The organism is Micromonospora sp. NPDC049645, assembly GCF_040675155.1.
Classification (GTDB): Bacteria; Actinomycetota; Actinomycetes; order Mycobacteriales; family Micromonosporaceae; genus Micromonospora.
This window is the reverse complement of record NZ_JBFAOI010000024.1, coordinates 1-42,309: the sequence shown is the minus strand read 5'-3', so window position 1 is coordinate 42,309 and position 42,309 is coordinate 1. Positions and strand designations below refer to the sequence as shown.

Genomic DNA, 42,309 nt, shown 5'->3' with positions numbered 1-42,309 from the left:
CCAGGACAGAAGATCGGTGACGCGGTACTGAAGAGCGGTGTCGTCCCTACTGAACGCCCGCGTCACCGCCGCTGAAGTGCGGCTGGCGCTCAACACGCCCCGTCCCAGTTCTCTCACACCATCCTGATGCCTTACGCACAAGAACTGTCATTATGGTGTCCGGGCGTTATGCCCCTTTCGTGGCCTAGTTTATTAGATTGCTGTTACCGGAAATCCAATAAACGGCAGCGACTCCCGTGCCCGTGCCTCCCCGCAGAATCTCGGGCATGAGGGATCACCGCGCGAACGCGGAGCGCGAGCAGGAGCAGGGCCGCCGGCGTCTAGGCGTCGGTCAGCGGCGCGTTGGTACGCGCGGCACCATCCGCCGACTTGACCCTCGACCGGGTCGAGGGTCGAGCATCTGCGGCATGGACAACGAACCGACGCCCGACCCGACCATGACCCAAATCGGTACGGCGGTGCAGCTCGGCCGATCGGGGCAGAAGCATCTCGCCCGGGACACCCTCGCCGCGCTGTGGGACGAGATCGGCGCCGACGGCGACGCGTTCCACCGCTGCACCCTCGCCCACTACCTCGCCGATCTCCAGGACAGCACCGAAGCGGAGTTGAGCTGGGACGAGCGTGCCCTGGCGGCCGTGTCCGACCTGACCGACGAACGGGCGCAGCGTTACCTGTCCTCGCTCCAGGTCCAGGCGTTCCTGCCGTCGCTGCACCTCAACCTGGCCGACTGCCACCGCCGGTTGGGCAACGCCGCCCTGGCCGCCGAGCACCTGTCCCGGGCCCGCGAGCACCTCGGGCAACTGCCGGACGACCCGTACGGCGAGGCCATCCGCACCGCCGTACGCGACTTCAGGGCGGACGACCCGACCGACCTGCGGCGGTAGGGGGCGGGTCAGCGCAGCATCGCCCGGGTCATTCGACGGGTGGCGACGTACATCGCGACCGAGCCGAACGCGACCAGGTAGGCCACCGGGATCAGCAGGTCCCAGCCGAGGTGGCCCAACGCGGGCTCCCGGACCAGCTCGATGCTGTGGTAGAGCGGCAGCGCCCGGATCAGGGGCTGCACCGCCTCCGGATAGACCGACAGGGGGTAGAACGTCGTCGCGAAGAGGTACATCGGCAGCATGACGAGTTGGATGTACTGGAAGTCGGGAAAGTCGCGCAAATACGTCGTGACGGCCAGCCCACCCGCCGCGAAGGCGTACGCGATCAGCACCGACGCCGGCAGCGCCAGCAGCACCCAGGCCGAGGTGACCAGCCCACCGGCCGCCATCAGGGCGAGGAACCCGATCGACGTCAGCAACGCGTTGATCATCGCGCTGGTGACCTCGCCGACGGCGATGTCGGTGACGGAGAGCGGTGTCGGCAGGATCGCCTGGTAGGTCTTGTCGACCCGCATCCGGATGAAGACCCCGAAGCTCGTCTGGTTGAACGCCGTGTTCATCGCCGTGGTCGCCAGGATCGCCGGTGCCACGTAGACGGCGTACGGCACGTCGACCCCGGGGACGGTGCCGACGAGCAGCCCGACGCCGACACCGATCGACAGCAGGTACAGGATCGGTTCGACGAGCGCGTTGAGCAGCGGCGTGATCGACCGGCGGTAGATCATGAAGTTGCGTTCGATGAGCGCCAGGGCGCGGCCTACCGTCCAGGCGGGTACGGCGACCGTGCTCATGCTGCCTCCACGAGGGCGCTGGACGTGGGCCGTCACGGGTGCAACCGTCGGCGGTAGGTGACCCGGGCGACCAGGAAGCCGCCGATGGCGAGCGTCAGCAGGTAGCCGATGTGGACGGAGCTGCCGGCGATCGTGGCCGTGCCGAGGCTCAGCGTGCGGCACAGCTCCACCCCGTGCCACAGCGGCAGCAGGTAGGACACCGGCCGGATCCACTCCGGCAGCTGCGAGATCGCGAAGAACGTACCGGAGAACATGTACAGCGGCATGATGACGAACCGGAACACCGTGTCGATGTGGCGCAGCTTGCGCACGCCGACCGCCCACGCCGCGGCGGGTGCCGCGAACGCGACCCCGGTCAGCGTCGCGCCGAGCAGGGCACCGAGCGCCCACCATCCCCCGATCAACCCGAACGCGGCCATCACCGCGATGAAGGCGCCGCTGGCGACGAGGACCCGGAAGGTGATGAAGAGCAGGTGCCCGGCGGCGAGTTGCTCCGGGTCCAGTGGCGTCGGTGTGGCGCTGCGGTAGGCCCCGAACCCCGCGGCCCGTGCGACTCCCCCGGACGCCTCCAGGAACGCGTTCTGCATCGCGGCCGCGGCCAGCATCCCCGGGGCGAAGAACGCCGCGTAGGACACGCCGGCGATCTGGGCCGGCGCGTTGTCGTCGACGAGGGCGCCCAGGCCGGCGCCGATGCCGATGAGGAACAGCAACGGGTTCAACACGTTGATCACGATCGAGCCGCGCCAGGTGCGTCGGTAGAGCGTGAGCCAGTATCGGAATGCGTGCAGCACCGGCGGTCCCTCCTGCTACTCGATGAGTGATCGGCCGGTGAGCTTGAGGAACACGTCCTCCAGCGTCGCGCGGCGGACCAGTGCGGTGAGCGGCGTGAGTGACATGGCGTGCACCGCGGCGAGCGCGGCCTCGCCGTCGGCGGTGTAGACCAGCACCCGGTCGGGAAGCGGTTCGACCCGGCCGTCGGTGTCGCTGCCGCCGGTGGCCAGGGCCGAGGTGCGCAGTTTCTCCGCCGCGGTGTCCCGTTCGTCGAGGCGGAAGCGGAGCTCGAGAACCTCCCGGGTGGCGTACCTGGTGATCAAGTCCTGCGGGGAGCCCTGCGCGACGATCCGGCCGTGGTCGACGACGATCAGCCGGTCGCAGAGCTGCTCGGCCTCGTCCATGTAGTGCGTGGTGAGGATGAGCGTGACGCCCTCCTGCTTGAGCTGGAAGAGTCGGTCCCACAGGATGTGTCGGGCCTGTGGGTCGAGGCCGGTGGTCGGCTCGTCGAGCAGCAGGATGTCGGGTTCGTTGATCAGGGAACGGGCGATGGTCAGCCGCCGGCGCATGCCACCGGAGAGCGTCTCCACCTGGTCGCCGGCCTTCTCCTTCAGCTGGGCGAAGTCCAGCAGACGGGTGGCGCGGTCCCGGATGACGGCCCGGGGCAGACTGAAGTACCGCCCGTAGATGTGCAGGTTCTCCCGAACGGTGAGCTCGTTGTCCAGGTGGTCGTCCTGCGTCACGACGCCCAGCCGGGAGCGGATCTCCGGCCCCTGTTTCATCGGATCCATGCCGAGCACCCGCAGGCTGCCGCCGCTGATCGGCGAGGTCGCGGCGATCATCCGCATGGTGGTGGACTTGCCGGCGCCGTTGGGGCCGAGCAGTCCGAAGGACTCCCCCCGTCGTAGCGCGAAGTCGATGCCGTCGACCGCGCGGAACTCCGCTGTGGACCCTCGTGGTGGATAGACCTTGGTCAGATTTTTCGCCTCGACCAGCGGCTCCTCGTTCACCACGGCAGCGTACGGAAAATCAACAGAGGATTGCAAGATTTTAGCAAGCAGCTGTAACTTCTCAACGTTGATGTTTGGGTGGCAACCCTCGTCACCGATCCTGACCCGTGACGGCCGTCCGGTACGCCTGCGGCGAACGTCCGTAACGCGCACGGAAGACGCGACTGAAGTGGGCCTTGTCCGAGAATCCCCACCGGGCGGCGATGACGTGGACCGGTTGCCGCAGCAGCGGGTTGCCGAGGTCACGCCGGCACCGCTCCAGCCGCTTGGCGCGGATGAGTTCGGCAGGCGTCGTCGACTCCCCCTCGAACAGGCGGTGCAGCGATCGCAGCGAGATGTGGTGGGCGGCGGCGATGCTCCGAGGGCTGAGCTCGGCGCTGTCAAGATGGCGGTCGATGAAATCGAGGATCCGGGCTCGCAGCGCGGTCTGCCGGGTTTCCGGAGACAGGGTGCCCCCGACGTCGAGCTGCTGAGCGACCACGGCAGCGAGCAGGTCCAACGCCACCCGGCCCAGGACCTCGGCGTCGGCCGGCTGATAGTGCTCCGGATGTGCCGCGATGCTGCGCAGGTGGTGGGTCAACAGCCCGCCGAAGCCGAGGCGCCCCGAGATCGGCATGGCCAGCAGCCGACGCATCCGGTCCGGTGCCACGGGGAGCGCCGCGCGCGGTATCTGCACGGTGATGGTGGCGGCGAGACCGGGTCCGTCAGCGCTGTGTCGGGCGACGTGCGGCCGGGCGACGTCCAGGAGGGTGAAGTGATTGACGGCCTCGAGAGCGGACTCGTTGCGGTCCTGGGTCAGCACGCTGCGCCCGGTCAGCGGCAACGCGAGCTGGAACGCCTCCGCCTCGGCTCGGCGAACCACCTGCGGGGGCCGCGTCGAATCCAGCGACGGGTACCGCAGCGAGATCATCCGGATCGGACCGAGATCGATGGCTCGGGCGTACCCGACGAAGTTGTCCAGGTGGGCGCTGCTGATGTGTGTCGGTGCCGTCTCCTGAGCGATGAGCGCGTACCAGAAGTCGAACCTCTCCGCCGGCGGCAACACCGTCGTGTCCACCAGCAGGTTGGGCAACACTCTGCTGACCTCCCCCCGCGTGCGAGGCTGGATTCTCGCATGCTTCGATTTGTCGTGCCCACCACGGCGTTTTCCCCGCGTACCGGTGCCGGCCGCCGAGGTGGCGGATGTCGGCGCTGATCGGCGCCGACGTGTGCGCGGCGGCCGACGAGATGACCCGGACGCTGACGCCGCACCGGGAGCGCGACTGGTCCGTACCCGCGGGCACCCTGACGTGGAGCTGTTGGACGACCGCCGCGCATGTCGCGCACGACCTTCTCGGGTACGCCGGGCAGGTCACCGGCCGCCCGGATGACGGTTACCTGCCGTACGACCTGCGGGTCTCCCCCACCGCGACACCGGCGCAGACCCTCGCCGTGGTGCGGGCCTGCGCCGGGCTGCTCGCCGTCGACGCCGCCGACCCGGACACGCGGGCCTGGCACTTCGGCCCCTGCGACCCGGCCGGGTTCGCCGCGATGGGGGTGGCCGAGACCCTGCTGCACACCCACGACATCACCCTCGGCCTCGACGTGCCGTGGCAGCCACCACAGCGACTGAGCGCACTGGTGCTGCGGCGACTCTTCCCGGACGCCCCGGCCGGCGCCGCACCCGACGTGCTGCTCTGGATGACCGGCCGCGGTGAGCTGCCCGGCCGGGTGCGGCGCACATCCTGGAGCTGGCGGGCCGCAGCCGACTGACTCGCACCGGCGTCGCGGGCCGGGTGGTCGCCTGCCCGGGCGACCACCCGGATGGAGCGCTACGGTCAGGTCCAGCTGATGCCACGGTTGCGAACGCTGCGCATGCCCTTCTCCTCTCCCCTCGGTGACGGCCCCCGTGCCCGCCGGGTGACCTCAGAGTCGGCCACGGCCCGCCTCGGCGGTAGGGATCTCGGCGTTCGGATTCGTTCGGGACTGTTCGACCGGAGACTCGGACGTCACCGGTGTGCGGGTGGGTCGCCGCGGCCACAGCGGCACGAAGGCGAGGACCGCCAGCGCGCCCGACAGTCCGCTGAACCCGATCACCGAGGTGGCCGACCACCGGTCGGCGGCCAGACCCGCCAGGACCATCGCCGTGCCCTGCAGCCCACTGAGACCGGTGATCGCCACCCCGAACGCGCGTCCCCGGTACTGCGTCGGCACCGCCCGGCCGAACAACGCGTTCAGGGGGATGGCGAAGGCGCTCGCGGCGCCGGCCAGCACCAACAGCAGGAGCATCATCCACAGCGGAGGGACGAGCCAGGTCACCGTCAACACCCCGGCCGACATCGCGGCCAGCGGCAGGATGAGCCGTGGCCGGGCCGCCGGTGGGCAGAACCGGGTGAGCGCGACCCCGCCGAGAGACATCCCCAACGGCGCCGCCGCCAGTAACAGCCCGACCGTGGCGGCGCCGCCTCCGTACTGCCGAGCCAGCGGCGCCATCAACCCCTCGGCGGCGTAGGTGAAGGCGCTGGCCGTCCACAGGACGAGAACGTAGGACCGCAGCCGGGAATCGGCGAAGATCACCCGCAGGCCGACCGCCCGGCCCTGGCCGGTCGGGCTCACCGGTGTTCGAGGCGCGGGGCGGGAACGCACCCCGAACCTGATCACCAGGGCGGAGACCAGAAACGTGCCGGCATCCACCAGCAGGGCACCGCGCAGCGACAGCAACGCCACCAGGCTCCCCCCGACGGCGAAGCCGACCACCTGCACGACCTGGGCGCAGATGTTGTCCACGCCGTTGGCCACGGCGTACCGGTCACCGTCGAGCACTTCCGGCATCATCGCCGCCCGCGCCGCCACGAACGGTGGCCGCATCAGGTTGACCACGAAGAGGAGCACCACCAGGGCCGGCGCGGGAAGGTCCGGTAGCGCCGCCAGCGGGATGAGCGCGGCGCGACCAAGGTCGCACGCGATCATCACGCTTCGCCGGGGGAAACGGTCGGCGAGACCGGACAGCAGCGGCCCGCCCGTGAGCCAGGCCAGGTAGGAACTGGCGTAGGCGGCCGCCGCCAGTGCGGCCGAGCCGGTTTCGGTGAAGACGAGGTACGCCACGGTCACGGCCGTGAGCTGGTCGCCGGCCAGGGACAGCAGGTACGCGCCGAACAGGTGGCGGTACTCGCGCACCGCGAACACCTCGGCGTACGTCGCGGCGCGCTCGGTCACGTCACCCCGTCCCCTCCCGCGCCGGTTGTGGTCTGGGCGCTCGGCCCAGACCGTATCCGCGTTGGGACCGTCGGGATCGACAGCAGCCGTTCGAACCTGTTCGGATCCGTTCGCGGCAGGTTCGGACGGCCGGCGGTGTCGGCCCTGCCGCCCGGCTAACCGACGTCGAGCGTGTGTCGGTGACCGTCGAGCGGGAAGGGCGGCCGGGCCGGCAACACCTCCTGGAACGCGTAACCGCACTTCTGCGCCACCCGGCAGGACGCCACGTTGTCCACCTGGTGCAGCAGGTCCAGACGTGTCACCTGGGGCAACCGGTCGAACGCCCAGCGACTGAGCGCGGTGACCGCGCGCGGGGCGACACCGCGACCACGCGCCCACGACGCCGTCCAGTAGCCGACCTCCGGGACCGGGCGCTGCGGTGTGATCCCCTTGAGCACCACGTTCGCCACCAGTCGTGGGCCCTCGGCCTGCTCCTCGAGGACGGCGAAGCTGAACCGTCGCCCCTCGTCCCAGTCCTGCCGCGCGCGCCGCAGCCACCGTCGTCCCTCGGCGGGGCTGGTCACCGGCACCCGGGTCCACCGGCGCAGCACCGGATCCCGGTACGCGTCCAGCAGCGCCCCCAGGTCGTCGTCGTGCCAGGGTCGCAGGGCGAGATCCGGCGTCGCGGAGACACCCGGCGCCCGCAGCTCGATCACCATCCGGACAGTCTGCCGGTGGCGTGCGCGCCCGGCCAGACCGGTCGGCCGGGTCGGTCAGCGCGACCGGCGCCGCCACGGCAGCCACCACGTGCGGCGCGACCGGCGCGGCGCAGCGGCGACGGCGGCGACCCGCTCGGTGGTGGGCGTCGCGATGCGCGGCGTCGTGTGCTCGGCGCGCCAGCGGCGCACCACGTCCTCGGTGTTCACCGGGCGCACCGCGACGCGGGGGCCGTCGTCGGGGAAGCGCAGCCACGCGATGATCTGCGCGTTCAACTGCCCGACGAAGTCGCGGACAGCCTGTTCGGTGGGCAGGTCACGGACCTCGTCGGGGACCTGCTCGACGCGTCGGCGCAGTTGCAGCGACGTGGGCAGCAGCAGGTCACTGGGCAGCGCCTCGCGCTCCAGGAAACTCTTGATCCACCATGCTTCGTCGTACGCCGTTCCGCGCCCGGGGATCGGCTTGCCCATGCCAGGCAGGTCGTCGAACTCGCCGCGCTGCACGGCATCCTGGATCTTCGCCTCCACGGACGCTTCCCACGCCTCGGTCACCGTGCGGCACCTCCCTGGCCACCGTAACGCGCCACCTCCGGACGGCGGCGCGTACCCGCAAGGGGTCAGCGCGCCCGCGACGGTGACCATTCCCGCCGGATGGCCTCGGATGGTCAAGCGCCCGGGAAGGATCATGCCGAAGCAGGCCACGGCCTGCCAGGTGGCCCTGTGCCGGGGTGTTCATGCCGATTACGGTCGGTGCGGGGACTATCGAACGGGGGAAGCGTCATGGTCGGTACGGGTGCGCTGCTGGGCATCGCGTTGGTGGCGTTGGGGCTGGTGCTCACGCCCGGCCCGAACATGGTCTACCTGGTGTCGCGTTCGGTGGCGCAGGGCCGCAGGGCCGGGCTCGTCTCGCTGCTCGGGGTGGCCGCCGGCTTCGGCGTCTACCTGGCGGCGGCGGTCGCCGGCCTGGCCACCGTCTTCGTCCTGGTGCCGACGTTGTACGCGGTGGTGAAGCTCGCCGGGGCCGGCTACCTGCTCTGGCTGGCCTGGCGGACGCTGCGCCCGGGCGGCGGGTCACCATTCGCCCCCACACCGCTGCCACCGGACCCGCCCCGACGGTTGTTCACCATGGGGCTGGTCACCAACCTGCTCAACCCGAAGATCGCGATCCTCTACGTGTCGCTGTTGCCGCAGTTCATCGACCCGACCCGTGGGCACCTGGCGACGCAGAGCCTGCTGCTCGGCCTGACCCAGATCGCCGTCGCGTTGAGCGTGAACGCGCTGATCGTGCTCACCGCCGGCACCCTCGCGGGGTTCTTCGCCCGCCGGCCGGTGTGGCTGCGGGTGCAGCGGTGGGTGACCGGTACGGCCCTGGCCGCGCTGGCCGTGCGCATCGCCGCCGACCGTTCCCGCGCGGCGGTCGCCACGCCCTGACCCGACGGTCACCGCCCCCGGTGGCGGGCGACCATCCCGGCGGCCAGCGGCGCGGCGTCCAGGTCACCGGCGGCGAGCCGGGCGGTGAGGGTACGGCGGACCAGCCGGTCGGCCAGCGCGGGCGCGTGCCGGCCGACGGCCATCTCCAGCCGGCCACGGGTGGTGGTCGCCACGTCGCGTGGCGCCCGCCGGGCGGTGGCGGTCCGCAGGATCGCCGCGACCACCCCTTCGACGGGTTCGGGGCGTGACACCCCCCGCAGGGACAGCCCGGCCTCGGTGGTGCTGTCGTGAATCGGTGAGGCGACCATGCTCGGGTAGACGACGCTCACTCCGACGTGTGTGCCGACCTCGTGGCGCAGCGCGTCGGCGTACGCGACCAGGGCCCGTTTGCTCACCCCGTACGCGGCGGCGAGCGGCAGCGGCAGCACCGCCATCCGACTGGCCACGAAGATCACCCGTCCGTGGGCGGTGAGCAGCGGGGGCAGCGCCGCGGCCGTGGTCCGCCAGGCGGCGAGCAGGTTGACCTCCAGTTGCCGGTGGACCACCTCGCCGGGCGGCAACTCGGCCGGGGCGGGACCGCCGACGCCGGCGTTGTTGATCAGCAGGTCGAGCCCGCCGAGCCGGTCGACGGCGGCCCGCACCGCCGCCGGCACGGCGTCCGGGTCGGTCAGGTCGCAGCCGAGCACCGGCGGGTCGCCGTCGGGACGGGCGTGCAGGTCGAGCCCCACCACCCGGGCGCCGGCGGCGCCCAGCGCGACGCCGAGGTGACGGCCGAAGGTGCCGCTCGCCCCGGTCACCAACACCCGACGACCGGCCAGCGATCGAGCGCTCACGCTCACGCCCGCACCGCCGGGCGGGCGCGGCGGGTCCCGGAGGCCAACTCCCGGCCCAACTCGGCCAGGTAGACGTCGAAGTCCACCCGCATCGCCGGGCGGCGGTGACCCCACCGGGCGGTCGCGGCCCGCAGCTCGGCCCGGCACACGGCGCGCTGCCGATCCGGGTCCGGCAGCGCGTACCGGCCGGCGAGGTGCGCCGCGATCAGCTTGGCCTGCGCCTCGACCAGGGGGAACGCGGACCCGGTGGACTGCATCAGCCCGACGAAGCTCAGGCCCGGCGCGTCGGGGTGGAACACGTGCCGGTACAGCGGCAGGGTGTCCGCGCCCCCGGCGAGCAGCGCCGGGTCGAGGAACGGGACGTCGACCCGGTAGCCGGTGCACCAGATGATCAGATCGACGCTGTCGCTGCGGCCGTCGGTGAACTCGACCCGGTCGCCGTTCAGGGCGGCGACGCCGGGTCGGGCCTCGACGTCGCCGTGGGTCAGCCGGGACAGCAGCCCGTCGGAGAGCGTCGGATGGTCCTGGAGGAAACCGTGCGTCGGCGTGGGCAGCCCGTAGCGGGCGGGGTTGCCCACGGTGGCGTTCAGCATCGTCTGGCTGATCCGCTGGCGCAGCCGCCACGGCAGGCGGCGGGCCAGCGCCCCGTTGAGGGTGTCCGAGGGGCGACCCAGCAGGTATTTCGGCACCACCCAGACGCCCCGGCGCAGCGACAGCAGGGTGCGGGTGGCGGCGTACGACGCGTCCACGGCGATGTCCATCGCGGAGTTGCCGCCGCCGACGACCAGGACCCGCCGGCCGGCCAACTGTTCCGGGCCCCGGTAGTCGTGGCTGTGCATCTGCTCGGCGGTGCAGGTGCCGGGGTACCCGGGCTCGGGCAGTCGGGGCACCCGGTTGTGGCCGTTGGCGACGACCACCGCGTCGACGGTGACCTCGACCGGGCCGGTCGGGTCGCTGGCGGTCACCGTCCAGGTGCCACCGGCGTTCCGGCTGACCCGTTCGACGGTGTTGCGCAGCCGGATGCTGTCACCCAGCCCGAAACGCTCGGCGTAGTCGGCGAGGTACCCGGCGATGCGACGGTGGTCGGGGTAGTCCGGCCAGTCGGTGGGCATCGGGTGGTCGGCGAACTGGGTGCGACCACGGCTGGTGTTGAGGTGCAACGTGCGGTACGCGGGCGAGTCGGGCGCCCCGTACACCCAGAGGCCGCCGACCTGGTCGGCGGCCTCGAAGCCGACCGTTGGCACGTCGGCGTCGCGTAGCGCCTTGACCGCGGCGAGCCCGGCGGCGCCGGCGCCGATCACCGCCACCCGAGGTGGTCCGCCCATTGCCGCCCCCATCAATCCAACGTCCGATGGATAATTGTCGGGTTGCGGCGGCCCGTCAAGGGGTCGGCGACGACCCGTACAGCCCGTCCAGCAGACGATGCACGAACGCCCGGAACTCGCGCCGCTCCCGGGCGCCGGGCGCGCCCGCGGCCAGCGCCACCACGTGCCCGTGCGTCGCCCACACCAGACTCCGCACGGTGATGTGCGGGGTCGGCTCGGCCAGCGCGCCGGCCGCCGCCGCGGCGGTGAGCAACTCCGCGACCAGCCCGTACAGCGGGTCGGCGTAGCGCTGGTCGAGCTCGGCGTGCCGCTGTGGCTCCAGCCAGCGACGCAACCACAGCGCGGTGGTCTCCGGGCGGTCCTCGAGGAAGTCGACGAAGACGTCGACCAGCTCGTGCAGGGCGTGGTGCGCCGCGTGCGGGCCCGCGTCGAGCGCGCGGTGGGCCTGCTCGGCGGCCCTGGTCAGCACCTCCCGTTCGGCGGCGAACACCCGGGCGAAGCAGGCGTCGTAGAGGGCTGCCTTCGTGCCGGTGTGGTGCACGACCGTGGCGACGTCGACCCCGGCCGCGGCGGCGACGTCGCGCAGCCCGACGGCGTCGAAGCCCCGCTCGGCGAAGAGCGCGCTCGCCGCGGCGAGCACCACCTCGCGGGTCGGCCGGATCTCGTCGCGGCGGGGCCGACCGGGGCGGCGGCGGGGCATGGTCATGACCGTCATTCTGCCCCTAGAATCCAGCAACCGTTGGATTGCGGAGAGGATGCGGCGATGACCGGGCTGGACCGGCGGCCCGCGGCCGCCACCGACGCGACGCTGCCCCGCGGCCCCCTGGCGGGCTTCGCCGCCGGCTCGCTCGGCATGGGCGTCTGGGTGACCGTGCCCGGCCTGCTGCTGCTCTACTTCCTCACCGACGTGCTGGCCGTCGGGCCGTGGCTGGCCGGCCTCACGCTGCTGCTGCCGAAGATCGCCGACGTGCTGCTGCACCCGTGGGTGGGGCACCGCGCCGACGTCGAACAGACCCGACGCGGCGACCGGCGTCGTCTGCTGCTGCTCGGCTGCGTCCTGCCGGTCGCGTTCGCCGCTCTCTTCGCCGTGCCCGGCGGCCTGACCAGCGCGCCGGCGGCCACGTGGGTGGCGGTGTTCTTCATCGCCGGCAACCTGCTCTTCGCCGCCTACCAGGTTCCCTACCTGGCCACCCCGGCCGACCTGCGGATCGGCTACCACGAACGCACCCGGCTGATGGCGTTCCGGATGGTGGTGCTGACCCTGGGCATCCTGGTCTCCGGGCTGCTGGCCCCGCTGCTCACCGGCGGTGACGCCGCGACGCGCAGCGGCTACCAGCGCATGGGTGTGGTCCTCGCCGTCGGGATGCTGGTGGCCATGCTGGTCGGTGTGGCCGGCATCGCCCGGCTGCGCGGGTCCGCGCCGGTCACCACCGCGCCCGGGCACGGCGGGTGGCGGGCGCTGCGCACGGCGCTGCGCGACCGGCAGTTCCGGTGGCTGGTCGCCGCGTACCTGGCCATGTCCACCACCACCCACCTGGTGCTCGCCGGGGTGCCCTACTACGCCGAGTACGAGCTACGCGCGCCCGGCCTCACCACGGCGCTGGTGGCCGCCTTCGTCGCGCCCGCGCTGCTGGTCACGCCGGCCTGGCTGGTGGTGGCCCGCCGGGTCGGCAAGCAGCGGGCCCTGCTCGGCGCGCAGGGGGCGTTCGCGATCGGTTCGCTGGTGCTGGCGGTGGGCCGTCCGGCCGGCCTGCCGGTGCTGATCGGTGCGGTGGCGGTGCTCGGGGTGGCGTTCGCCGGCATGCAGTTGCTGCCGTTCTCGATGCTGCCGGACGTGATCCGCGCCGCGACCACCAGCGCCACCGGTGCCGGCACCTACACCGGGGTGTGGACGGCCACCGAGGCCACCGGCGCGGCGCTGGGCCCGTACGCGTACGCGCTGTGCCTGACCGTCGGTGGTTTCGTGGCCTCGACGGCGGGTGAGTCGCCGGTGCAGCCGGACGCGGCGCTCGCGGCGGTCCGCTACGGCTTCGGGTTGCTGCCGGCGGCGGCGATGCTCGCGGCGCTGCTGCTGCAACGCCGCTACACCCTGGACGCGACGGCCCGGGCGACGAGCTGACCGGCCGGCACTAGACTTCGCCCTCGATGGACGCCCAGCCCAGCACCACCGAGACCCGCCCGTGCGCCCACTGTGGACGGCCGGTGCCGCAGCGTGTCGGCGCGGGTCGACCGTTTCGCTACTGCCGCGACAACGACGGCGCCTGCCAGCGCGCCTCCCGCAACAGCCGGATGCGGCACCGCAACGCGCCCGGCCTGCCCGGTCAGGTGGCCCGCACCTGGGAGGCGGTGGACCGCCTCGACCAGATCGTCGAGACGCTGACCGAGTCGCTGCACGCCGAGTTGTCCCCGGTGGGGGTGCAACGCCAGCTGGCCCAGGCCCGCGCGGAGGCCGCCACCGAGATCGCCGCGGCGCAGACCGAACGCGACGAGGCCCGCGACGACGCCGAGGCCGCGGCGGCCGACGCGGCGCGCGCCCGCGAGCAGGCCCGCGCCGCGGCGGCCGAGGCCGACGACGCCCGCCAGCGCGCCGAGCTGGCGCACCGGCAGGCCACCGCCGCCGACGAGCGCGCGCAGCACGCCGAGGCCGCCCGGGACCAGGCACGCCACGACGCCAGCGCCGCGCAGGCGCTACGCGCCCAGGCCGAACGCGACCGCGACCAGGCCCGCGCCGAGGCGCGGGACCTACGCGCCGACCGCGACGCCGAGCGGCAACGGGTGGCCGACCTGAGCGTGGAACGTGACGCCGTGCGCGCCGACGCCGAGCGGGCCGGGCGGGCCGCGGCCGAGGCGACCGAGCGGGCCGGGCGGTGGCAGGCCGAGGTGCAGGACGTGCGGCGTCAGATCGAGCAGGCCCGCGCCGACGCCGCGCGGACCCGCGCCGAGGCCGCCGACGCCGCCCGCGCGCGGGAGCAGGCCGACCGGGCCCGCGACCGCGCCGAGCTCGCCGCCCGGCAGGCCGACGAGGCCCGGCAGGAGGCCGCGGAGGTGGCCGCGCGGCTACGCGCGGAGCTGGCCGCCACCGCCGCCCACCGCGACACCCTCAGCGCCGAGCTGACCGCGGCCCGGCAGGCCGCGGCGACCGCCGAGGGTCAACTCGGCGCCCTGACGGTACGACTCGACGCCGCCGAGACCGACCGGGACCTGGCCCAGCGGCGGGTGGCGCAGCTCGGCGACCAGGTCAGCGACCTGGCCTTGGCGCTGGCCCGCCTCGGCGCCGCCGCTCCCGGCGACGCCGGCTGAGGGTCGCGGCGCAACCTTCGCTACGCTCGGGCGGTTAACCTCCCCGGTGGCAGCGGACACACACCGTCGCCGCGACCCGCCCGGGGATCACCTCACCGGGTGACCGTCCCGGCCGGCTACCCTTGGTCCCGGCCCACCCGTGGACGCCTCACGCCCTCGGGCGGGAATGGCTCGACGGGGACGCACCGTTACACCCAGAAGACCAGCACCACGAACGAGGGGAAGTCGATCATGGGCGAGCGTATGCTGCGCGGAAGCCGCCTTGGCGCGGTGAGCTACGAATCCGACCGCAACACGGAGCTCGCGCCGCGTCAGACCCGCGAGTACCTCTGCGCCAAGGGCCACCAGTTCGAGGTGCCGTTCGCCGTCGACGCCGAGGTCCCGACGACCTGGGAATGCAAGTTCGACGGCAGCGTCGCCCGACTCGTCGACGGCAGCGAGCCGGAGCAGAAGAAGGCCAAGCCGCCGCGTACCCACTGGGACATGCTCCTGGAGCGGCGCTCGATCGCCGAGCTGGAGGACATCCTGGAGGAGCGCCTGCAGGAGGTTCGGACCCGCCGCGGCCGCGCCTGAGCCGCACCACGCACCACGACGACGCCCCCGGGGTTTCCCCCGGGGGCGTCGTCGTGTCCGTCTCAGGGCGAGCCTGGTCTCAGGGCCGCGGCTCGACGATCTCACCCTCGATGGCCCGACCGCCGTCGACCACCACCGGCTGTTCCGGCTGCGGGGTCGGTTGCGGCGCACCCTGGCGCACCCGCACCGTCCGGGGCCCGAACAGGTCACCGGCGACCATCGACGACACCCGCCGCTCGGTGGCGCGGCGCACCCCGGCGCGGGCCAGTCGACGCACCGGCGGCACCAGCACCAGCAGACCCACCAACCCGCTGACCAGACCGGGGACCGCCAGCAACAGCGCGCCGGCCAACCCGACCAACCCGTCGGTCACCTGCCCACCCGGTGGCTGCCCGGCCGCCGCGGCGGCGCGGAAACCACGCCAGGCGCGCATCCCCTCACGGCGCAGCAGCACCAACCCCAGCAGGGACGCGGCGAACACCAGCAACACCGCCGCCCCGAAACCCAGCGCCCGTCCCACACCGACGAACACCGCCAGCTCCAGCACCACCGCCAGCAACAGGGCCAACGGTACGAACCTCAGTCCTCGGCGCATCTCACCTCATCGCCATCCCCGCGGACACCACGGACGTGTCCCGCTCATCCAGCATGACACGGCCGCGCTCACGGCCACCGGGCCTGACCGGTAGCGGTGCCGTGCAGCCCTCGGCGTACCGCCTGACGCCGGTCGCGCACACCCCAGGCGGTGATCCGCCACAGCGCCTCGGCCACGATCTTCGGGCTCATCTTGCTGTCGCCGCGTTCCCGTTCGGCGAAGGTGATCGGCACCTCCACGATCCGCACCCCGGCCCGGTGCGCCAGCCGGGACAGCTCCACCTGGAACGAGTACCCCTGCGAGGTGACCGACTCCAGGTCGATGGCGTCCAACGCGCTGATCCGGTACACCCGGTAACCGCCGGTGGCGTCCGAGACGGGCATGCCCAACGCGAGCCGCGCGTACAGGTTCCCGCCGCGCGACAGCAACAACCGCCGCAGCGGCCAGTTGAGCACCCGGGCGCCGCTGGTCCACCGCGAGCCGATCACCACGTCGGCGTCGCGGGCGGCGTCCAGCAACGCCGGCAGGTCCTCCGGGGCGTGCGAGCCGTCCGCGTCCATCTCCACCACCGCCTGGTAGCCGCGCTCGCGGGCCCACCCGAACCCGGCCAGGTACGCCGCGCCGAGGCCCTGCTTGCCCTGGCGGTGCAGCACCTGCACGTGCGCGTCGCCGTCGGCGAGGGCGTCGGCGATCGCCCCGGTGCCGTCGGGGCTGTTGTCGTCGGCGATGAGGACCTGCACCGCCGGGGCGGCGCGCCGGACCCGGCCCACGATCGCGGCGATGTTGTCGGCCTCGTTGTAGGTGGGGATCACCACCAGCACCCGGCCCACCCCGGGCACCTCGTCCCGGCGTCGAATCGTATCGGTCGCCTGGATCACGGTTCCTCCGCTCCCGCCGGCGTACCGGCTGTTGCTATCCGGGCATGACCCGCTGCCGCCGGCGCAGCACCGCCGCGCCGAGCAGGGCCGCCGCGGCCAGCGCGGCGAGCGCCACCTCCGGCCACCAACCGAGGCGGGTGGCGAGGGTGCGTCCGTCGTCGAGGCGCAACTGCCGCACCACGACCTCCCGGGTGTTGAACCCGGTGGCATCGCTTACCCGCCCGTCGGGTGCGACGAACCCGGACACTCCGACCGTGGAGGCCATCAACGCCGCCCGTCCGTGCTCCACCGCCCGCAGCCGCACCATGGCCAGCTGCTGGCGGGCCTCCGCCACGTTGAAGGTGGCGTTGTTGGTCTGCACCACCAGCAGCTGCGCGCCGCCGGTGACGGTGTCGCGGACCACCTCGTCGTAGGCGACCTCGAAGCAGATCACGTCACCGAGCACGGCCGGGCCGGCGCGTACCACGCCCGGGGTGCTGCCGGGCACGAAGTCGCTGCGGATCAGGTCGACCTGCTTGCTGACCATGCGGGCCACGTCGCGCAGCGGCACGTACTCGGCGAACGGCACGGGATGGCGTTTCGTGTACAGCTGGTCCATGTCGGCGCCGGTGCCGGGCCGCCACAGGATGCCCGCGTTGCGGACCTGCCCGGCGCCGGGGCCCAACAGCACCGCGCCGACCAGGATCGGCGCCCCGATGGTGTCGGCGGCCTGGGAGATCCGCGCCCCGGCGGTGGGGTTGCGCAGCGGGTCGATGTCGCTGGAGTTCTCCGGCCACACCACCAGGTCGGGTCGGCGCTGCTGCCCGGCCGCGACCCGCCCGGCCAACTCGATGGTGGCGTCGACGTGGTTGTTGAGCACCGCCTGCCGTTGGGCGTTGAAGTCCAGGCCCAACCGCGGCACGTTGCCCTGCACGATCGCCACGGTGACGGTGGCGCCGGACCCGGCGGTGGCCACCGGCACCAGCAGCCCCCCGCCGGTCAACGCGACCGCCACGACGGCCGGTACGGCCACCGGAGCCCACCGCCGCGCCGCCGTGGCGCCCTGCGGGCTGCCGGGGCCCGACGGGGCGCCCAGCGGGTCGGCTGGGGCGGTGTGCCGGGCGGTGACCCAGCCCCGCCAGACGGCGGTGACCAGCGACCCGCCGACGAGGGCCACCGCGAAGGTCACCAGCGGCGCGCCGCCCAGCGCGGCCAGGCGCAGCAGCGGCGAGGTGTCCTGGCTGAACGCCAACCGCCCCCACGGGAACCCACCGAACGGGGTGCGGTCACGCAACGCCTCCTGCCCGACCCACAGCAGGCCGGTCAGCGCCGGCCACGCCCACCGGCTCCGGTCGGCCAGCGGCGACACCCAGGCGGTGGCCGCGCCCAGCAGCGCCAGGTAACCGGCCTGCAGCAGCGACAGCAGCACCCACGGCAGGTAACCGGTGTGCAGGTTCGTCCAGGCCAGCAGCGGGGCGAAGAACGCCACCCCGGTGAGGAAGCCCAGGCCGGCGCCGGCGCGTAACCGCCGCCGGTGCGCGGCGGCGGCCAGCAACGCCACCCCGACGGGCGCGAGCGGCCACACCCCGTACGGGGGGAACGCCACCAGCAGGGCCAGCCCGGCGGCCACAGCCAGCGGCACGGCAACCCTCAGCGGCAACGGCCGACCGGGAACGACCGGTCGGGGCAGCACCGCCGGGGTGTGCGTCTCGTCCCGGTCCAGGGTCGTCACCGCTTCACCTCGATCACGGGGCGAAGGTTACCTGGCTGGCGGGCACACCGGCCGCGTCGGGCTGTCGGACACGAACCGCCCGGGGGCAATGAAATCGGGGCGCGGCTGACGCCGCGCCCCGATGCTCCCAGGCCCTTCCCGGCCGGTGTGGCGAGGATGGGGCACGACGACCTTCGGACCGACCGGACGCGGACTGGCTGCCCCCGCCGGGCCGTTGTCTACTGGCCGTGCACCTCACCCTGCCCGTACACCGGTAACCGCGGCCGGTTCGCGCCGCCCCGCCGACCCCCGCCCGCTGGACCTGGCCGCCGCGACGATGACGCTGAAACATGTCGCTCGGCCAGCGGACGAAGGGACGAAGCGAACAACAGCCGCTTCCCGTGGTAGGACTCAAAGACGGTACGTGCCGACCCCCGTCGGTTGTCAACCCGCAGCCGGCCTGTCGTGTGTTGCGCCACGGCGTGTCGGGTCGGCGAGTCTCAATGCGTACGCAGATGGTGACGCAGCAGCGCCTGCGCGGCCGCCCGGTGCTCCTCGGCGAGCAACCCTCCGGCGGCCAGCACGTAGTCGGCGTCGACCACCGCGGCGGCGGCACGCGGCAGCGCCCACCCGCCGGCGTGGTCGGCCAGCACCGCCGCCAAAACCTGCCCGGAGGTGCCCGCCGACGCGTGCCGCAGCACCCCACCGGAACCCACCAACAGCCGCACGTCGCGCAGGTCCCGCCCGGCCCGCTCCCCGGTGGCGGCACCCCGGGCGTGCCGGCGCAACGCGACGGTCGCGGCGAGAGTGGCGATACGCCGGTCCGCGGCCCGCTCGGCGTCGTCCACGGCCAGGAACGCCGGGTCCTCGGCCCGACGCGCCGCCGCGGCCGCCAGGTGCGCGGACTCGTCGGCGGTGAGCAGCCGCTCCTCGGCGGCGGCGCGGACGACCCCGGGGGCGCTCCACCGCATGCCCAGGTCACCCTCCACGGTGCGGGCCCGCCACAGGCTGCCGGCCACCTCCCGGCCCGGCCCGGTGGCCCGCTCGTCCGGGGTGAGGACCGAGTACACGTCCGTGGTGGCCCCACCCACGTCGACCACGGCCAGGTCACCGCCGATGGTGTCGGCGAGCACCTCCACACCGGTGAGCACCGCGTCGGGAGTGGCCGCCCGCACCAGCCGCGCGAACCGGGCACCCCGGGACAGCCGTTTACCGCCGATGACGTGACGCAGGAACACCGCGCGGATCGCCGCCCGCGCCGACGCCGGCGCGAGCACCCCGATGCGCGGCAGAACGTTGTCCGCGTCGGTGACCGGCACCCCGGCGTCGCGCAGCAGCCCGGTCAGCGCCTCGCGCACGTCGGCGTTGCCCGCGTACACCACCGGGGTGCGCCACCGCGCGCGGGCCAGCCGGGTGGCGTTGTGGGTGATGGTGTCGGCGTCGCCGCCGTCGGTGCCACCGACGAGCAGCACCACGTCGCATCGGGCCGCCCGCAACGCGGTCAGGTCCGCCGCGCCGAGCCGACCGGCCGCGACGTGCACCACGTGCGCGCCGGCGGACAACCCGACCCGCCGGCCGGCCTGGGCGGTGACCAGCGGCTCGTAGCCGATCACCGCCAGCCGTAACCCACCGCCGGCCGACGAGCACACGTACCACGGCACGTCACGCACCTTCAGCCCGGCGGTGGCCGCCGCGACCGCGGCGTCCAGGCCGTGCAGCACGTCGGTGCCGACCGTGGTGGGCGCCGCCGCCGCGTTGGCGAGGACACCGGCGGCGAGGTCCACCACCGCCACCTTCGTGTACGTGGAACCGACGTCCGCGCAGACCGCCAGGGTCACCGGTCCTCCCTGTTCGCGACCGCGGGCTCGCAACCCCGGCTCACTCCTCGCGGCTCAGTGGGGCGGCGGGGACGACCACGGTGCCGGTCGCGGTGACCGCCACGATCGGCGGGTCGAGGACCTCCGCGGCGGACGCGGAGCGGTCCGGGCGGCCCCGGCACACCACCGCGCAACTCAACTCCAGGGTGCGGCTGCGGGTGCCCACCCGCGACACCCGCGCGGTCACCTCGACCACGTCCCCGGCATGGATGGGCGCGTGGAACCGCACGTCGGAGTACCCGGCGAACAGGCCCTCGTCGCCGTCGGTGCGGATGCACACCTCGGTGGCGACGTCGCCGAACAACCCGAGGGCGTACGCCCCGTCGACCAGGTTGCCGGCGTAGTGGGCGTGCGAGTACGGCACATACCGCCGGTGCGTCACCGTCAACCCGAGCCGCGCGTCGGTCATGCCATCGCCTTCCGCTGTGTGATCAGGGCGTGCACCAGATAGCTGGCCACCTCGCCGGGCGTGGTGCCCCGACCGAAGATCCGGTCGACGCCCAACTCGTCGGTCATCGTCTCGTCGAACCGGGGGCCACCGACGATCAGCAGCGGCCGTTTGCCTGCCGGCATCGCCTCCCGGAACGCCGCCGACATCTCCCGGGTGTTGTGCAGGTGCGCGTCGCGTTGGGTGACCACCTGCGACACCAGCACCGCGTCGGCCTTCTCCACCCGGGCGGTCTCCACCAACTCCGGCACACTGACCTGCGCGCCCATGTTGGTGACCTTCAACTCCCGGTAGTACTCCAGGCCCTTCTCCCCCGCGATGCCCTTGACGTTGAGGATCGCGTCGATGCCCACGGTGTGCGCGTCGGTGCCGATGCACGCCCCCACCACGGACAGCTTGCGCCGCAACCGCTGCCTGATCACCGTGTTGACGTCCTTCGCCGACAGCAGCGCGAAGTCGCGTTCCACGACCTGCACCGCGTCGACGTCGACCAGATGGTTCACCCGCCCGTAGACCACGAAGAACGTGAACCCGTCACCCATCGGCTTGGCGTGCACCACCATCGCCGGGTCGATGCCCATCTTGTTGGCCAACTGCACCGCCGCGCCCTCGGCGCGCTTGTCATGGGCCACCGGCAGGGTGAACGACACCTGCACCATCCCGTCACCGGTGGTGTCCCCGTACGGCCGCACGATCTGCCTGCCGGTCTGCGCGCTCACGCCGCGGCCTCCAGGATGTCGGTGGCCGGATTGCAGTAGTCGGCCTCGTGCGCGGCGACCCCGTCGAGGCCCTTACCCCGGTCCGCGGGCCGCTTCATGATCCCGAAGGTGCCCTCGGCGATCGCCGACAGCAGCGTCTGCTCCCCGATGCGCTCCAACAGATCGAGGGCCTCACCGAGGACCTGGTTCGCGCGGCGGCGGATGAACCCGCCCGGCGCGGGCACGAAGTCCTCGTGCAGCCCACCGGCCGCGCCCAGCACGTACCGCACGTTCTGCAGGGCGATGTCCCGATCCGACAACCACGGCGTCACCACCGCCTCGGTCATCATCCCCACCAGCAGGATGCCCTGACCGGTCAGCGCACCGGCCAGGTTGAAGAACCCGTCGAGCAGGTTGCCCCGGAACACGTCACCGGTCATGTGCTTCGTCGGCGGCATCCACTTCAACGGCGCGTCCGGGAACAACTCCCGGGCCAACAGGGCGTGCGCCAACTCCAACCGGAACGACTCCGGCACCTCCGGGTTGATCTCGAACGCGTGCCCCAGGCCCAACTGCCAGTCCGCCAACCCCGCCTCGTGCGCGAAGAACTCGTTGAGCAACTGCGACACCGTCACCGTGTGCGCCTCGTCGACCGCGTCGGCGGTGGTCAGGTAATTGTCCTCACCGGTGTTGATGATGATCCCCGCGCGGGCGTGCACCTGCCGGGAAAACCGCTGGTCGACGAACGTGCGCACCGGGTTGATGTCGCGGAACAAAATCCCGTACATCGAGTCGTTCAACATCATGTCGAGACGTTCCAGACCGGCCAGGGTCGCCATCTCCGGCATACACAACCCGGACGCGTAGTTGGTCAACCGCACGTAGCGGCCCACCTCCTTCGACGACTCGTCCAACGCCGCCCGCATCAGCCGGAAGTTCTCCTGCGTCGCGTACGTGCCCGCGAACCCCTCCCGGGTCGCGCCCTCGGGCACGTAGTCCAACAGCGACTGCCCGGTGGAACGGATCACCGCGATCACGTCCGCACCCGCCCGAGCCGCCGCCTGCGCCTGCGGAATGTCCTCGTAGATGTCACCCGTCGCGACGATCAGGTAGATCCACGGCCGCTGCGCCGGATCCCCGTGCCGCTTGACGAGCCGCTCCCGCTCGGCCCGCCGCCGGTCGATGCGCCGGACACCCGCCCCGACCGCCTTACGCGCCGCCGACCGCGCCGCGCTCGCCGCCCGCCCGGAAGGCAGAGCGAACCGCACCGACCCGGCGGCGGCCTTCTGCGCCAGCAACGTCACATCGGTGCTGCCCTCGCGCACCAGGGCGTCGAACACCGGCACCGCCACCCCGTGACCCAACCCCACATCCGCGGCGACCGCGTCGACGAGCCGGTTCACCCACGGAATGCCGTCCGGGTCGGCGCCGGTCACCCCGGCCAACCGCAGGACCGCCCGCTCCACCGACACCGTGGTGTGGCTGCGCGCCAGGTCCACCACCGGCTGCCCGGCCCGACGCGCCAACTCCCGCGCCCGCGCCACCAGCACCGGATCAAGATCAAGCTTCCCGGTCATGACGACCCTTCCTCATAGATGACCTCACCGCGCAGCACCAGGCGCCGGCACACCGGCAGCGGCGTCGGGTCGTCCGGACCCCGCTGCTCCGGATCCTCGGCCAACAACACCGGCAGGCCCCGCTCCACCCCCGCCGGCGTCGACCACACCGCGAACGTCGCCGGCGCACCCAACGCGAGAACCCCCTCGACGTCCAGGTGCACCGCCCTCCACCCACCACGGGTGTGCGCCGCGAACGCCGAACGCACACCCATCCGCTGCGCCGGGTTGTGGTGCGCCGCCGCCGCCCGCACCGACCCCCACGGGTCCAGCGGCGTCACCGGCGAATCCGACCCGAACGCCAACGCCACCCCCACCGAATGCATCGCACCCATCGGGTTCGACTCCAACGACCGGTCCAACCCCAACCGCGCCTCGTACATCCGGCCCGCGCCACCCCACAACCGGTCGAACGCCGGCTGCATACTCGCCACCACCCCGTACTCCACGAACCGCGCGATCAACCGCTTGTTCATGACCTCCGCGTGCTCGATGCGGTGCCGGGCCGCCCGCAACCGCTCCACACCCACCGTCCGCGCCGCCGCCGCGAAACCGTCCAGGACCGTCCCGATCGCCGCGTCACCGATCGCGTGGAACCCGCCCTGCATACCGTGCGCCGCGCAGTCCAACAGGTGATCACGCACCTGCTCGACCGTCAGGTATCCGTGCCCGCAGCCGTCACCGTCGCCGTACGGCTGCGACACGTGCGCCGTCCGCGAACCCAACGCCCCATCGGCGAACAGGTCCCCACCGGCACCCACCGCACCCAACTCCCGGGCCCGCGCCGCACCACCCAACTCACCCCAGTACCCGTACACCTCCGGCACCCCCGCACCGGAGATCGCCAGCAGGCCGGTGAAGTCCTCCTCGTCGGAGATCTCCGGGCCACCACACTCGTGCACCGCCGCGATCCCCAACGACGCCGCGTGCGCCAACGCCACCCGCTGCGCCGCGACCCGCTGCGCCCGACTCACCGACCCCTGCGCCGCCGCCCGCACCACATGGTGCGCGTCGCGCCGCAACCAGCCCGACGCGTCGTACCCGGCCGCCCGCTCGGCCTGCGGACACGCCGCCAGCAACGCCGACGACACCAACGCCGAGTGGATCGACGCCTGCGACAGGTACACCCGACGGCCACCGGCCGCCCGGTCCAACGCCGCCGCGTCGGGCAACGTCGGATCCGACCAACCCGACTCGTCCCACCCGTGCCCCAGCACCACCGCGTCCGCCGGCAGACCCGCCGCGAAACCCGCCACCGCGTCGAGCAGCTGCCCCGCCGAGCGCACCCCGGACAACTCCAGCCCGGACAACGCCAACCCGGTGTCGGTGGCGTGCACGTGCGCGTCGACAAACGCGGGCGTCACCAACGCCCCACCCAGATCCACCACCCGGTCGGCCGGCGGCGCGTCACCGTCGGTCCCCAACCAGGCAATCCGCCCACCGGACACCAGCAGCGCGGTGGCGCTCGGGTCGGCGGGGCAGTGCAGCACGCCGCCGCGGTACAACGTCGAGGGGTTCGTCATAACCTCAGTCTGCCGCGACCCGCGCCGCGAACAGCTGACGCACCCCCGGCTCGGCCCGCAACAGCCCCAACGCCAACTCCGCGTGACCCGGCACGTACCCGTTGCCGACCAGCATCGTCACGTCCGCCGCCAACCCCTCCGCGCCCAACGCCGCCGCGGAGAAGCTCGTCGCCATCGAGAAGAAGATCACCGTGCCGCCGTCCGCGGTGGCCAACACCGCCCCGTGCTCACACCCCGGCACGTCCACGCACACCACCGTCACGTCCGCCGGCACCCCCAGCGCCGTGGTCACCGCCGTGGACAACCCCACCGGGTCGCGCGCGTCGGCCAACGCCACCACCGACGCCAGACCGGCGGCCGTCAGCGCGTCGCGCTCCGCCGCCACCGGCACCACCCCGACGGTACGCGCGGCGCCCGCCCGCCGCGCCGCGGCCAGGGACAGCGACCCGCTCTTACCGGCCCCGCCGATCACCGCGACCCGCACCGGCGTCGGATCTTCGGTACGCCGACGCTCCTCGACGTAACGCGACACCACCCGGGCGGTCAGCGCCGGCGCCCCGCACACGTCCAGCACGGCCAGGGACAACTGCGGGTCCTCGTCGTCGGGCAGCACCGCGGCGATGGACCGCGCGAACAGGACCGCCCACCCGTCGCAGGGCACCTGCTCGCTGCGCCCGTCCCAGCCGGCCAACCCGTCGGTGATCACCAGCGGCGTCAACGTCAACGACACCAGGGTCGCGACCCGATCCCCCACCGTGAGCCCCAGCGGGGACCGCCGACCGGCCTCCTCGACCGTGCCGATCAGCATCCCACCCGACCCGGTCACCGGGTTCTGCATCTTCCCCCGGGTCGCGATGATCTCCAGCACCTCGGCGCGGACCGCGTCACCGTTCCCGCCGTGCTTCTCCGACAACTGCCGGAAGCTCGCCGCGTCCAGGTTGAGCCGCTGCACCCGGATCCGCACCTCGTTCGGGGCGATCGCCGCCGACGTGTCCAGCCGCCAAGCCGCCTGCGGCAGCACCCCCGCCGGTTGCACGACGCGGTGCAGTCCCACCGGTGACGTCACGCCGACCTCCCCTGTCCAGCCGCCCGAAGCCCCGGTCAAGGCTCGCGTAACGGGAAAACTTACGGCAGACTAGTTTCTGTGCCGAATATTTTCCAGTAGCCTTCGGGCTTCGATGATCAGCAGCAACACCGAGGAGGGGCCGTGACCCACACCATCCCGCACCCCCGTCACGCCCCGGTCACCGCACCGACCGCCGGGCAGCCCTACGAATACCACCGCCGCCCCCTGGTCGAACCCGACTGGACCCGCTTCCCCGGCTGGCGCCACGTCACCCGCGACCAGTGGGAATCCGCCCAGTGGCAGCGCGTCAACTGCGTCAAGAACATCAAGCAGCTCCGCGCCGTCCTCGGTGACCTGATCGACGACACCTTCTACGCCGACCTCGAGGCCGACCAGAAGGCCCTGGCCACCATGTCCATGCTGGTGCCACCCCAAATGATCAACACGATGGTGCCGTTCACGACCCCCACCACCGAGGCGCTGCTCGCCGACCCCATCCGCCGCTACATGATCCCGGTCGCCTCCGACCGACGCACCGACTGGCCCTCACACCCCTACGCCAGCCGCGACAGCCTCCACGAGCACGACATGTGGGTCGCCGAAGGGCTCACCCACCGCTACCCCACCAAGGTCCTCGCCGAACTGCTCTCCACCTGCCCCCAGTACTGCGGGCACTGCACCCGGATGGACCTCGTCGGCAACTCCACCCCCGCCGTCGACAAACTCAAACTCACCCTCAAACCAGTCGACCGCTACGACGCCCACATCACCTACCTCAAGGCCCACCCCGGCGTACGCGACGTCGTCGTCTCCGGCGGCGACGTGGCCAACGTCCCCTGGCGCAACCTCGAGTCGTACCTCATGCGCCTGCTGGAACTGGAGACGGTCCGCGACATCCGGCTCGCCACCAAGGCCCTCATGGGCCTACCCCAACACTGGCTGCAACCCGACGTCGTCGAGGGCCTGGAGCGCGTCGCCCGCACCGCCGCCCGCCGCGGCGTCAACCTCGCCATCCACACCCACGTCAACCACGCCCAGTCACTCACCCCACTGGTCGCCAAGGCCGCCCAGACCGCCCTCGACGTCGGCGTCCGCGACGTCCGCAACCAGGGCGTCCTCATGCGCGGCGTCAACGCCACCACCCCGGAACTGCTCGACCTCTGCTTCGCCCTGCAGGGCGAAGCCGGGATCCTGCCGTACTACTTCTACATGTGCGACATGATCCCCAACGCCGAACACTGGCGGGTCCCGGTCTGGCACGCCCAGCAACTTCAGCACGACATCATGGGCTACCTCCCCGGCTACGCCACCCCCCGGATCGTCTGCGACGTCCCCTTCGTCGGCAAGCGCTGGGTGCACATGCTCACCGACTACGACCGCGAACGCGGCATCTCCTACTGGACGAAGAACTACCGCACCTCCATCGAATCCGCCGACCTGGAGGCGCTCAACAAGCGCTACGCCTACTACGACCCGATCGACACCCTGCCCGCCGACGGCCAGCAGTGGTGGAACGACCACCGCGACGACTGACCACACCCGCGGACGCGGAAGACCCCGGACAGTCGCTGTCCGGGGTCTTCCGCGTCCGGCGCCGTGCCGCGCGACCGCTCAGGAGACGGGCGAGGCGGCCAACACCTCGGACAACGGCGCCGGCGCCAGCCCCCGCTTCCGCAACCCGGCCAGGATGTGCGGCAACGCCTCATCGGTCATCGCGGCGTTCGCCTCGGTCACATGCATGATCACCACGGACCCGGGGCGGACGTGGTCCAGCACCGCCCGCACCAGCGGCTTCCACGCGGTCGCGAAGGGATCACCGCTGACCACGTCCCCGTCCACAACCGTCACACCCAACGGCGCCAACGCCTCCAACGTCGCCGCGTCGTGGCACAGCCCCGGAAACCGGAAGTACCGGGTCTGCCGCCCCCCGTACGGCGCGATCACCTCGAAGGTCCTCGCCACGTCCCCGGCCAACTCGTCGACCGGCAGCGCGGGCAGGTCGTAGCAGTCCCCGGTGAACGCGGCGTGCCCGTAGGTGTGGTTGGCCAACTCGAAGCGCGGATTACCGGCGATCCGCCGGGTGACGTCCGGATAGCGCTGCACCCACTTGCCGGTCAGGAAGAACGTCGCCGGCACCCGCTCCCGCTCCAGCAGGTCGAGGATGCGCAGGTTGGCGTACGACTTCACCCGACCGGACCGCAGGTTGGCCAACATCGCGTCGGTCATGTCCGCGTCGAAGGTCAACGCGACCCTGCTACCGGTCCGTGGCCCGTGGTCCACCACCGGCGCCCTGGCCCCGGTCGGCGTCGCTCCCGGCACCGAGGCAACCGCCGGTCGCGACGGGACACCGGTCGACGGTACGGCCGGGTCGACACCCGCGGACGGCGAGACGCCGACCGACGGCGCGACCGACGGCGTGGATGGGCTCGACGAGGCGGACGAGCCGACGAACACCGGCCGGTCCGGGGGCGGCACCCGGGACGCCGCACACCCGGCACCGCCGAGGATGGCCGCCACCACCAGTACGCCACGAAACGCGCGGAGCCGAGCTCGGATCACGCCGCAGATCATCGCAGACGCGAAAGTGTCTCACTGCCCCCGCGTGCCGTCGTGAGGGCTCACCGGGCGCGGGTCCCGGGTCCGCCGAGCGGCGCCGCTCCGGAGCGGCATAAGTATGACTCTGAGGTATGTCGCCTTCCAGGAGCATGCCGCCCGCCCGTGCGGTCCCCGCGCGCAGCAGCCCCGCAGACGCGGCATCGAGCGACCGAGGCTCACGTGCTCAGGACCCGTTGCGGGTCAGGCGGAGCCCCCACGCGGGGCGTACATGATGACCGCCACGCCGAGCAGGCACAGCGCCGCGCCGGCCAGGTCCCACCGGTCCGGGCGGAAGCCGTCCACCACCATCGCCCAACCCAACGACCCGGCCACGAACACCCCGCCGTACGCGGCCAGGATCCGGCCGAAGTTCGCGTCCGGTTGGAACGTGGCGACGAAGCCGTAACAGCCCAGCGCGACCACCCCGGCCGCGATCCACCACAGCCCGCGCTGCTCCCGCCAGCCCTGCCACACCAGCCAGGCGCCGCCGATCTCGGCCAGTGCGGCCAGCGCGAACAACACCAGGGAACGCAGCACGGTCACCCCGCGACAGTAGCCGCAGCAGCCACGGGTCCCCGGGCGACGGTGCGCCCGGGGACCCGTGGAGTGCGCAGGTCACTTCGTGAAGGAGTCCTTCACGTTGCGTCCGGCGTCCTTGACGTTCTGACCGGCCTGCTTGGCACGGGCGTCACTCTGCTGGCTGGCGCCCTCGCCACGCATCTGCTCGTTGTCGGTCATGTCACCGACACGCTCCCGCGCGGCGCCGGTCATCTGCTCGACCTTGTTCTTTGCCTTCTCGGTGAAGCTCATCGCGCCTCCTCGGTCTGGCGTTGTCCCGGCTCGCTTGCCCGGTCTCCAGGGGCTGAAACCGGTGGTGCCGGTCGGCACACCCGGTAAGGCATCCTAGGAAGATAGGTTGTGGGAGGGTCGCCTGTCGGCCCAGCTCACGATGGTTAACTGACCAAATGGGAGAGCTCCTGCTGATCCGGCACGGCGAGACCACCTGGAGCGCCAGCCTGCGGCACACCTCGTACACCGACCTGGAGCTGACCCCCGACGGCGAGCGACAGGCCCGCACCCTGGCCGCGTTCCTGGCCGGCCGGCGCTTCGTCACCGTGCTGGCCAGCCCCCGCTCCCGGGCGCTGCGCACCGCGCAGCTGGCCGGGCTCACCGTCGACGCCGTCGACGAGAACCTCAGCGAGTGGAACTACGGCGAGTACGAGGGCCGCACCACCGTCGACATCCACGACGACGATCCGCACTGGAACATCTGGACCGACGGCTGCCCCGGCGGCGAGTCCCCCGCCCAGGTGGGTGAACGGCTCGACCGGGTGTTGAGCCGCGTCACCCCACTGCTCGACCGTGGCTCCGTGGCGCTGGTCGGGCACGCGCACAGCCTGCGGGTGCTCGGTGCCCGCTGGATCGGCCTGCCCCCGTCCGCCGGTGGGCGGCTACGCCTGGAGACCGCCACGGTCAGCGCGCTCGGTCACGAACACGGCCGGCAGGTCATCCTGCGGTGGAACCAGCCGGCTCCTCCGGCGCCCGGGACCGCGACCGACTCGGTGCCGCAGCGCTGATCTTCGGCGGCCGGTTCTCGTACGGTGTGGACAACACCACGGTCGTCCGGGTCGTCACGTTCGCCGAGGTGCGGATCTCCTGAAGCACCCGCTCCAGGTCGGTCGGGCTGGCCACCCGCACCAGCAGCAGGTAGAAGTCCTCCCCCGCCACCGAGTAGCAGGAGTCGATCTCCGGCAGGTGGGCCAGCCGCTCCGGCGCGTCGTCCGGCTGCGACGGGTCGAACGGGCGGATCGCCACGAACGCGGTCAGCGGCAGGTCCAGTGCCTCGAACGACACCCGGGCCGCGTACCCCTTGATCACCCCGCGCTGCTCCAGCCGACGGACCCGCTGGTGCACGGCGGACACCGACAGCCCCACCCGCTCGGCCAGGTCGGTGTACGACAGACGGCCGTCGGCGGTCAGCGCGGCGACGATAGCGCGGTCGATCTCCTCCACGGCGTGCAACCTACCGGGAAAACCGCCGTACGGCGACGAGGTACCCGGGTGGCGGGCCGCGACGGGCCGTGACGCACCCACCGCAGCCGCACCACCACGCGCCGTCGTCAGTCCTTGGCCAGCGCCCGGGAGATCACCATCCGCTGGATCTGGTTGGTGCCCTCCACGATCTGCAACACCTTCGCCTCACGCATGTAGCGCTCCACCGGGTGGTCGGCCACGTAACCCGCGCCGCCGAGCACCTGCACCGCGTCGGTGGTCACCCGCATCGCCATGTCGGTGGCGAAGAGCTTCGCCTTGGCCGCCTCGATGGCGTAGGGGCGGCCGGCGTCGCGCAGCCGGGCCGCCGCCAGGGTCAGCGCGCGGGCGGCGGAGACCTGGGTGGCCGCGTCGGCGAGGAGGAACCCCAGCCCCTGGAAGTCGATGATGGAGCGCCCGAACTGCTGCCGCTCCCGGGCGTAGGAGACCGCGTAGTCCAGCGCCGCCTGGGCCAGCCCGACCGCGCAGGCCGCGATGCCCAACCGGCCGGAGTCCAACGCGGACATCGCGATGGTGAAGCCCACGCCCTCGCCGCCGATCAGCCGGTCGGCCGGCACCCGCGCCTCGTCGAAGGCGATCTGCGCCACCGGCGAGGCACGCAGACCCATCGTCCGCTCGGCCGCCTGCGGGGTGATGCCGACCGTGCCCGCGTCGGCGAGCAGGCAGGAGATGCCCGTCGGGCCGGGTCCTCCGGTGCGGCAGAAGACGTTGTAGAAGTCCGCCGTGTGGGCGTGGGTGATCCACGCCTTGGTGCCGGAGACCAGGTACGCGTCGCCGTCGCGCACCGCCCGGGTGCTCAGCGCCGCCGCGTCCGAGCCACCCTGCGGTTCGGAGAGGCAGTACGCGCCGAGCAACTCGCCGCCGAGCAGGTCCGGCAGCAGCTTGCGCTGCTCGTCGTTACCGAATGTCGCCACCGGATAGCAGGACAGGGTGTGCACGCTGACCGCCTCGGCGACCGCGAGCCAGCGGCTGGCCAGGATCTCCAACACCTGCAGGTACACCTCGTACGGCTGCGCCGCGCCACCGTGCTCCTCGGGATAGGGCAGGCCGAGCAGGCCCGCCCGGCCCAGCGTCCGCAGCACCTCGCGGGGGAACTCGGCGCGTTCCTCGAAGGCCGCGGCCTTCGGCGCGAGCTCGCCATCGGCGAGTTCGGTGGCGAGACCCAGCAGGTCGTGGGCCTCGTCGGTGGGGAGGATCCGGTCGACAGTCATAGCGCGATGAGCTCCGTGGGGGTGGTGTTGAGCCGTTGCACGCCGTCCGTGGTGCAGACGACGATGTCCTCGATGCGGGCGCCGTGCCGGCCCGCCAGGTAGATCCCCGGTTCGATGGAGAACGCCATGCCGGTCTCCAGGGGCCGGTCGTTGCCGGCCACCAGGTACGGCTCCTCGTGACCGTCGAGACCGATGCCGTGGCCGGTGCGGTGCAGGAACGCGGGTCCGAAGCCGGCCGCGGCGATCGGCTCGCGGGCCGCGGCGTCGGCCGCCGCGCCGGTGACCCCGGGCCGCACCGCCGCGACGGCGGCACGCTGGGCGTCGCGCAGCACCGCGTAGTAGTCCAGGAACTCGGCCGGCGCCGAACCACCCGCCAGGTAGGTGCGGGTGCAGTCCGAGCGGTAGCCCGACGGCATCGTGCCGCCGATGTCGACCACCACCGGTTCGCCGGCGCCGATCGGTCGGTCCGAGGTGCCGTGGTGCGGGCTGGCCCCGTTCGGCCCGGCCGCCACGATGACGAAGTCGACGGTGACGTGGCCGGCGGCCCGGATCGCCGTGGCGATGTCGGTGGCCACCTCGGCCTCGGTGCGACCGGGGCGTAACCACTCGCCCATCCGCAGGTGCACCTCGTCGATCGCCGCGCCGGCCTCGGCGAGCGCCGCGACCTCCGCCGGCGACTTGCGGATCCGCAGCTCGCGCAGCACCTCCCCGGCGAGCCGTTGCGCGGCGTCGGGCAGCGCCGCGCGCAGGGCGAGGACCTGCTCGGCCCACATCCGGTCGGCGAGCCCGACCGCCGCGACCGGGCCGTCGAGGGCGGCGACGACCAGGGGGTACGGGTCGGAACCGTCGACGTGGTCGACGATGCGGACCCCGGTCGCCGGCGCTGGGGACGCCTCCGCCGCCGGACGCTCCAGCCTCGGCACGACGAGGGTGGGCTCCCCCTCGGCGGGCAGCACCAGGCAGGTCAGCCGCTCCCCCGCGTGGGCGTCGTACCCGGTCAGGTACCGCAGGTCGGAGCCCGGGGTGAGCAGCAGGGCGTCCAGGCCGGCGGCGGCCGTGGCGCGCTGCGCGGCGATCAGCCGGTCGGGCGGAAACAGCTCGTCGATTCCCACCCCGTCAGCTTAACGGTCGTTTGGGCAAACCCCCTATCGACATCAGCGCGCCGGAAATCCACCGATGTTGATTGACTCGGACAGTTAACACTCTTTAAGATTTGGCTGCCTCGAGGCCCACCCGTCCCTGCGTCCCGCATTCCCCGCCCGCGACAACCCTGCGTGGGCGGGTGTCGTCCCCCGCCCACGGGAAGGCCCCCGATGTCCTCACCACTGCGCCGCGTCCTCGCCGCCGGCCTGCTCGCGCTGGCCACGGCCGGCGCCACCCTGACCGTCACCTCCACCGCCGCGCAGGCCGTGGTGCTGCCGAACAACTTCAAGAGCGTCGGCTACATGCCCTCCTGGGCCGGCAACGTCAACACCATCCAGTACAACAAGCTCACCCACATCAACTACGCGTTCGTGCTGCCCAACAACGACGGCAGCCTGCGCGCCGTGGAGAACCCGAGCAAACTCTCCTCGCTGGTCTCCCAGGCGCACGCCAACAACGTCAAGGTGTCGATCGCCGTCGGCGGTTGGAACGACGGCAACGACTCGGCCTTCGAGGCCCTCGCGGCCAACTCCGGCAGCCGGACCAACTTCGTCAACAACCTGGTCAACTTCGTCAACCAGTACAACCTCGACGGCGTCGACATGGACTGGGAGTACCCCGACCCGGGCGCCTCGGCCAACAACTACACGGCGCTCATGACGCAGCTCGGCAGCGCCATGCACAGTCGCGGCAAGCTGCTCACCGCCGCCGTGGTCAGCGAGGGCTACTACCTCGACGGCGTGCAGCCGGCAGTGTTCAACCAGATCGACTGGCTCAACATCATGGCGTACGACGGCGGCAGCCCGCACTCCAACTACGACTGGTCGATCAACAGCGTCAACCTGTGGAAGGCGCGCGGTCTGCCGGCCAGCAAGGCCGTCCTCGGCATCCCGTTCTACAGCCGCCCCGGCTACTACACGTACTCGGCGCTCGTCGCGCTGGACCCGGCCAACGCCAACCGGGACTGCACCACCGCCGGTGGCGCGCAGCAGTGCTACAACGGCGTCCCGACGGTCAAGCGCAAGACGCAGTGGGCCCTGGCCAACGCCGGCGGCGTCATGAACTGGGAACTGTCCCAGGACACCACCGGCTCGACCTCACTGGTCAGCGCCATGTACGACACCATCATGGGCGGCACCACCCCGCCGCCGACCGGTCGTACCGGCCGGATCACCGGGATCGGCGGCAAGTGCGTCGACGTGGCCTCGGCGAGCACCGCCAACGGCACCGCCATCCAGCTCTGGACCTGTAACGGCAGCAACGCGCAGACCTGGACCGTGGCCAGCGACAGCACGCTACGCGCCCTCGGCAAGTGCGCCGACATCACCAGCGGCTCCACCGCCAACGGCGCGAAGGTCCAGCTCTGGGACTGCAACGGCAGCGGCGCGCAGGTCTGGCAGGCGCAGTCCAACGGCACGCTGCGCAACCCGCAGTCGAACAAGTGCCTCGACGCCAGCGACAACAGCTCCGCCGACGGCACCCGGTTGCAGATCTGGGACTGCTTCGCCGGCGCCAACCAGCGCTGGACGCTCCCGGCCTGACGCTACCCGCGGACGGCCCGCGCGGATCCCCGGTCGACGCGACAGCGTCAGCCGGGGATCCCCGCCTGTTCCCGGACCAGGGCGAGCATCTCCTGCACCGAGCCGGCCGGATCGGTGACCGGGAACTGCACGGCCCGCACCACCGCCGCCGGGTCGACCAGCAGCGTCAGACGCTTGAACCGGGTCACCCCGCCCGCCCGGAACACCGGCAGCAGCAACCCCGCCCCCAGCCGGCCGTCCACGTCGGAAAGCAGCGGAAACGGCAGTTCGGCGTACTCGGCGAAGCCGGCGAGCTGGTCGGGCCGCTGGGTGCTGACGCCGAACACCCGGACACCCGCGCTCACGAAGTCCGGATGACGCTTGGCGTAGGTGCTCGACTCCAGGGTGCAGCCCCGGGCGCCGGGGATCTCCGCCCAGCCGGGCGGATAACCGTGCGTTCCCGGCGCGTACGCCCCGGGGAACAGGTAGAGGACCGTCCACGCCCGCGTCGCGGCCACCGCCACCGGCCGTCCGTCGGCGGCGGGCAGCACGACCTCGGGCAACCGCCGGCCGACCAGGTCGTGGGCGCGGCGCGCCTCGGCCGAGCCGGCGTCGGCCGTCGCGGTCACGTCACCGTCACCCATGAGATGCCTCGTTCCCCACTCCTGCAGCGCGATCAGCACCGGCAACAGCCCCTCGCCCCTCGCGGTGAGCAGGTAGTCGTACCGCGGCGGGTGTCGCGAGTACGCCCGGCGTTCCAGCACCCCGTGCTCGACCAGGGCGTTGAGGCGTTCGGTCAGCGCCCGCCGGCTGACGCCCAGCTCGCGTTGGAGCGCGTCGAAGCGGGTGGTCCCGCCGGCCACGTCGCGGACGATGAGGAAGGTCCACCAGTCCCCCAGCACGCCGAGCGCCTGCGCGATGCCGCAGTCCGCATCGGCAAGATCCTCTCGCCGCACCAGCCACCCCCTCGGTTCCGCCCCGACTATAGTTCGTTCCGGATTGGAACGGTCTGCATCGACGGCCGGTGGTGCGCTGCGCGCCGGTTTTCCTGATCGAACGCCACCGAGGGCCATAGCCTGGAACCGGGGAGCCCGTCCGGACTCCCCGACGCGGGAGGACCGACGTGGCAGCGAACGAGGCGAGCCGGGCGGCGGCGACCCGTCGTCGCCGCCAACTGTGGGCCGGGGTCCTCGCCCTCGTCGGCCTGGTCCTGCTGATCATCGGCGTCACCGTCGCCGACGGCGTCGCGGCCTGGGTCGAGGTGGTGGTCGCGATCCTGCTGCTGGTGACCAGCTACGTCGTGCAGCACCTGGCCCGACGGGAGACCGTCTACCGGCCCGACGAACACCACTGACACGGCCGGCCGTACGCCTGATCGTCAGACGGTTGTGCCAGGCTGTCCGGCGTGGCACACCGACCCCCGATCCTGCTGATCGACGCACCCAGCCTCTACTTCCGGGCCTACTTCGGCATCCCGGAGTCCGCCGCCCGAGCCGAGGACGGCACCCCGGTCAACGCGGTGCGCGGCTTCCTCGACATGCTCGCCACCCTGATCCGTGGGCGCGGCGCCGACCGGATGGTCTGCGCGCTCGACTACGACTGGCGCCCGGCGTGGCGGGTCGACCTGCTGCCGTCGTACAAGGCACACCGGGTGGCCCCGCAGGGTGGCGAGGTCGTGCCGGACACCCTCTCCCCGCAGGTGCCGATGATCCTGGAGGTCCTCGCCGCGGTGGGCATCACCGCGGTCGGCGCGACCGGCTACGAGGCGGACGACGTGCTCGGCACCCTCTCGGTGACCCAGCCGGGCCCGGTCGAGGTGGTCTCCGGCGACCGGGACCTGTTCCAGCTCGTCGACGACGTCCGACCGGTCCGGCTGCTCTACGTCGGGCGCGGTGTCGCCAAACTCGACGACTGCGACGACGCCGCGGTGCGGGCCCGCTACGGCGTGCCGGCCGACCGGTACGCCGACTTCGCCGCGCTGCGCGGCGACCCCAGCGACGGGTTGCCCGGGGTGGCGGGCGTCGGCGAGAAGACCGCCGCCCGGCTCATCGAGCGCTACGGCAGCATCGCCGGCATCCTGGCCGCGCTCGACGACTCCGACTCGTCCTTCGCGCCGGGCCTGCGCACCAAGCTGGCCGCGGCGCGCGACTACCTGGGCGTCGCGCCAACGGTGGTCCGGGTCGCCCTGGACGTGCCACTGCCGGAGCTGCCCACCGCGCTGCCGACCGCGCCGGCCGACCCCGACCGGCTGCTCGAACTCGCCCAACGATGGAACCTGGCCGGTTCCGCCCGCCGCCTGGTGGACGCCCTCGCCGCCCGCGCCGATGCCTGACCCGGCGCTCACGCCGCCACCCGACCCGGCACCGGGCCGTCAGCAACGCCCGATCCGCACGGGTCAGGCGACTGCGCCCGAGCGCCGGTGCGGGCGACTGCGCCTCAGCCGCGCAGCCCCGCCGCGAGGTCGCCGATCGCCCCCATCGCGTACCGCTGCATCCCCGGGCCGAAGGTGATGCGCGTCGCGCCCTGCCGGCCCAGCGCGGCCACCGACTCCCGGTTGGGCCCGGCGGCCATGTTGAGCGGGCCCGCGATGCCCTCCCGCAGCACGGGCAACACCTCCAGCGGCGCCAGGATCGGGTAGACGCAGTCGGCCCCGGCCGCCACGTAGCGGCGGGCCCGCTGCACCGCGTCGGCCGGATCACCCGAGCCGACCACGAAGGTGTCGACGCGGGCGTTGATGAAGAGCGCGTCGCCCGCCTCCGCCCGCACCTCGGCCAGCCAGTCCGCGTGCCGCTGCGGGTCCTTGAGGGTGGCGTGCCCCTCCGAGTCCTCCAGGTTGCAGCCGACCACGCCGGCCTCCAGAAGCCGCCCGACCAACTCGCGAGGGGCCAGGCCGTAACCGCCCTCGACGTCGGCGGACACCGGAACGGACACGGCGCGGACGATCCGGGCGACCGCCGCGAACATCTCGTCCGGCGGGGTCCTGCCGTCCTCGTAACCGAGCGAGGCGGCGATTCCCGCGCTCGGAGTCGCGAGCGCCGGGAAACCGGCGTCGGCGAACACCTGTGCGCTGGCCGCGTCCCAGGGGCCCGGCAGGACGAGCGGGTCGCCGGGGGCACGGTCGTGGTGCAGGGCGCGGAAGGCGGAGGCTGTCATCGCTGGGATCTCCCGACGGGGTTGTGCGCATACGGGGTCAGGCGGTGTACCCGCCACCTGACCGTCCGGGGCGGCGCGTTTATTTGATCTTGCGGGTGGAGCGGACCACGATGCCCTCGTACTCCGGGTGCTTGACCAGCCAGTCGGCGAGGAACGGACAGATCGGCACCACGGTCCGGTGCTTGCTCCGGGCGTCGTCCAGCACGGCCCGCGCCAGCGTCGACCCGACGCCCCTGCCCTCGTACGCCGGATCGACCTCGGTGTGGGTGTAGGCGATGATCGAGCCGGTCAGCTGGTAGGTGACGAACCCGGCGACCGTGCCCGTCTCGTCGCGCGCCTCGAAACGCTCCCGCTCCGGCGCGTCTGTCACGGTGAACTGCACCCGACCATCCAACCACCCGAGCCGGCGACGCGCGGACCGAGGCCGGACGGGGACGCGACCGCACGGCATTGTCTCGGCCGAAAGGGGAACGCAACGCCGCCGGCACACCGTGGGAGGGGACGCGCCACCATGACGAATCCATCGACGGACGGCGGCTACGCCGTCGTGGAGATGTTCACGTCCCAGGGCTGCAACAGTTGTCCCCCGGCGGAGGAGCTGCTGAGCGAGATCGAACGCGACGCCCGGGAGCGCGGGCAGAACGTCTTCGCCCTCGGGTTCCACGTCGACTACTGGGACGACCTGGGGTGGCCCGACCAGTTCGCGGACGCCGCGTACACCGCGCGGCAGGAGGCGTACGCCCGGGCGTTCGGCACCGGAGGGCTGTACACCCCGCAGATGGTCGTCAACGGCACCGTCGAGTTCGTCGGCTCCGATCGCCGACGGGCGGCCGGCGCGATCATGTCCGCCATGGCAGCGAGGGCCACCACCCCACTCGCGCTGTCCGTCGCCAACCTCGGGACGGACCGGGTGACGCTGGACTACCGGACCGAGCGGGCCCCGGAGCGGGCGGTGCTCAACGTGGCGATCGTGGAACGGGGCCTGGACAGCGAGATCGCCCGAGGGGAGAACGCCGGGCGGACGCTGCGGCAGGACAACGTGGTGCGCGCCTTCAGGTCGGTGGAGCTGAGGGCCGAGCCGGGGCAGGTGGAGCTGGCCACGCCCGCTGATCTCGACCCGCGCAGCGCCAGCGTGGTCGGCTATGTCCAGGAGAGTGGCAACCGGGCCGTCCTCGGCGCCACCGCCGTCGAGCTGTCCACCGCGTAGTCTCGACCCATGCGGGTGGTGCGGGGTACGAGGGGGCTCGGTGGCTGACGCGGACGACGTACGCCGGGTGGCGCTGGCCCTGCCGCACACGGTGGAGATCCCGAGCGACGGCTTCGACTTCCGGGTGGCCGACAAGGGTCTCGTCTGGTCCTATCCGGAGCGGATACCGGGCAAGCCACGGGTGATCCGGGTCGACATCGCCGTGCTGTACGTCGGTGACGAGGCGGAGAAGCAGGCGCTCCTGCTCGGCGAGCCCGAGGCCTTCTTCACCACACCCAGCTACGACGGCCTACCCCTGGTGCTGCTGCGCCTGGCGGCGGTCGATCTCGACCGGCTAACCGAGCTGGTGACCGACGCGTGGCGGATGCGCGTGCCGGACGCGTTGCTGGGCGACCGGGCGGGCGTCGGCAAATAGCGACATCAGCACGCAACGGGTTGGACACATTGACGGGGATCTCGGTGCTCCACTACCGTGGCCCGAGAGAGCGCTCTCTCACCTGACGTTCCCCCCAATTCAGACGCATCGCGTCGGACCCCGCAAGGGCCGCACCCGGCGCGCGCGATGGAGGCACCATGAAACCTCCCGTCCCCCACCGCCGATGGGCCCTGGCCGCCGCCACCGCCCTGGCCCTGGTCGTCGGCGGCCTCGCCATCCCCGTCACCCGCGCGGCCGAGGCCGCACCCGTCGGCGCCGGCAGCTACACCACCACCCCGGTCGGTCCACTTCCCAGCGGCTGCGGCTCGATGTCCAGCAACCCCCGGCAGTTCGCCACCGCCAACGCGCCCACCGGGCCGATACCCACCAACGACTGGTGGTCCTCGCTGCTGTGGAAGCGCACCGACTGCTCCTTCAGCGAACCCCTGCACGCCCACCCGATCTCGTACGACACCTTCACCGACGGGCTCGGCTTCTCCGCCAACTCCACGCCCTCCATCAGCGGCACCGCGACCGGCGTCGGTGAGTACCACTACCCGTACGTGCAGGACATCCGGGTCGGCGTGGCCGGGCTGGCCGCACCGCAGGTCAAGGTCGACGGCTGGACCGACTGGACGGTCAGCCCGCACTGGAGCGACGGCACCCGGACCATGCGCGCGACCATCGGTCACGGCCTGCCCTTCGCGTACTTCCAGACCACCGGTGGGAACGCGCAGATCAGCACCGCCGGCACCCCGGACGTCTGGTCCAACAGCGGCGCCACCATCGGCTTCCGGGTCAACGGCCACGACTACGTCGGGTTCGCGCCCAGCGGGGCCAGCTGGAGCGTGGCGTCCGGCCGGATCTCGTCCACCCTGGCCGGTCGGGGCTACTTCTCCGTCGCCCTGCTGCCGCCGACGTCCAGCACCACCGAGCGCGCCAGCCTGGCCGCGACCTACGGCCAGTACGCCCACGCCCACGTGACCGGCACCCAGGTCTCGTACGCGTACAACCCGGCGAACAGTGGCCTGACCACCACGTACGCGTTCACCACGACCGCCCGGGAGGGCACCGCCACGCAGACCGTGGTCAGCCTCTACCCGCACCAGTGGAAGTCGCTGAGCGGGTCCACCGCGATCACGCCGACCTACCCGTCGGCGCGCGGCCGGATGAAGGTGCTCACCGGCGTCAACCAGTTCCGCACCGCGATGAAGTTCCAGGGCATCCTGCCGGAGTTGCCGGCCGTCGGCGACGGCAGCGGCAGCGACCTGGCGACACTCACCGGGCAGTTGGCCGCCACCCGCGCCAACCCGATGGACCAACGCGGCAACGACACCTACTGGACCGGCAAGGGGCTCGGCCGGGCCGCGCGGATCGCCGAGATCGCCGACCAGGTCAACGACACCACGACCCGCGACAGCGCGCTGAACGCGATCCGCAGCACGCTCACCGACTGGTTCACCGCGTCCAGTGGCAAGACCAGCCGGGTCTTCTACTACGACAACAACTGGGGCACCCTGATCGGCTACCCGGCGTCGTACGGGTCCGACCAGGAGCTCAACGACCACCACTTCCACTACGGCTACTACATCGCCGCCGCCGCGACCCTCGCCAAGTTCGACCCGACCTGGGCCAGCAGCAGCCGCTATGGCGGCATGGTCGACCTGCTGATCCGCGACGCCAACAACTACCGACGCGACGACACCCGCTTCCCGTACCTGCGCGACTTCGACATCTACGCCGGCCACGACTGGGCGTCCGGGCACGGCTCCTTCGGCTCGGGCAACAACCAGGAGTCCTCGTCGGAGGGCATGAACTTCGCGAGCGCCCTGATCCAGTGGGGGCAGGCGACCGGTGACACCGCCGTCCGCGACGCGGGGGTCTTCCTCTACACCACGCAGGCCGCGGCCATCCAGGAATACTGGTTCGACTCCAGCGACCAGAACTTCCCGAGCGCGTTCGGGCACTCCACGGTCGGCATGGTCTGGGGCGACGGGGGCGCGTACGCCACCTGGTTCAGCGGCGAACCGGAGATGATCCAGGGCATCAACCTGCTCCCGGTCACCGGCGGACACCTCTACCTGGGCAACAACCCGGCGTACGTGCGGACCAACTACGCCGAGCTCGTCCGCAACAACGGTGGACCGCCGACGGTGTGGCAGGACGTCCTCTGGCAGTTCCAGGCCCTCGGCGACGCCGACGCGGCGCTGGCGAACCTGCGCGCCAACCCCGGCTACACCCCGGAGGAGGGCGAGAGCCGGGCGCACACCTTCCACTGGATCCGCAACCTCGCGGCTCTGGGCACCGTCGACACGACGGTTACCGGCAACCATCCACTGTCGGCGGTCTTCTCCCGCAACGGGGCCCGCACCTACGTGGCGTCGAACCCGACGGCCACGCCGATCACGGTGACGTTCTCCAACGGCACCACCCTCAGCGTGGGGGCCGGCAAGACGGCCACCACCGGGGCGTACACCTGGAGCGGCGGCAACGCGGCCGGCGGCGTTCCCCCGACGACGCCGACGGACCCACCGCCGACGACCACCCCGCCGACGACCACCCCGCCGCCGTCCACCGGCGGTCCGACCCGCTATCTGCTGCCCGGGGGCGGGTTGGGCGCCGCCGACAGCGCGGCCACGACGACGGTCGCGGCGGCCAACGGAAACCACGACGGTACGCCCACGAACCCCCAGGTCTTCACCGCGACGGGCCTGAACCTCGCCTACGGCGGTGGGCAGACCGCGTTCGACCTGTTCGTGGACGCCGGGTCAGCGGTCGGTAACGCCGTGCAGGTGCGGATCTCCTACGACCTCACCGGCAACGGCAGTTGGGAACGGGTGGAGACGTCGCGTTACTTCGCCACCGACCCGGTCGCCGGCTACGAGCACTACACCCAGAGCGCCGGCCTGTCCTCGGCCACCGGCACGCTGGGCGCGCTGAGCAACGGCACGGTCCGGGTGGAGGTCTGGTCGGCGATCGGCAACAACCCGAGCACCGTGGGCATCGGCAACCAGTCGGTGCTGCGACTTCCGTACTCCTGATCTTTGCGTTTGTCGCGAGACGACGTCGGCCGGTGTGCGGGACCAGCATAGGTCCCGCACACCGGCCGACGTGTGCGGTCAGTCGGTCGTACTCAGGAGGCGGTGCAGGTGGGGGTCAGGCCGGAGGCGCTGCCCGTGCCCTGGAAGCCGAACTCAGCGACCTGACCGGCGCTGAGCCGGCCGTTGTAGTCCACGTTGGCGAACCGCACCGTGCCGGAGGAGCCGCTTGCTGTCGCGCTCCAGGTATTCGTGACGCCGGCGCCACTGGGAAGTGTGACGCTGACGTTCCACCCGTTCGTACCCGAGGAGCCGGCGGTCACCTTCACGCTCGCCACGAACCCCCCGTTCCACGAGTTCAGTGACACCGACGCCGAACAACCATCGGTGGTCGGCGGCGGGGTGGTCGGCGGCGGGTCGGTGGGCGGCGGGGTGGTCGGCGGCGGGTCCGTCGGCGGCGGCGTGGTGGGAATGGCCGGGCCGGCGTTGAGGGCGTTCAGGACATTCGTGTACGCGGCCTTCTTGTTGCCGTTGCAGTCGAACAGCAGGGCGTTGTCGGACCCACGCCACGAGTCACAGTCGCGAACCCCCCACACCGTGATGCCTGTGCAGCGGGAGACGTTCATGCAGGCGCGGGTGACCGAGCCGAAGATGTTCGCCTGGTTGCCGCCGGTCATCACGTCCAGCTCGGTGATCTGCACGTCCACGCCCAAATCGGCGAAACGCTGGAGGTTGGCCTGGTAGTCACCGGCCAACGAGGTGCCCAGGTGCGACTG

At 72.4% G+C, this 42,309-nt stretch carries 43 protein-coding genes; 14 read left to right on the top strand and 29 right to left on the bottom strand.

Features of this window, described 5'->3' with window-relative positions; translation table 11 throughout:
- Positions 1 to 407 precede the first annotated feature (407 nt).
- The gene (locus AB0J33_RS29820; RefSeq protein WP_363618231.1) at positions 408 to 884 is read left to right on the top strand and encodes a hypothetical protein; all 477 of its coding nucleotides are present in this window, start codon (positions 408 to 410) and stop codon (positions 882 to 884) included.
- A gap of 8 nt (positions 885 to 892) precedes the next feature.
- On the opposite strand, the gene AB0J33_RS29815 is transcribed toward AB0J33_RS29820, so the two are convergent.
- From AB0J33_RS29815 to AB0J33_RS29800, 4 genes are all read right to left on the bottom strand, one after another.
- A complete protein-coding gene (locus tag AB0J33_RS29815) occupies positions 893 to 1,675 on the bottom strand; it encodes an ABC transporter permease (RefSeq protein WP_363618229.1) in 783 nt (260 codons plus the stop codon).
- A gap of 32 nt (positions 1,676 to 1,707) precedes the next feature.
- Positions 1,708 to 2,466, bottom strand: coding sequence for an ABC transporter permease (locus AB0J33_RS29810; protein ID WP_363618227.1), 759 nt, complete (start codon positions 2,464 to 2,466; stop codon positions 1,708 to 1,710).
- A 15-nt stretch (positions 2,467 to 2,481) separates the two neighbouring features.
- Complete coding sequence (locus AB0J33_RS29805; protein WP_363618239.1) at positions 2,482 to 3,441, bottom strand: ABC transporter ATP-binding protein; 960 nt, start codon at positions 3,439 to 3,441, stop codon at positions 2,482 to 2,484.
- A 106-nt stretch (positions 3,442 to 3,547) separates the two neighbouring features.
- The gene (locus AB0J33_RS29800; protein ID WP_363618225.1) at positions 3,548 to 4,531 is read right to left on the bottom strand and encodes a helix-turn-helix domain-containing protein; all 984 of its coding nucleotides are present in this window, start codon (positions 4,529 to 4,531) and stop codon (positions 3,548 to 3,550) included.
- A 107-nt stretch (positions 4,532 to 4,638) separates the two neighbouring features.
- Between AB0J33_RS29800 and AB0J33_RS29795 the strand changes: the two genes are divergently transcribed.
- Positions 4,639 to 5,208, top strand: a complete 570-nt coding sequence (locus AB0J33_RS29795) for a hypothetical protein (RefSeq protein ID WP_363618223.1) — start codon at positions 4,639 to 4,641, stop codon at positions 5,206 to 5,208.
- Between the two features lie 153 nt (positions 5,209 to 5,361).
- Here the strand turns inward: AB0J33_RS29795 and AB0J33_RS29790 are convergent, their stop codons facing one another.
- From AB0J33_RS29790 to AB0J33_RS29780, 3 genes are all read right to left on the bottom strand, one after another.
- A complete protein-coding gene (locus tag AB0J33_RS29790; protein WP_363618221.1) occupies positions 5,362 to 6,651 on the bottom strand; it encodes an MFS transporter in 1,290 nt (429 codons plus the stop codon).
- 155 nt (positions 6,652 to 6,806) lie between these two features.
- A complete protein-coding gene (locus tag AB0J33_RS29785) occupies positions 6,807 to 7,349 on the bottom strand; it encodes a GNAT family N-acetyltransferase (RefSeq protein WP_363618219.1) in 543 nt (180 codons plus the stop codon).
- A 54-nt stretch (positions 7,350 to 7,403) separates the two neighbouring features.
- Positions 7,404 to 7,898 (bottom strand): DUF1992 domain-containing protein, encoded by a 495-nt coding sequence (locus AB0J33_RS29780; protein WP_363618217.1) that lies wholly within the window; start codon positions 7,896 to 7,898, stop codon positions 7,404 to 7,406.
- Positions 7,899 to 8,126: 228 nt separating this feature from the next.
- Between AB0J33_RS29780 and AB0J33_RS29775 the strand changes: the two genes are divergently transcribed.
- Entirely contained in the window at positions 8,127 to 8,777 is a 651-nt protein-coding gene (locus tag AB0J33_RS29775; protein WP_363618215.1) for a LysE family translocator, read from the top strand.
- Positions 8,778 to 8,785: 8 nt separating this feature from the next.
- Here AB0J33_RS29775 and AB0J33_RS29770 read toward each other — a convergent pair whose 3' ends face one another.
- The 3 genes from AB0J33_RS29770 to AB0J33_RS29760 are packed head-to-tail and all read right to left on the bottom strand — an operon-like array spanning position 8,786 to position 11,635.
- Complete coding sequence (locus AB0J33_RS29770) at positions 8,786 to 9,616, bottom strand: SDR family NAD(P)-dependent oxidoreductase (protein WP_363618213.1); 831 nt, start codon at positions 9,614 to 9,616, stop codon at positions 8,786 to 8,788.
- Positions 9,613 to 10,935: an NAD(P)-binding domain-containing protein gene (locus AB0J33_RS29765; protein ID WP_363618211.1), complete on the bottom strand. Its 1,323-nt coding sequence runs from the start codon at positions 10,933 to 10,935 to the stop codon at positions 9,613 to 9,615. The genes AB0J33_RS29770 and AB0J33_RS29765 overlap by 4 nt, the downstream gene beginning before the upstream one ends.
- Before the next feature lie 55 nt (positions 10,936 to 10,990).
- Positions 10,991 to 11,635, bottom strand: a complete 645-nt coding sequence (locus AB0J33_RS29760; RefSeq protein ID WP_363618237.1) for a TetR/AcrR family transcriptional regulator — start codon at positions 11,633 to 11,635, stop codon at positions 10,991 to 10,993.
- A 63-nt stretch (positions 11,636 to 11,698) separates the two neighbouring features.
- Between AB0J33_RS29760 and AB0J33_RS29755 the strand changes: the two genes are divergently transcribed.
- The 3 genes from AB0J33_RS29755 to AB0J33_RS29745 all read left to right on the top strand — a co-directional run bounded on the left by AB0J33_RS29755 (position 11,699) and on the right by AB0J33_RS29745 (position 14,808).
- The gene (locus tag AB0J33_RS29755) at positions 11,699 to 13,054 is read left to right on the top strand and encodes an MFS transporter (protein WP_363618209.1); all 1,356 of its coding nucleotides are present in this window, start codon (positions 11,699 to 11,701) and stop codon (positions 13,052 to 13,054) included.
- 26 nt (positions 13,055 to 13,080) lie between these two features.
- The gene (locus AB0J33_RS29750) at positions 13,081 to 14,235 is read left to right on the top strand and encodes a hypothetical protein (RefSeq protein WP_363618207.1); all 1,155 of its coding nucleotides are present in this window, start codon (positions 13,081 to 13,083) and stop codon (positions 14,233 to 14,235) included.
- A 231-nt stretch (positions 14,236 to 14,466) separates the two neighbouring features.
- Entirely contained in the window at positions 14,467 to 14,808 is a 342-nt protein-coding gene (locus AB0J33_RS29745) for an RNA polymerase-binding protein RbpA (protein ID WP_030327608.1), read from the top strand.
- A 79-nt stretch (positions 14,809 to 14,887) separates the two neighbouring features.
- Here the strand turns inward: AB0J33_RS29745 and AB0J33_RS29740 are convergent, their stop codons facing one another.
- The 9 genes from AB0J33_RS29740 to AB0J33_RS29700 form a co-directional block, all read right to left on the bottom strand.
- The gene (locus tag AB0J33_RS29740; protein ID WP_363618205.1) at positions 14,888 to 15,403 is read right to left on the bottom strand and encodes an FxsA family protein; all 516 of its coding nucleotides are present in this window, start codon (positions 15,401 to 15,403) and stop codon (positions 14,888 to 14,890) included.
- A 68-nt stretch (positions 15,404 to 15,471) separates the two neighbouring features.
- A complete protein-coding gene (locus tag AB0J33_RS29735) occupies positions 15,472 to 16,281 on the bottom strand; it encodes a polyprenol monophosphomannose synthase (RefSeq protein ID WP_363618203.1) in 810 nt (269 codons plus the stop codon).
- 34 nt (positions 16,282 to 16,315) lie between these two features.
- Positions 16,316 to 17,983: an apolipoprotein N-acyltransferase gene (gene lnt / locus AB0J33_RS29730; RefSeq protein ID WP_363618235.1), complete on the bottom strand. Its 1,668-nt coding sequence runs from the start codon at positions 17,981 to 17,983 to the stop codon at positions 16,316 to 16,318.
- Positions 17,984 to 18,471: 488 nt separating this feature from the next.
- Entirely contained in the window at positions 18,472 to 19,809 is a 1,338-nt protein-coding gene (locus AB0J33_RS29725) for a glutamate mutase L (protein WP_363618201.1), read from the bottom strand.
- A gap of 40 nt (positions 19,810 to 19,849) precedes the next feature.
- On the bottom strand, positions 19,850 to 20,257 hold the full coding sequence (locus tag AB0J33_RS29720) for a hotdog domain-containing protein (protein ID WP_363618199.1): 408 nt from the start codon (positions 20,255 to 20,257) through the stop codon (positions 19,850 to 19,852).
- Positions 20,254 to 21,015, bottom strand: coding sequence for an OAM dimerization domain-containing protein (locus AB0J33_RS29715; protein WP_363618197.1), 762 nt, complete (start codon positions 21,013 to 21,015; stop codon positions 20,254 to 20,256). Before AB0J33_RS29715 ends, AB0J33_RS29720 begins: the two co-directional genes overlap by 4 nt.
- Positions 21,012 to 22,571, bottom strand: coding sequence for a lysine 5,6-aminomutase subunit alpha (locus AB0J33_RS29710; RefSeq protein ID WP_363618195.1), 1,560 nt, complete (start codon positions 22,569 to 22,571; stop codon positions 21,012 to 21,014). Before AB0J33_RS29710 ends, AB0J33_RS29715 begins: the two co-directional genes overlap by 4 nt.
- Positions 22,568 to 24,133, bottom strand: a complete 1,566-nt coding sequence (locus tag AB0J33_RS29705; protein ID WP_363618193.1) for an amidohydrolase — start codon at positions 24,131 to 24,133, stop codon at positions 22,568 to 22,570. The genes AB0J33_RS29710 and AB0J33_RS29705 overlap by 4 nt, the downstream gene beginning before the upstream one ends.
- 4 nt (positions 24,134 to 24,137) lie before the next feature.
- A complete protein-coding gene (locus AB0J33_RS29700) occupies positions 24,138 to 25,187 on the bottom strand; it encodes a zinc-binding alcohol dehydrogenase (protein ID WP_363618233.1) in 1,050 nt (349 codons plus the stop codon).
- Between the two features lie 153 nt (positions 25,188 to 25,340).
- Here AB0J33_RS29700 and AB0J33_RS29695 point away from each other — a divergent pair, with 153 nt between their 5' ends.
- Positions 25,341 to 26,732, top strand: coding sequence for a lysine 2,3-aminomutase (locus AB0J33_RS29695; RefSeq protein WP_363618191.1), 1,392 nt, complete (start codon positions 25,341 to 25,343; stop codon positions 26,730 to 26,732).
- Positions 26,733 to 26,810: 78 nt separating this feature from the next.
- Here the strand turns inward: AB0J33_RS29695 and AB0J33_RS29690 are convergent, their stop codons facing one another.
- The 3 genes from AB0J33_RS29690 to AB0J33_RS29680 form a co-directional block, all read right to left on the bottom strand.
- Positions 26,811 to 27,758, bottom strand: a complete 948-nt coding sequence (locus tag AB0J33_RS29690; protein WP_363618189.1) for a polysaccharide deacetylase family protein — start codon at positions 27,756 to 27,758, stop codon at positions 26,811 to 26,813.
- Positions 27,759 to 27,995: 237 nt separating this feature from the next.
- A complete protein-coding gene (locus AB0J33_RS29685; protein WP_355233654.1) occupies positions 27,996 to 28,337 on the bottom strand; it encodes a YnfA family protein in 342 nt (113 codons plus the stop codon).
- Between the two features lie 72 nt (positions 28,338 to 28,409).
- On the bottom strand, positions 28,410 to 28,604 hold the full coding sequence (locus AB0J33_RS29680; RefSeq protein WP_363618187.1) for a CsbD family protein: 195 nt from the start codon (positions 28,602 to 28,604) through the stop codon (positions 28,410 to 28,412).
- Positions 28,605 to 28,759: 155 nt separating this feature from the next.
- On the opposite strand from AB0J33_RS29680, the gene AB0J33_RS29675 reads away from it, so the two are divergent.
- Complete coding sequence (locus AB0J33_RS29675; protein ID WP_363618185.1) at positions 28,760 to 29,371, top strand: histidine phosphatase family protein; 612 nt, start codon at positions 28,760 to 28,762, stop codon at positions 29,369 to 29,371.
- Here the strand turns inward: AB0J33_RS29675 and AB0J33_RS29670 are convergent.
- The 3 genes from AB0J33_RS29670 to AB0J33_RS29660 form a co-directional block, all read right to left on the bottom strand.
- Positions 29,301 to 29,807, bottom strand: coding sequence for an Lrp/AsnC family transcriptional regulator (locus AB0J33_RS29670; RefSeq protein WP_355430675.1), 507 nt, complete (start codon positions 29,805 to 29,807; stop codon positions 29,301 to 29,303). The genes AB0J33_RS29675 and AB0J33_RS29670 overlap by 71 nt on opposite strands.
- Before the next feature lie 107 nt (positions 29,808 to 29,914).
- Positions 29,915 to 31,057, bottom strand: coding sequence for an acyl-CoA dehydrogenase family protein (locus tag AB0J33_RS29665; RefSeq protein ID WP_363618182.1), 1,143 nt, complete (start codon positions 31,055 to 31,057; stop codon positions 29,915 to 29,917).
- Positions 31,054 to 32,169, bottom strand: coding sequence for a Xaa-Pro peptidase family protein (locus AB0J33_RS29660; RefSeq protein ID WP_363618180.1), 1,116 nt, complete (start codon positions 32,167 to 32,169; stop codon positions 31,054 to 31,056). The genes AB0J33_RS29665 and AB0J33_RS29660 overlap by 4 nt, the downstream gene beginning before the upstream one ends.
- A gap of 201 nt (positions 32,170 to 32,370) precedes the next feature.
- On the opposite strand from AB0J33_RS29660, the gene AB0J33_RS29655 reads away from it, so the two are divergent.
- The gene (locus AB0J33_RS29655) at positions 32,371 to 33,741 is read left to right on the top strand and encodes a glycosyl hydrolase family 18 protein (protein ID WP_363618178.1); all 1,371 of its coding nucleotides are present in this window, start codon (positions 32,371 to 32,373) and stop codon (positions 33,739 to 33,741) included.
- A gap of 47 nt (positions 33,742 to 33,788) precedes the next feature.
- Here AB0J33_RS29655 and AB0J33_RS29650 read toward each other — a convergent pair whose 3' ends face one another.
- Positions 33,789 to 34,676 (bottom strand): winged helix-turn-helix transcriptional regulator, encoded by an 888-nt coding sequence (locus AB0J33_RS29650; protein ID WP_363618176.1) that lies wholly within the window; start codon positions 34,674 to 34,676, stop codon positions 33,789 to 33,791.
- A 167-nt stretch (positions 34,677 to 34,843) separates the two neighbouring features.
- Between AB0J33_RS29650 and AB0J33_RS29645 the strand changes: the two genes are divergently transcribed.
- Entirely contained in the window at positions 34,844 to 35,074 is a 231-nt protein-coding gene (locus AB0J33_RS29645) for a hypothetical protein (protein WP_363618174.1), read from the top strand.
- 51 nt (positions 35,075 to 35,125) lie between these two features.
- Positions 35,126 to 36,052 (top strand): 5'-3' exonuclease, encoded by a 927-nt coding sequence (locus tag AB0J33_RS29640; RefSeq protein WP_363618172.1) that lies wholly within the window; start codon positions 35,126 to 35,128, stop codon positions 36,050 to 36,052.
- 104 nt (positions 36,053 to 36,156) lie between these two features.
- On the opposite strand, the gene AB0J33_RS29635 is transcribed toward AB0J33_RS29640, so the two are convergent.
- Together AB0J33_RS29635 and AB0J33_RS29630 are read right to left on the bottom strand one after the other, a co-directional pair.
- The gene (locus tag AB0J33_RS29635) at positions 36,157 to 36,873 is read right to left on the bottom strand and encodes an isocitrate lyase/phosphoenolpyruvate mutase family protein (protein ID WP_363618170.1); all 717 of its coding nucleotides are present in this window, start codon (positions 36,871 to 36,873) and stop codon (positions 36,157 to 36,159) included.
- Positions 36,874 to 36,952: 79 nt separating this feature from the next.
- Positions 36,953 to 37,255, bottom strand: a complete 303-nt coding sequence (locus AB0J33_RS29630; protein ID WP_363618168.1) for a GNAT family N-acetyltransferase — start codon at positions 37,253 to 37,255, stop codon at positions 36,953 to 36,955.
- A 129-nt stretch (positions 37,256 to 37,384) separates the two neighbouring features.
- On the opposite strand from AB0J33_RS29630, the gene AB0J33_RS29625 reads away from it, so the two are divergent.
- The 3 genes from AB0J33_RS29625 (at position 37,385) to AB0J33_RS29615 (ending at position 41,536) form a co-directional block, all read left to right on the top strand.
- On the top strand, positions 37,385 to 38,080 hold the full coding sequence (locus AB0J33_RS29625; RefSeq protein WP_363618166.1) for a DUF1223 domain-containing protein: 696 nt from the start codon (positions 37,385 to 37,387) through the stop codon (positions 38,078 to 38,080).
- A 40-nt stretch (positions 38,081 to 38,120) separates the two neighbouring features.
- Entirely contained in the window at positions 38,121 to 38,495 is a 375-nt protein-coding gene (locus AB0J33_RS29620; RefSeq protein ID WP_363618164.1) for a hypothetical protein, read from the top strand.
- Between the two features lie 158 nt (positions 38,496 to 38,653).
- Positions 38,654 to 41,536: a glycosyl hydrolase gene (locus tag AB0J33_RS29615; RefSeq protein WP_363618162.1), complete on the top strand. Its 2,883-nt coding sequence runs from the start codon at positions 38,654 to 38,656 to the stop codon at positions 41,534 to 41,536.
- A 92-nt stretch (positions 41,537 to 41,628) separates the two neighbouring features.
- Here the strand turns inward: AB0J33_RS29615 and AB0J33_RS29610 are convergent.
- On the bottom strand, positions 41,629 to 42,309 hold a 681-nt coding region (locus AB0J33_RS29610), incomplete at its 5' end, for an endo-1,4-beta-xylanase (protein ID WP_363618160.1).

What these genes read in the sequence shown, in the direction of transcription:
- AB0J33_RS29680 (WP_363618187.1), bottom strand. Translation starts at nt 28,604, where the DNA reads ATGAGCTTCACCGAGAAGGCAAAGAACAAGGTCGAGCAGATGACCGGC.
- AB0J33_RS29820 (WP_363618231.1), top strand. Translation starts at nt 408, where the DNA reads ATGGACAACGAACCGACGCCCGACCCGACCATGACCCAAATCGGTACG.
- AB0J33_RS29625 (WP_363618166.1), top strand. Translation starts at nt 37,385, where the DNA reads ATGACGAATCCATCGACGGACGGCGGCTACGCCGTCGTGGAGATGTTC.
- AB0J33_RS29720 (WP_363618199.1), bottom strand. Translation starts at nt 20,257, where the DNA reads ATGACCGACGCGCGGCTCGGGTTGACGGTGACGCACCGGCGGTATGTG.
- AB0J33_RS29750 (WP_363618207.1), top strand. Translation starts at nt 13,081, where the DNA reads ATGGACGCCCAGCCCAGCACCACCGAGACCCGCCCGTGCGCCCACTGT.
- AB0J33_RS29615 (WP_363618162.1), top strand. Translation starts at nt 38,654, where the DNA reads ATGAAACCTCCCGTCCCCCACCGCCGATGGGCCCTGGCCGCCGCCACC.
- AB0J33_RS29815 (WP_363618229.1), bottom strand. Translation starts at nt 1,675, where the DNA reads ATGAGCACGGTCGCCGTACCCGCCTGGACGGTAGGCCGCGCCCTGGCG.
- AB0J33_RS29745 (WP_030327608.1), top strand. Translation starts at nt 14,467, where the DNA reads ATGGGCGAGCGTATGCTGCGCGGAAGCCGCCTTGGCGCGGTGAGCTAC.
- AB0J33_RS29655 (WP_363618178.1), top strand. Translation starts at nt 32,371, where the DNA reads ATGTCCTCACCACTGCGCCGCGTCCTCGCCGCCGGCCTGCTCGCGCTG.
- AB0J33_RS29675 (WP_363618185.1), top strand. Translation starts at nt 28,760, where the DNA reads ATGGGAGAGCTCCTGCTGATCCGGCACGGCGAGACCACCTGGAGCGCC.
- AB0J33_RS29765 (WP_363618211.1), bottom strand. Translation starts at nt 10,935, where the DNA reads ATGGGCGGACCACCTCGGGTGGCGGTGATCGGCGCCGGCGCCGCCGGG.
- AB0J33_RS29760 (WP_363618237.1), bottom strand. Translation starts at nt 11,635, where the DNA reads ATGCCCCGCCGCCGCCCCGGTCGGCCCCGCCGCGACGAGATCCGGCCG.
- AB0J33_RS29785 (WP_363618219.1), bottom strand. Translation starts at nt 7,349, where the DNA reads ATGGTGATCGAGCTGCGGGCGCCGGGTGTCTCCGCGACGCCGGATCTC.
- AB0J33_RS29755 (WP_363618209.1), top strand. Translation starts at nt 11,699, where the DNA reads ATGACCGGGCTGGACCGGCGGCCCGCGGCCGCCACCGACGCGACGCTG.
- AB0J33_RS29635 (WP_363618170.1), bottom strand. Translation starts at nt 36,873, where the DNA reads ATGACAGCCTCCGCCTTCCGCGCCCTGCACCACGACCGTGCCCCCGGC.
- AB0J33_RS29705 (WP_363618193.1), bottom strand. Translation starts at nt 24,133, where the DNA reads ATGACGAACCCCTCGACGTTGTACCGCGGCGGCGTGCTGCACTGCCCC.
- AB0J33_RS29710 (WP_363618195.1), bottom strand. Translation starts at nt 22,571, where the DNA reads ATGACCGGGAAGCTTGATCTTGATCCGGTGCTGGTGGCGCGGGCGCGG.
- AB0J33_RS29795 (WP_363618223.1), top strand. Translation starts at nt 4,639, where the DNA reads ATGTCGGCGCTGATCGGCGCCGACGTGTGCGCGGCGGCCGACGAGATG.
- AB0J33_RS29740 (WP_363618205.1), bottom strand. Translation starts at nt 15,403, where the DNA reads ATGCGCCGAGGACTGAGGTTCGTACCGTTGGCCCTGTTGCTGGCGGTG.
- AB0J33_RS29665 (WP_363618182.1), bottom strand. Translation starts at nt 31,057, where the DNA reads ATGACTGTCGACCGGATCCTCCCCACCGACGAGGCCCACGACCTGCTG.
- AB0J33_RS29775 (WP_363618215.1), top strand. Translation starts at nt 8,127, where the DNA reads ATGGTCGGTACGGGTGCGCTGCTGGGCATCGCGTTGGTGGCGTTGGGG.